The sequence below is a fragment of the Pantoea sp. Fr-CA_6 genome (assembly GCF_024520895.1).
In the GTDB taxonomy this organism is placed as follows: domain Bacteria; phylum Pseudomonadota; class Gammaproteobacteria; order Enterobacterales; family Enterobacteriaceae; genus Pantoea; species Pantoea agglomerans.
Map to the genome: position 1 here is coordinate 57672 of NZ_JALNPO010000010.1, position 57671 is coordinate 115342.

Here is a 57671-nt window from a genome sequence, read left to right on the forward strand (position 1 = left end):
GATCCGGCTGCGGCAGGGCTGAGCCGAACAGAATACAGGGAACTGAAAAATGAAACGGACTAAAACCGGCCGTTGCCAGCACCGCGACTCTCAGAGCAGCCATCCTCTCCCCCTTATTGTGTGACAGCGTAGTGTTGAGAACTCACGGCACAATTGTGCCGGTTTAGTGCCACGACGCTCAGAACGTCATTGTGTCACCATCTTCCGGGATCAGCACCTGGTCAGCAATACCCTGTTCGGTAGTCCAGGCACGCAGCTCCGCGCGCGTCAGCAAACAGTGGTTGATCGCCTCCATGTGTGAGGCAACCAGCGTTGCGTCAGGCAGGATATTCAGCGTGCGCTGGGTATCCTCTTTTCCCATGATAATCGGGCCATAGAGATCGTTGGTTGCATTGCCGATATTCATTACCACCACCTGCGGCTGAAAACGTTGCAGCGCTCTGACATAGGGTTTGACCCATACGGTATCGCCAGCTATATAGAGGGTTTTTTCTGCCGGATGGGTAAAGACCAGGCCACAGGCGTCACCCAGAATATCGCCCATCACTTTGTCGGCATATAACGCATTGCTGCCGTGCTGACCGTCGGTTTTATAAATCGTCAGGCCATCAACAAACGGATTCTCATCCTGCAGCACGCGAACATTTTCAAACCCCTGCGAACGAATCAGCGCTGCATCCGTTTCATCCTGGCTGTAGATCATCATCGTCTTCGGCACTAGCTGCTGCGCAGCCTCATCCCAGTGATCCATATGCGTGTGGGTGATAATAACCGCATCGACTGCCAGCAGTGCAGCGACCGGGACAGGCAGCTCAACCATCGGATTTCTCAGATGGGGACGGGCATTTCCGGCAAATCCGGGCCAGGCCTCTTTTTCGGCCAGCATCGGGTCGATCAGGAATTTTTTGCCTGCATAGTCCAGTAGCAGGGTGGCATTACGAATCTGGGTCAGCTTCATTTTGGCTCCGTAAACAGTTTCAGTGAAATCAGCCAGGCTTACTGGCTACCATAAGATCACTTTACGGCACTGTTTACCTGCGCGTGACAGGCTCAGAGGACAGTGTTCGATGGAAACGGGCCAAACTGCACTATTTTCTTGTGGCAGGGTATCTATCGGTGCTGGCGTCGCGACGAGACAGCCCTGAATGTTCAGGAATGGCAGGCGTTCCGGAAGTTGCTTTTAACTCTTTACCGACAACGATAACGCTTTCTTCCGGTGTCTGTTTAAAGCATTGCCGGTTAAGGTATTAGTAGCTCTGGCGGGTCCCGGACCTGTGTTCTGATTATCAACCTTTGACAGGAGAGTTTGTGAACGACTTATGGAAATTGCACTGGCTGGAGGCATCGGGTGATGTTGGGCCTTATAAATCGTCAATAGTCAGGGCCGCTGAGCTCGCCTGCGAGCACCTCTCCTCCGTGACACGTGTCCCTCGTCTGGATATTCTGGTTCAGTGCATGCCGGAGGCAGTAATACCTGAAACCGGTTTTGCAGGCCGGGCTTACGGGCCCACCCTGTTCGGCCTGGCCATTGACCCGGCAAATCCGAATCTGCCCGGGATGCTGGAAAATGGCACGCTGGTGCGGCATATCGTGCATGAAGTCCATCACTGTTTGCGAATGCGCGGGCCGGGATATGGCTGGACGCTGGGTGAAGCGCTGGTCAGCGAAGGTCTGGCGGGTCAGTTCGTCTGCTGGCTGCTTAAAACGGCAGCAGAGCCCTGGGAGCAAGCCATAGAGCTAAGCGAGTTGCAGGCTAATCCAGTGCCGCTGACCACGCTGCAAAGTCCTCATTATGATCATTCTGCCTGGTTCTTCGGCACGGGTGACTTTCGCCGATGGTATGGCTATACGCTGGGCTACCAGATGGTTGCCGCATGGCGCCGTGATAACGCGGAATGTGCTACAGAGAAATGGTTCAGCGTGACAGCCGATGAGGTGATTGCCGCGGGGCTGGCTAAGGGACTGCTGACAAATTGAGGATAAAAAAATGCCGCAGCAGGCTGCGGCATGTCATTTCAGATTCGCATCAGAAATCGGCTTTCAGAACCACACGGTAATTGGCTTTACCGGCGCGAACGTGATCCAGCGCTTTATTGATGTCAGACATCGGGAAGAACTCAACCTGTGGCGCAATATCCGCACGCGAGGCGAGTCGCAGCAGCGAACGCAGCTGGCCTGGTGAGCCGGTTGATGAACCGGTCACCGCTTTGTCGCCCAGGATCAGATCGAAAGCACTCACTTCAATCGGCTTCATTACGGCACCCACGGTGTGGAATTTACCCTGAGGTGCCAGCGCAGCGAAATAAGGTTTCCAGTCCAGGTCGACCGCCACAGTACTCAGGATCAGGTCAAAACGGCCTGCCTGCTTTTTCAGAGCTTCTGGATCACGGCTGTTAACCACTTCATCCGCGCCCATATCCAGGATCGACTGCTTCTTATCTGGCGTTGAGCTGAATGCCACCACTTCGGCACCCATCGCGTGCAGGATCTTGATTGCGATATGGCCCAGTCCGCCGATACCAATCACACCCACACGGCTGGTTGCCGTGATGTTGCTCATCAGCAGCGGTTTAAACACGGTGATACCGCCACACAGCAGCGGACCGGCGCTCGCCACATCCAGTTTTTCTGGCAGCGGAATAACCCATTGCCAGTCAGCACGCAGCTTCTCGGCAAAACCACCTTTGTTCATGATGGTCGGGATGCTGCCCTGCTGACAGTTAACCTGCTCGCCGTTAATACAGGCATCGCAGTGCTGACAGCTTTTTGCTGTCCAGCCGATTCCTACACGCTGGCCGACTGAAAGACCTTTGTTCTTAGCCGCTTCGCCCAGGGCTGAAACCCGGCCAATAACTTCATGTCCTGCAATCACCGGGAACTGAGAGATGCCCCACTCGTTGTCGATCATCGACAGATCTGAGTGGCAGACGCCACAATATTCGACCTGGACTTCGACTTCTTCGGCTGCCAGTTCGGCGGCATCGTACTCATAGAGTTCAAGGGCCTGGCCAGCCTGCATGGCTGCATAACTTTTAATTTTCATTCATACCTCTGCGTGGTTAATCACCGACAAGTGTAACAACTGAAAGCCCGCCCTGCCTGGTCGTTACGCTTACACCGCACTTTTTTGTCTTTTATGCTGATAAATCAGGCCTTAACCTGCGCACCGGAAAGAGTTTGTAACACCTTGAGCTGCGCGACGGCCTCCTGCATTGCATCCATCCCCTGCGTCAGTTCACGCAGGCTGCCAAGATGCTTCGCAATATCAGCGCGCTCATGTCGCGTCTGTTGATTCATGGCCGCCAGCGTATCGGCTGCACTGATACTGCGCTCTGCCATCTGGGCGGCGGTCTGCGCCGAATCACTGGCCACCAGCCGGATACGTGAGATGGTGCTGACTGCCTCACCGATGTTACTGGCCGTAGCTTCAGCCTGCTCTTTTGAGGAGTGCGCCAGACGACGAACTTCGCCCGCGACCACAGCAAATCCCCGCCCAGCCTCGCCTGCACGAGCCGCTTCTACTGCGGCATTCAGCGCCAGGATGTTGGTCTGGAAAGCAATATTGCTGATGCCATGCGTAATCTCATTGATGCCGTTGGAAATTTTCTCCAGATCGTCCAGACCATCATCCAGCCGGCCCTGCGCCTGCTGACTCTCGGTGGCGATGTTACTGATGTTACGGATACTGCTCTCTGCCAGGCTCAGGGTTTCTCCCTGGCTCTGAGTGGCTGTTTCCAGCACCGGCAGCGCCTCCATCAGCGGCGTCAGCGCCTGCTGATAAGTGATAACCCGATCCAGCACCCGCGTCTGGATGCTGTTCAGCGCTTCCCAGCGGCGCAACGCTCGCTGCGCGTAGTGTGCCGCGTAGCCGGCGTACTCTACCGGGAACTGGCTCATCGCTTTGACGTCATGATTAAAGAACACCAGCGCGGAGAGCGTCTGATTGATGGGCACACCCAGGATTTCGCCGAAGCTGGAAAAACCGGCGGCGGCAATGCCTTTGAAGAAATGGGCATTATGCAGCTTATCGGCATTACCGACACGGCGCAGGATACAGTCGTTCATCAGGATCGCCGCGGGTTTGCCATGCTGAGCGGTAAAAGCCTGCCACTCCTGCTGCGTCGTCTGTTTAAAGTCTTTCTCTTCCATCAGGAACAGTCGATCGCCAAACTCAAGATCGCAGAAAAAGTGTACGCCGCCCGATTCAATTTTGGCGATCGAGCGAATAAAGTACTCGCCGCCAACTTTAACGCCGAAAGTGAGTCCCTTTAGCCGTTCGCTGAGTTGCGCTTCGCTGCAGTTAAGATGTTCACATAGCGCCGCAACAAACGATTGCTGCTGCCCCTGGCGGTTAAATACTGACGTTACAGTACGCGCAACCGGATCGGCTTCAGCAATCAGCCAGCTCTGATCGCGTGGCGTAAAGTTCTGGCTTTTAAAAGGAGCAAATGATTTTCCTGGCGCCATCTGGCAGAACACAATCACCGCCTTGCCCTGCAACACCTTGCCACCTGTACCAATCCAGGTGCCATCAAAGGTGATTTTGCCTCCCGCCGAACCGCCAATCGCCAGGCAGGGAAAGCGCCCGCTGTTATACCAGGCCTGCATCAGAAAGCCTTCGGATGCCGATAATCCGTCGCAGTAAATCATGGCGAAAGTACGATCGGCCGAGAGCGGCATCCGCACCTGCAAGCGCGCCAGCTCCTGCTGGATGGCGGTGATGCGCTGGCTGGCAGTCTGCGTGTCGGCGACATGCAGATCAACAATATGCGTCTCATGGCGTGCGATCAGTGTGTCCGGCAGCCAGAGGTAGCTTCCCTCCGGGCCATTGCCATCACAGTAGGTGCTTTGCGATCTGCTGCTGCTCAGCGCGCCGTTGGAAGAGAGCGTCAACACCGTCAGGTCGGCGGAATTGAATCGCTGCCAGGCCTTACTGACCCGCTGAAAATCGGCTTCAGGCGGAACGAAGGTCATCAGGATGCCGCCCGCCCGCGAGCTTAAACCCACGGAGGCCAGTGAATCTGGCAACGCACGACAATCGTAGGTGCCATTGGCAGGCTGACTGCTACGCCTAAGACGGGCAACAGGCAGGTGTCTTTTGATCGTCTTAATGATCGACATATTATTATTTTCGCTTTTATTTGAGTAATTTGCGCTTAAATTAGCGCTTTCTGGTGTGTATAAAAGGAGGGCTAAAAGCAGGTCCGTTCGCGTTCAGAACTCGTCGCGGAGTGCCGGGTTCATCAATGATCGGCGCGCTCAACGCCTGTTGGTTATCGCCAGTAGCGGGAAAACCTTTAACGATTGCTGCAGTTGGTTTAATGGATGAAGATGTTATATTTTCGTAGCATAAAATAAGCTTTAGCGTGATTTTACCGGGAAGATATAAGGCTGTGCGGGTGACTGATGTTTACTGTTTGCGATACAGACTCATCAGTGCGACAATTGTAATGTCAAGTGTAAATACAAAGGAACTCGCTATGGGCACAATTAACATTCGAATCGATGATGACCTGAAGACACGATCCTATGCTGCGCTCGAAAAAATGGGTGTGACTCCTTCTGATGCGCTGCGCCTGATGCTTGAATATATTGCAGATAATGAACGTCTTCCCTTTAAGCAAACGTTACTCAGTGACGAAGATGCGGCGTTAGTAGACATAGTTAAAGAACGCCTGCGAAACCCTGAGCCTATCCGGGTCACACTGGATGACCTTTAATGACCTGGCAACTGGAGTTCGATCAGAGGGCACTGAAAGAGTGGCGCAAGCTGGGCCCGACAGTACGTGAACAGCTTAAAAAGAAGCTGGCTGAGTGTCTTGAGTCACCCAGAATTGAGGCGAACAAACTCAGCGGGATGCCTGACTGCTATAAGATCAAGCTAAAGTCATCCGGTTATCGACTTGTATACCAGGTTATTGATGACCGGGTGGTGGTTTTTGTGGTGGCTGTCGGGAAAAGAGAGCGCTCAGAGGTTTATTCTGCCGCTTCCAGGCGTCTCTCTTAAACAGGAGACTTCACCGCTAACAAACAAAGCGGCGCTATTTCTGTTTATCTGTCACTCTGATGGTTCCAGTGCTGTTCGCAGCGCTCCCGAGCTTCGGCAGGCAGGTCGCGTAAATCTGGCAGCGTGTCGCCGGAACCGTAGCCCATTGATCCCCTCGCTTCCTGCTGTTCATCCTGCGCGGCGAACGTAATTTTCTCATCCAGCTGCTGCCAGCTATCGCCCTGCTGCCGGTAGATGACAGCAAAAGTGGGCGTCTGTGCATCATCGCCGTAAATCTCATATTTCTGCTTCTGCTCGTCAGAGCCCAGCTCAAGCGTATCGATTAAGGTCGCATTACTCATAGCACTCTCCTTTTTCGTCAGGTCTGTAAGCGTAGTTCATCACCTACGGCCCTGCCGACACTATCCCCCTTCGAAAAATTAACATCACTATTATCAATCAATTAAGTATGTGCATTTGCATAAACGAAGCGGACGACTATGCTTGCAGATGTGACTAGCTAGTCCTTTTTATCTAATGGAACATTGATATGAGGTCTTCCTATGACACAACAGAAATACAGAGGTGGTGCCGGCAATTTTGCCAACGATCCAGAACGGGCGAGTGAAGCTGGCAGTGCAGGAGGCAAGGCCAGTGGGGGCAATTTCAAAAACGATCCTGAAAAAGCCAGGGAAGCCGGTCGGAAAGGAGGCAAAATTAGTCGCCGTCCTTCTAAGTAATTCTGAATAAAGCGCTTTAGGACGTATTACGCCATGGAATGGCATCTATTCCAATAAGTTTCATCATGCCCCCTCTTTTAGCCTTAATGCCTCTCTGACCAGGGTAAAAGCGGGGGAATGTTGCTTGCGGCTGGGATAGTAGAGGTAATAGCCGGGAAACGGCTCGCACCAGCGCTCCAGCACGCGGATCAAGGTGCCCTGCTCCAGCCCTTCTGCGACTTCCTGCTCAGGCAGGAAAGCGATCCCCAGCCCGGCGAGAGCCGCTTCTGCAATGTGTGCCGAAGTGTTGAACGTCAGTTGTCCATCTACCCGCACATTTAACGGCCCCTCTTCACCGTCAAACTCCCAGACGTACAACCCACCCGCTGTCGCCTGCCGCATGTTAATGCAGTTGTGATGCAGCAAATCTTGCGGAACCTGCGGCGCAGCATGACGCCGAAAGTAGTCGGGCGTGGCCACCGCAGCCATCCGTAATGGCGGGCTTATCGGCATCGCTACCATGTCTTTATCAATGGTGTCCCCCATCCTGACCCCTGCATCAAATCGGTCGGCCACGATATTGCGTAAGCCATGATTAGCATCGAACTCAAGCCGGATATCAGGATAAGCCGCCAGCAATGGCGCCAGCTTTGGCATCAGGAGCGAGCTAAGAATATGCGGCCCGCAGGTGATCCGTACCGTGCCGGCTGGCTTGTCCCGCATCGCGGTCAGCATATCCAGTTCCGCCTCAATTTCATCGAACCGATTGCCAATCGCCTGGATTAACCGTTCACCCGCCGCGGTCGGTGAAACGTTACGGGTCGTGCGGGTAAGCAGCCGAATCTCCATCCGGTTTTCCAGCGCGGTAATGGTCTGACTTAACGCGGGCTGCGTCACGCCCAGCAGCGCTGCCGCGCGGGTAAAGCTGCCCTCACGCGCCACGGTAATAAAAGCCTGCAGGTCATTCATGTTGCGATTCATACTGCACTCCCGCCGATAGATTTATAAGGTCTGGTTATAACCCCATTAAGAATTCATTAGCTAGTCAATATAAAGCGAAACAGTAAAATTTCCTGAGTTCATCAGCACCGCAAACAATGAAACAGGACACAACATGACTTCCACGGAAACAACTGACTGTTCCCCCCGGCATAAAGAAGCGCACTGGGGTGGTGTCTGGGCAATGACGCTGTGTGTATTCGCGCTCATCGCCTCTGAATTCATGCCGGTCAGCCTGTTATCGCCGTTATCACAAGATCTGGCGGTCAGCGAGGGTCTGGTCGGACAGGGCATCGCTATCTCCGGCGCACTGGCAGTGATCACCAGCCTCTCAATAACCCGCATCGCAGGGAACCTCGACCGCAAAATTCTGTTGCTGGCGCTCACGCTGGTAATGGCACTATCCGGATTGATGGTGGCGATGGCACCCAACTATCTGACTTACATGACTGGCCGGGCATTGATTGGCGTGGTGATTGGCGGTTTCTGGTCGATGTCAGCGGCGGTCGCTATCCGGCTGGTCCCCTCCGGGCAGGTGCCGCGCGCGCTGGCCATTTTCAACGGCGGCAATGCGCTGGCGACGGTTATCGCTGCACCGCTGGGCAGCTATCTCGGTTCTGTCATTGGCTGGCGCGGGGCTTTTTTCAGCCTGGTGCCGGTAGCCTTGATCGCCCTGATCTGGCAAACGTTCACGCTGCCATCGATGCCGGTCAACTCGGCCCGGCAGCGCAGCGGAAAAATTCTGCAGCTGCTGCGTTCGCCGCTGGTTACGGTGGGTATGACCGCCTGCGGCCTGCTCTTTATGGGCCAGTTCACCCTGTTTACCTATCTCCGTCCGTTTCTGGAAACCGTGACGCAGGTTGACGTTTCTGCGCTGTCGCTGGTGCTGCTGACCATTGGTGTCGCCGGCTTTATCGGCACGCTGATTATCAGTGCTGTTTTGCAGCGCGGATTCTATCTGACCCTGATGATCATCCCGTTGATTATGGCGCTGGTTGCGGTGCTGCTCATGGTGTTTGGTCATCACCTGTGGCTGGTGGCGCCACTGCTTGGCATCTGGGGACTGGTGGCAACAGCGGCACCAACCGGATGGTGGGCCTGGATCGCCAGAACCTTTCCGGAAAATGCCGAGACCGGTGGCGGATTAATGGTGGCCATCGTACAGCTGTCGATTGCTTTGGGGTCGACGCTGGGTGGCCTGGCCTTTGACCATGCAGGCTGGCAGACCACCTTTGCCATCAGCGCCACATTACTGGTCACTGCCGCCGGACTGGCGATGATCACCGCCCGTAAGGAAAGCGCTGCCTGATAGCAGATGTGTTGTTTAACCGGGCAACCCGTTGCCCTCATGTCGTCAACCCCGATAAGGATCTTCTTATGAGAGCATTAACCCTGATGTTTGGACTGTTGATCAGTTCATTTGCGGCCAGCGCTGCCGATATGTCACGCGGCGCCGATAACTTTTATCAAAGCGATAAAGTCACCCGCGAGAAAGTCACCTTTAAAAACCAGTATCAGATGGGTGTGACCGGCACGCTGTACAGACCAAAAGAGGCCGGTAAAACGGCGCGCCTTCCGGCGATTGTGGTAGGTCATCCGATGGGCGCAGTCAAAGAGCAGAGCGCCAGCCTCTATGCGCAGAAAATGGCTGAGCAGGGATTTGTTACCCTGGCAATTGATCTTTCATTCTGGGGCGAAAGTGAAGGTCAGCCACGCAACGCGGTCTCTCCGGATATCTATGCCGAAGACTTCAGCGCCGCCGTGGATTACCTGGGTACCCGCGAATTTGTCGATCGCGACAGGATTGGTGTGCTGGGTATCTGTGGCAGTGGCAGTTTTGTCATCAGCGCAGCGAAGATTGATCCCCGCATGAAAGCCATTGCTACCGTCAGCATGTATGACATGGGGTCAGCCAACCGTAATGCGCTGAATAAAAGCCAGACACTGGCGCAGCGCAAGCAAATCATTGAAGCGGCGGCACAGCAACGCTATGTAGAGTTCACCGGGGGTAAAACTGAGTACACCAGTGGTACACCACATAAAATTGATGCTGATTCGCCTCCGATAGCCAAAGAGTTCTATGATTTTTACCGGACGCCTCGCGCTGAGTTCACACCGAAAAACAGTTCAGCTGCGCTGACCACGCACCCGACGCTCACCAGCAACGTGAAATTCATGAACTTTTATCCGTTTAATGACATTGAGACCATCTCACCGCGCCCGATGCTCTTCATCACGGGTGATAAAGCGCATTCACGCGAGTTCAGCGAAGATGCGTTCCAGCGTGCGGCACAGCCCAAAGAGCTCTATATCGTGCCTGATGCAGGCCATGTGGACCTTTATGACCGCACTGACCTGATCCCGTTTGCGAAGCTGACCGCCTTCTTTAAACAGCATTTGTAATCTTCCGCTGATCATTGATCCCAGCCCGTCTGCAGCCGCCTGCAGACGGGCTTTCTGCGTTATTGGCCTTTGCGATGGCGGGTCAGGTAGTGCTTCACCAGGACAAAGAAGAGCGGAACAAAGAACAGCGCCAGTACCGTGCCTGCCAGCGTACCGCCGATGATACCGGTACCGATGGCGATGCGGCTGTTAGCACCGGCGCCCGTCGCCACCGCCAGCGGGATCACCCCGGCGATAAAGGCCAGCGACGTCATCATAATCGGCCGCAGACGGGTTCGCGCTGCCTGCAACGCAGCCGCGCTCAGCGAACTTCCCCGACGAACCGCATCCTCCGCAAATTCGATGATCAGTATCGCGTTTTTGGAGGTGAGTCCGACCGTGGTCAGCAACGCCACCTGGAAGTAGATATCGTTGCTTAATCCGCGCAGTGCCACCGCCAGCACGGTACCCAGCACGCCGAGCGGCACCGCTAACAGCACGGAGAAAGGCACCGACCAGCTCTCATACAGCGCAGCAAGACAGAGGAACACCACCAGAATCGAGATGGCATACAGCGTGGTTGACTGCCCGCCCGCCTGCTTCTCCTGCAGCGAAAGACCGCTCCATGCCCCTGTGGTCCCTGCCGGGAGTTCATTGGCCAATCGCTCAATGGTGTTCATGGCATCGCCGGAGCTGAACCCTTCGGCGTTCTGCCCCTGTATTTCGTAGGAGGCAGAACCGTTGTAGCGGTTAAGGCTTTCGGGTCCCATGGTCCATCGGGTCGAGGCAAACGCCGAGAATGGCGTCATGGTGCCCTCACTGTTACGGATGTACCATTTATCCAGATCCGAAGGTGATGAACGATACTGACCGTCGCCCTGCACATAGACCCGCTTTACCCGACCCCGGTCGATGAAGTCATTGATATAGGCACCGCCCCAGGCGCTGGTCAGCGTATCGGTCACGTCATCCAGCTGCAGTCCCAGTGCCACCGCTTTGCTGGTATCAATATCGACCTGCAACTGCGGCGTTTGCGGCAGGATATTGGCCCGTACGCCGAGCAGTTCCGGACTTTGCGCTGCGCTTTGTAGCAGCTGATCGCGCAGGTTGCCCAGTTGCTCACGCGTGGTGCCACCACTGGCCAGCAGCTCATAAGTAAAGCCGTTGTTCTGTCCCAGACCCGGCACCGACGGCGGCGTCAGCGCAAAGATCTGCGCATCCCGAATCGACGCCAGCGCGTAGGTGGCGCGCCCGGCAATCGCTTCGGCAGAGTTTTCACTACCCGGTCGCTGATCCCAGTTCTTAAGCTTAATAAACGCCATACCGGCATTCTGCGCAGCACCGCTGAAGTTAAAACCGTTGATGGTGAAGACCACATCAATATTCTGTTTCTCTTCAGTCAGGAACCAGTCAACAATCTGCTGATTGACTGCCTCAGTGCGACTGGCCGTGGCACCCGCTGGCAATGTCGCCTGAAGCATGATGCTGCCCTGATCTTCAGTCGGCAGGAAGCTACCCGGCAAGCGGGTAAACATAACAAACAGCACAACGCCCATTGCCGCATAAAGCGATACCATGATCAGCGGACGGCGCAGAGTGCTCACCACTTTGTGACGATACTGGCGCTCGGTGGCGGCATAAAAGCGGTTAAAACCGCCAAAGAAGCCTTTACGATGGGGTGAGGTCGGCCGCAGCAACATGCCACACAGTGCAGGCGTCAGGGTCAGTGCCACCACCACGGAGAAGGTCATGGCGGCGATGATGGTGATGGAGAACTGCCGGTAAATCACACCGGTCGACCCGGCGAAAAAGGCCATGGGCAGAAATACCGCGGATAGCACCAGCGCGATAGCCACCAGCGCGCCGGAGATCTCTTTCATCGACTTTTCCGTTGCCTCACGCGCCGGCAGACCTTCGTCATGCATAATGCGTTCGACGTTTTCGACGACCACGATGGCATCATCCACCAGCAGCCCGATGGCCAGCACCATAGCAAACAGCGTCAGGGTATTGATGGTGTAGCCGCACAGCGCCAGTACGCCAAAGGTGCCGAGCAGTACCACCGGCACCGCCAGCGCCGGGATCAGCGTCGCACGGATATTCTGCAGGAACAGGTACATCACCACTACCACCAGCGCAATCGCTTCGATCAGGGTGATCACCACATCCTCAACGGAGATTTTGATGAAGTCAGTGCTGTCGAGTGCATAAGCCACCTCATAACCTTCCGGCATTGAGTGGCGATACTCTTCAACTTTGTTTTTCACCAGCGTCGCGGTGGCCAGCGCATTCGCGCCCGGCGCCAGCATCACACCGACACCCGCCGCAGGATGCCCGTTGAGTCGGGTGGTCATGTCATAGGATTCGCCGCCCAGCTCCACCCGCGCCACATCACCCACACGCACGATGGCACCGCTTTTGTCGCTTTTGACGATGATGTTTCGGAACTGCTCTGGCGTTTGCAGTCGCGACTGCGCTCTGACCGTGGCGGTGAGCTGCTGATTATCAGGCGATGGCAGGCCGCCGATTTTACCGGCTGAAACCTGAATGTTCTGCGAGCGTATCGCCGCCGACACATCGGAGGGCTGCAACGCAAAGGAGTTTAGTTTGAAGGGATCGAGCCAGATGCGCATCGCGTATTGACCGCCGAACACCTGGATGTCACCGACGCCTTCGGTCCTGGCCAGCGGCTCCTGCATATTACTGACCAGCCAGTCACCGATATCCGTGCTGTTGCTTTTGCCCGTGGTGTCATACAACCCCATCACCAGCAGGAAGTTTGACTGCGATTTGGTCACGGTAACACCAAGCTGCTGCACTTCGCTGGGCAGACGGGAGAGCGCCTGCTGCACCTTGTTCTGCACCTGCACCTGAGCCGTGTCCGGATCGGTGCCCTGACTGAATGTGACGGTAACCGACACATTCCCCTGTGAACTGCTGCTGGAGGTAAAATAGAGCAGATTATCCAGCCCGGTAAGCTGCTGCTCGATCACCTGCGTGACGCTGTTCTCCAGCGTTTCCGCAGAAGCACCAGTGTACGTTGCGCTGATATTCACCGAAGGCGGCGCAACATCGGGATATTGTTCAACCGGCAACAGGGTAATGGAGAGCGCGCCAAGCAGCATGATTAAAATGGCAACAACCCATGCGAAAACGGGACGATAAATAAAAAAACGAGAAAACATCAGCGGGATCTCTTCCTTTTGGGCGGGTGCAAAACCTGCATTCCTGCAGGCTAACAAACAGCGTTGATTATAGGGTGTAACCTCAGGCTGAACATCCTGACGTGATCTTTTCTTAAGGCTGGCTGAGTGCGGCGCTCTTCTGTTGATTAATCTATTTGGTGCTGGCGCAAGTTTGAGTCTCTGGACTGCTCCAGTAAGCACTGTAAAATCGCCGTTCTTGTCGCAGACTTCAGGAGATGCTCGATGGCGCATAAAACCCTGGCTGAGATGAAAGCCAGACTGATGCAAAGAGATGATTTTCAGGCAGCCTATGAAGCTGAAGCGCGCAAGGAGCGACTACAGGCCTTGTTAGCTGAATGGCGCAGTCATGCAGGATTAAATAGTGCTGATGTCGCTGCCAAGATGGGTATCGCCCCCTCCACGCTCTCACGTATGGAAAAAAACATTACGTCAGCCAGCGTGGAGAATCTTTCTAAATACGCGAGAGCATGTGGCGTAAAGGCGGCTACGCTGATTTTCAGCTAACCTTCGGGATTTTAAAGCCTCCCGTCCCGAGGAACACGATGATTTCTTCTTCTGTTCCGTTATGGGATATATTGGCATCACTATCGTGAAATTTTCTCTGCATAACAGGTTATCCCGGCAATGGCTTTGATCCCTAAAAACTATACGCGGCTGGAAAGCGGCTACCGTGAGAAAGCACTTAAAATCTATCCGTGGGTGTGTGGACGCTGCTCACGCGAGTTTGTTTATTCAAACCTGCGCGAACTGACGGTTCACCATATCGATCACGATCATACCAACAACCCGGAAGATGGCAGTAACTGGGAGTTGTTGTGTCTCTATTGTCATGACCACGAGCACTCAAAGTACACCGAGGCTGACCAGTATGGCACCCGTGTAGTGGCTGGCGAGGACGCACAAAAAGATGCTGGTGAGGCCACCTACAATCCCTTTGCTGACCTGAAGTCGATGCTGAATAAGAAGAAGTAATGGCTGAACTGTCAGGCTGGCCGACCGGCCTGACAGTGTCGCTTCCCGAAGAGAATCACAATGTCTGGCCACGGCCAGAACATAACGTAGTCCGTCATGCCAGAGGTCACCCTGGCCAGACTCAGCGCGATATGAATCCTTTACCAGCCGGTTATTTCAGATTTTGATATCAGTTATGGCCGGGAGAACCGTACGTCAATCCCCCCCTCACCGACACGCTTTTTGAGGCTATCTGTCGACAGCACCTTTCCTATTGGCGTGTAGCTATAGGAGGTCTGGAATGTCTCGTAAAAAAGAACCAGCGTCTTATTGCCATACAGCATCACATCGCCCTGCTGGATCGTGCCGGGTTTATGCGGATCGCTATTAAGAGCAGCAGGCAGGTCTGCAAACTTCTCATTGCCGTTCAGCTCCTCCATCGTCATGGTCAGCGGGAGTTGCTGTACAAATGCTTTCGCGGTGGCGTTATCAGCCAGCGCAATCTCATACGACTGATGGTTGATCGTCATAATAATCTTCATGGGACGCAGCTCTCCTGCCCGAACCGGGCCACTGGCTTTAACGGGCATCAGACTATAGGTGGAAAGTAAAACCAGCAAAAGTAAGGCTCTTTTCATAAGGTTGCTCTCCGGATTATGGCGCATCTGTTCAGACATGGAGTGCGTTACTGCGATCGCCGTCCAGCCCTGAATAAACTGGCTCACTTACCCGCCGTTATCTGATGGTAAAGATTTATCCTTCACCCTTTCCCTGCACCATCACCCTGTCGGCGGAACTCGCGCGCCGCTTATTCTGCAACAGCCCGGATGCGCTGCGCTTCATCTGATGTGCTGAACTGATTTGCGGCTTACGTTTCGGACTGTCGAAACATTTTGAGAAATAATTTCCCTGAATAACAGCCGGTTTCCACGTTGTTGCAACTATTTCTGTACCAGGCTTAACAAATAACAACAGAGACAATGTGGAGCATTATGAAAGAGCAAAATCGCACAAATGGCATCGCTCCTTATGGGGGCGCTGCCGGAGGCTGGGGCGCACTGAAGGCGGTTGCCGATGCTATCCGCGGCCAGATGTCTGTGAAACAGGATGTGATCGCCCTGTTCAAAGTCAACCAGCCGCAGGGCTTTGACTGTCCGGGCTGCGCCTGGCCCGACCCGCAACATGCCTCATCATTTGAGTTCTGCGAAAACGGCGCAAAAGCCGTCTCCTGGGAAGCGACCAGCAAACGCACCACACCGGAATTTTTTGCCGCTCATACCGTGACTGAGCTGTGGGAGCGCAGCGCACTGCATCTGGAGGGCGAAGGCCGCCTGACCCATCCGTTGAAGTACGATGCCGCTACAGATACCTATCAGCCCATCGAATGGGAGACGGCATTCCGGGAGATTGGAGAGCATCTGCGCAGCTACGACGATCCGGACAGCGTAGAGTTTTATACCTCAGGACGCGCCTCCAATGAAGCGGCGTTTCTGTGGCAACTCTTCGCCCGCGAATATGGCACCAATAACTTCCCCGACTGCTCAAACATGTGCCACGAACCGACCAGTGTCGGGCTGCCGGAGTCAATTGGCGTCGGCAAAGGGACGGTAGAGCTTGAAGATTTTGATCACTGCGACCTGGTGCTTTGTATCGGTCACAATCCAGGTACCAACCATCCGCGCATGCTGGGCACGCTACGGGAAGTGTCGAAACGCGGTGCCACTATTGTGGCGATCAACCCGCTGCGTGAACGTGGCCTGGAGCGCTTTACTTCGCCGCAGAGCCCGATTGAAATGCTGTCAATGAGCTCCACTGAGCTGGCATCGACCTACTACAAGGTCAGGGTTGGCGGTGACGCAGCGATGTTGAAAGGGGTGATGAAGATCCTGCTCACTATGCACGAGGAGGCGCTGAGCAAAGGCGAACCCGGCGTCATTGATGAAGCGTTTATTACTGAGCACACTGAAGGCTTTGACGCCCTGAAAGCCGACCTGGAAAGCACAGACTGGGAGCATATCCTGAAAGTCTCGGGCATGGCGCGTGAGGAGATCCAGCATATCGCCCGGCTCTACGCCAGCGCTGAACGTACCATCATCTGTTATGGCATGGGAATTACTCAGCACCAGTACGGCACTCAGAACGTGCAGCAAATCGCTAACCTGCTGCTGATGCGCGGCAATATCGGCAAGCCGGGTGCAGGTATTTGTCCGTTACGCGGTCACTCAAATGTGCAGGGCGATCGCACAGTGGGCATCACAGAGATCCCGCCGCAGTCGCTGCTGGATGGCATAGAGAGGGTGTTTGGTTTCCGCCCGCCGCAGAAGCATGGTCACGGCGCCATTGAGGCAATAAAGGCGATGCGCGATGGCAAAGCCAAAGCGTTGCTGTGTCTGGGCGGCAACCTGGCGGAAGCGATTTCCGATCCACAGGTCACGTTCCCGGCGATGCGCAATCTTGATCTGGTGGTGCATATGGCGACCAAACTGAACCGCTCGCACCTGTTACTGGGTAAACATAATTATCTGCTGCCGGTGCTGGGCCGAACAGAGACCGATGTTCAGGCAACCGGCGCGCAGAGCGTCACCGTGGAAGATTCGATGTCGATGGTGCATGCCTCACGCGGTTCGCTGGATCCCGCCTCACCCCATCTTAAGTCTGAACCGGCGCTGGTCGCCTCACTGGCGAAGGCAACGCTGCCGGACAGCGTGGTTGACTGGTCAGCCATGGCAGCCGATTACAGCCGCATCCGCGATGCCATTGAAGCGGTGTTCCCGGCGTTTGAAAACTTCAATGAGAGGATTAAGCATCCGGGCGGTTTCCGGCTCTATAACGCCGCATCAGAACGGGTCTGGCTGACGCCATCTGGCCGTGCGCAGTTTAAAGTGATGCAGGGCATCAATGAAGATCCCCGCTCGCTGAAGTGCCATGATCTGGTGCTCACTACCCTGCGCAGTCACGATCAATACAACACCACGCTTTACGGGCTGAATGACCGCTATCGTGGCGTGACAGGCCGCCGCGATGTGCTGTTTATCAATGCAGAAGAGGCGGAGAAGCGACAGTTACGGGTCGGTGACCGTGTCGATCTGATGGCGCTGGACCCGGATGGCAATCCCACTTCGCGCCAGATGAAAAACCTGACCATCGTGATTATTGATATGGCCCCAGGTTCGGTCGGCGCTTACTATCCGGAGGCCAATGTGATGGTTCCGCTTGACAGCCACGATACCAAAAGCGGCATTCCCGCCTATAAAAGCATTCCGATATCCATGACTCGTGTAACTGACGAGACCCGGACGACCTCAGGCGTTTTACGCTAGTCAGGCGGCTCAATACGTGAATGTTGCCAGCGTGGCCGGTGCTCCGGTCACGCTGTTTTCATTATTGCGCCCTGAAGTTTTATCGATCCTCTCCTGCTTTACCGCCTGTAAAGCACCCGACGTGAAGCAAGCCTGACGGTAACATCATATACACTACAGTCCTGAAAACGGCTCTATAAACGATCGACTCTTTTTTGCCTGCGCAGATGTTCAGCGCCCTACCGGAAAAATGCCATGTTTCACCTGATTTTCAGCTTACCCAGCTGGTATGTAATTGCGCGCGTCATTATTCCTTTGTCCCTGCCACTTGTTGTAAAGATCCTGCTCTCCGCTCTGGTGCTGCTGGCGTCACAATATCTTCTGGTGAGCCGTTTTACCTCGGGCGGGATCTTCTCCGCTGAAATGCCCCGCATCATCATCATTCTGTTTAACTGGGCGTACAGCACCGTGCTGCTGCTGGCGCTGCTTCAGATGCTGATGGATGCGGTCATGCTGATTGCCCTGCTGTTGCGTCATCCGCTGGAGCTGGTTCCCGGTGTTCGCTATCTGGCCGTAGTGCTGGCGATGGGGCTGGCTGCCTTTGGCGTTCAGCAGGCGATACGCGTGCCGCCGGTCAAAGAGGTGACTCTTGCGCTGCCCAACCTGCCCGCTGAATTCGATGGCTATCAGCTGCTGCAGCTGACCGACCTGCATATCACCCGGTTGTTTAATGCGGCCTGGACCGCCGCAATGGTTGAACGGGCAATGTCTCTCAAAGCCGATCTAATTGTGGTCACGGGCGATGTGATCGATGGCAACCTGGCGCATCGGCGGCAGGACGTTGCGCCGCTGCGCGGGCTCGCAGCGCCTGACGGCGTATGGGCTATCACCGGCAACCATGAATATTTCTTCCATCAGGCAATCTGGACGGCGCATCTGGCCTCACTGGGTCTGCAACCTCTGCTCAACAGCCATACCGTGATCCAGCGCGGAACCGCAAAGCTGGTGATTGCCGGCCTGCCGGACGCCTCCGCACCCGGCAGAAACGCGGTCGGCCCGGATCTGGCCCGCGCGCTGGAACAGGCACCTGAAAACGCGCCGGTAATCCTGCTGGATCACCAGCCACGCAATGCACGCCAGAACGCAGCGCAGGGCGTGGATGTGCAGCTCTCAGGACATACGCATGGCGGCCTGATTATCGGGCTGGACAGGCTGTTTGCTAAACCCAACGCCGGGTTTGTTTCCGGGCTTTATCAGGTCGGCGGAATGCAGCTCTATGTGAATAACGGCACGGCACTCTGGCCAGGCATGGCGGTGAGGCTGGGTCGTCCCTCAGAACTCACCCGGATTACCCTTCGCCGCCAGCCGTAATCGCGTAACAAAATGGCGTCAGGAAAGTGCGGTTTTCGCAGGTGTGCATAAGATTGAGTGAGACAAAGGAGATCACCATGACGATGTTATGTACCGCCTGCGGAACAGCTTATCCCGCTCATTCCACTCATCAGCACTGTAAAATCTGTGATGATGAACGCCAGTACGTTCCAGCCGCCGGTCAGCGCTGGATCGCGTTTGATGAACTGCGCGCCAGCCACGCCAATAAGTGGACGGCTCACAGCGATGCGCTGTTAAGTCTTAAAACCGTGCCTGAGTTTGCTATCAACCAGCGCGCTTTTCTGCTGCGCACGCCGCATGGCAACGTACTGTGGGACTGCATTGCCAACCTTGATGATGCCACCTACACGCTGATCGCGGCGCTGGGCGGCATTGATGCTATCGCGATTTCACATCCGCACTACTACACCACCATGCAGGAGTGGGCTGAAGCGTTTAGTGCGCCCATTCATCTGCACGCCCGCGATCGCCAATGGATTGTGCGGAAGAGTCCGCATATCCAGTTATGGCAGGGCGAGTCGCTGACGCTGATGCCCTCTGTGACGCTGTTACGGCTGGGCGGCCATTTTCCCGGCGGCAGCGTGCTGCACTGGGACGAAGGAGAAGGGGTGATTCTGGCGGGTGATATTATCCAGGTCACGCCGGGTGCGCATGGCGTGTCGTTTATGTGGAGCTACCCGAATATGCTGCCGCTGTCAGCCGCTACGGTAGGCGACATACTGCATCGGCTCTCCGGCGTGACATTCGGGCAACTGTATGGCGCGTTTGAAGGGCAGGATATCCATCAGCAGGCAAAAGAGAAGGTGATGCGGTCGGGAGAGAAGTATCTGGCCTGTCTGCAGGATCATCAGGCATAGCGCGGAATAAATGCTGAGAAGAGAACAGCCGCCCACAGGCGGCTGTTTAACACCATTATGCGGTCTGGAACACCGCAACCATCGTACGTAACTGCCCTGCGCGCGCGGCGAGTTCATCAGCTGAGGAGGCCGACTCTTCAACCAGCACGGCGTTCTGCTGCGTCACCTGATCCATCTGGTTCACCGCAATATTGACCTGCGAGATGCCACTGCTCTGCTCTTCGGATGAAGAAGTGATGTCGCGCATCAGCTGAGAGGTCTGTTCAATGGCGCTGACGCTCTGTTTCACCTTATCGCCTGCGTTCTGCGCCATGGCGATCCCTTCCTGGGCGTGGCCGACCGACTGCTCAATCAGACCCTTGATCTCTTTAGCTGCACTGGCTGAACGTTGTGCCAGTGCCCGCACTTCCGACGCGACGACCGCAAAACCTTTACCCTGCTCACCAGCGCGTGCCGCTTCAACGGCCGCATTCAGTGCCAGAATGTTGGTCTGGAAGGCGATACTGTCGATCACCGATGTAATCTCTTCAATTTTACCTGAGCTGCCACGAATTTTGTGCATGGTCTCCATCACCGAATCCATTGCTGCACCACTGGAGAGTGCAGCCTGCGTGGCAGATTCTGCACGGGCAGAGGCAAAGCGCGTGTTATCCGCGTTCTGCTGAATGATTGCCGCCAGCTGCTCCATGCTGGCAGCCGTTTCAGCCAGTGAAGCCGCCTGTTGCTCGGTGCGCGACGACAGATCGCCATTGCCACGGGCAATCTCTTCTGAGGAGTTGGCGATGGTAGCCGCGTTACCTTTGATATCCGACACCAGCTGAGCAAGACGCTGCTGCATCCGCATCAGTGCATTCAGAAGCTCAGCCATCTCATTGCTGCCGGAAACGTTCAGCTGTGCCGTCAGATCGCCCGCCGCGACGCGGCTGGCAACTTCAACTGCTTCTTTAACCGGACGGGTCACTGAACGGGTAATCATGACGGCCAGCAGAATGGCCAGCAGCGCGACAGCAAACAGACCTGCCAGTAACAGATACTGCGCATAGCGGCGTTCCTGGATCTGCGTCTGCATCATTCCTTCCAGACGATGGCTGGTTTGTTCACCCAGCTCGCCGTAACGGTTAATCGCCTGGGTAAAGACCCGCACATAGTCAACCGGCGTCACGCTGGCGTGACCGCTGACAAAGACACTATCAGCCAGATTCAGTGCACTCAGCGCCTGCTGGTTCGCATCCTGTGCCAGATTGCCAAAGGTGGTTTTAAGATCTGGCTCAATGGAAAATACTTTATCCATGTTGCCGCTAAACTGTCTCAGCGCCGTTTTGCCATAATCAAGCTGAAATGCCATGCGGCTGCGATCGGCATCCGACACATTCCCACCCGCAATCAGCGACGTGCCGCTAGCACGAATCTGTCCCAGCGTTTCAGTCAGTTGCGGCAGGCGACTAAAGATACTGACAATCAGCTGGTAGGTATTCAGATCGGCATCCAGCGATAGCTGATAGAAATCAAGTACATCCTGGTTCGTATCGAGTAGCACCTGAATCAGCTGAGCATGTCGCGTCAGGCTGGTTGCCAGGGTCAGTTTGCCCGCGTTAATATCGTTCTGCAGCTGGCTCCACTCCTGATTAACCCGCTCCAGCCGTTTCAGCGGCTGCGCCTGCTCATTATTCTGACGTAATTCGTCAGCAATCGTCTGAGATAAGCGATTAACCTCACTGACCAACGCCATACGTGGCGCGTTATCTGGTTTGTTCAGCGAGATAGCGATCGCACTTTCCGCACGGTGCCGCTGCAGCAGGTTCAGCAACTTGAGCACCTTTCTTTCGACCGGTATACCGGTCAGTTCCACATTCTTTGTATCAATAAGCTGGTTGCCCGTCTGAATAAACAGAAAGGTGGGTAAAATAAACAGCACCAGCGCAAAGGATCCGAGTAACAGGAATTTCGCTGGCAAATTAATCCGGTCGAGTATTTTTTTCATTCTTTTCCGCTCTGATGTGTGAGACGTGCAGGTGTGTAGCGCACGAAATAGCTTTCGTAATATTATTTTTACCGTTTCTTTGACATAGCCAGAGATGCCTCATGCAGCACAATGTCGCTATGAAGAAAGGAGTTTCGTATAAAAATCAGAAGTACATATAACACGGAAGGGAGTATAGATTGCGCTGCGTTATTTTACAGTGAATAAAATGACAATATTTACTTCAATATTCACCTAAGCCAAACTTGAAAAATACCCTTAAAAATCATAAAATTGAAATAAAAACACCTGGCAAAAATCATTAAGCCACAAGCCTGACTTCAGCGTTATTGTTTTGAAGATAAAGAAATTCAAGTTGCGTCATGAATAGCCGATAACTGACATCCTGCCTGTATCTGACTCATTATCACCAGACTATCAAAACAAATATCTACGCCCGGCAAATTCTAATTTAAACCTTATAACCCTAAAGAGTTACCTGCACTTTTATAATGAAATCGATTTCATTTTATATTTATTTCAGAAAAAGTCGTTTATTTATTCTGATTAATGATAAAAAAAAGCCCCCACATTGTGGAGGCCCTTAAGTTACTGCTCAACCATTAAAAACTTTCCCAGTTCGCCTTAGTCAGGTCGATGGTCTGCTGCTCAGGCTGCTTTGTGTGTAATACCGGACGCCGTACTGCAGCGGTCTGCTGCGACTGCACTGCACGGTGATTGCTTTCCAGCTTAAAGGTCGCCACCAGTCCCGACAGCGTTTCTGCCTGCTCCTGCAGCGACTTAGAGGCGGATGAGGCCTCTTCCACCAGTGAGGCGTTCTGTTGCGTCACTTCATCCATCTGACCAATGGCCTGATGAACCTGTTCAATGCCTTTACTCTGCTCAGAGGTAGCCGCCGCAATCTCATTGACCAGATCGGCCACCTGCTGAATCGCCTGACGGACATTTTCACTGTTAGATCCAACGCCGCTGGCCTGCTCTAAACCGTGCTCGACCTGTGAAACCGATGTTGAGATAAGATCCTTAATTTCACGGGCGGCAGAAGAGGAGCGCTGCGCCAGATTGCGTACTTCAGAGGCAACAACGGCGAAGCCGCGACCATGCTCGCCTGCACGCGCTGCCTCGACTGCCGCATTCAGCGCCAGAATATTGGTCTGAAACGCGATGCCTTCAATCAGTCCGGTAATTTCAGAGATTTTGGCAGAGCTGGCGCGGATTTCATCCATGGTACTGAGCATCTGCTTCACCGCCGTCCCATTCTGGATTGACATGTGATTCGCGTTATTTGCCAGGCTGCTGGCCTGTTGCGCACCCTCTGAGTTCTGTCGCACCGTTTCGCTCAGTGTCGCCATGCTGGCTGAGGTTTGCTCCAGTGAAGCCGCCTGTTCTTCCGTGCGTGCAGAGAGATCTTCGTTGCCCGCCGCTATCTGCGTTGATCCGGTACTCACCGATTGCGCGGCGTGGCTGACGGAGAGCAGCGTGCCGGAGACGCGCGCCAGTAGCTGATTAAATGCCATCGCCGTTTTGCCGATCTCATCCTTACTGCGGACCTCCGCGGTATGAGTCAGGTCGAGGGTATGACTCACCTGCGTCATGGTATTGACCATGCCTGAGAGGCTCTTTTTGATGCCGAGAATCACCTTAGTGGAGAAACCGGCCAGTATCAGAATAAGCAGCAGCGATCCGCCAGACATCGCCCACAGGGTCTGGCTATAAACGCGCTTGTTCTCCGCCCTGAGCTGTTCGCCAATATCGATATTCAGCTGAATCTGACGAGTGAAATCCGCTTCCATCTTACGGGATGCGGCACCAATACCGCCCTCACTCTGCAATAACGGCAGCGTGACCGCATCATTATGGGCGCGTGACGCGGCAAGAAATGCCGGCAATGCGCTGCGGACCGCATCCAGATTTTTATAGGCCTGTTCCGTCATCGCTTTGTCTTCATCGTTCGAGATGTCGTTAGCCATGTAGTAATCATTAAGCGACTTAATCTGCGAAAGCAGATTCTCAATGCGCTCTTCCGCAGCAGGGAATTTTGCCGCATCGCTGGTGCTGTGGTGGCGATAAAGCGCAATACCCAACTGATTGGTCACGCTGATCGATTTATTGAGATCGCGAATGCTGGGTATTGCGTTCATCTGTACATATTCAAAGCGGGATTGAAAGCCCGAAATCACTGATAAAGAGATAATCACCAGCGCAATCAGTGACATTGCAAGCAGTGAGAAAATCAATACCAGACGTTGTGTAATAGTCATACTTGCCCCCGGCAAAAAAGAATAATCTGGACATAATTTAAAGTTGGATCGTTCTTATCGGCTTTTGTCTGCAGGGCTTTAATTAAGCATGGCGAATATATTTTTTTATTTTTCCTTGCGAATGGTACAGAGTGAACTAAAGAGAAAACTATTCTGGCATTAGTTCATTTTTATTTTGACACACCTTTTTACATCTCATCATCTGAGATAAATTTGCCACATCTCCTGTCAGAAGATTTCCACTGCCGGATGGTCACAATGAAGCGGAAGCAGGCATTCATTTGGATCTGATAATTAGCCCGCTAATTCAACAGCGATGCTGACGATAATTGTTAAGGAGAAGGCGATTTAAATTCGTGGGATACCGTCGCAGACGCAGCAAAGGCAGGGCTTGTAAAGCTGAAGAGCTGAAGGGGTGAAAAACCAGCATGACAGTCTGTCATCAGATTTTCTGATAAGAGGATGACTGGCTACCTGTCAGATAACAGGCGACGGTGGGAGATTTTAGCCTTTTGTGTCAGGGCCAGATTAAATCAGTGAAATCGCTGGCGGAATGCTGAATCTGGTCTATGCTCACTGGCCCGACCAGGCTTTAGTCTGTTAGGTAGCAATAACGCTTAAAATAAAAAAAAGGTAGTCGTCATGGATTTAGCCACATTTGAAACCAGAACCGGTCTTTGGCCACACATGCAGTTTACGGATGTTGAATATGAAGTGTGCAGCGCAGGTGTAGAGATCTATGCCATTGATGTCAGTCGTCAGACCAAGAGCAAGCTATTTATCTGTCGTGTCACCAACGAGCAGCAGGCAGCGTCGCTAACGGCACAGTTCAAAGAGTGGTTGCCGAAGTTAAAGCTTAAAAAACGCAAAGTCGCATTGAATCTGGCGCGCATGGCGTGCGAGAAGAGCTTCCCCGCGAATCCTAAATTCCAGGATCGGTCTGACATGCGTCGGAACACATCCAGGCTCTGATGCCTGCTTCAGCCTGTATCTGTTACAGCAGTCAGGCTGAAACCCTTTCTTATCCTGTCTGCGCTGCGGCACGTTTTAATCACGCGCCGCAGGCACACGGAACAGTCGACATTCCCCGGGCTCAATTGAGATATCACTGAAAGTCGTGATATGCATCTCTATCCAGGTATTCGCGGCCCGAAGCGTGTGAGGTGATTTGCGTTGTTCCAGTTCAGCCACAAAATCCCGGGTACTCACTGTGCACTGACCGGTATTATCCCGCCTCATCGCTTCTCTGAATGCTGACCAGACCTCATCATCCTGTGACATCTTTACCCCACACCGGCTCTCAATCGATAATATGCTGTATATATAAACAGTACAATTATTCGCTTTAAGGGTCAAGTCTGCTCTGTTTACCAGTCTCAGATCGCTAAGCAATGGCTTAATTGTGGCCATTTATAGCAGAAGCAGCAGCCGAAACAGGACTTTAATCCTAATCTTAGAAATCGTTTTCATATCTGATTAAGGTATTGATTTAAATAGCCTTTGAATATTGTTAGCTTTTTAATTGTTTGATATCTAATTAAAAAAAGAGTTAACCGTAGCGGCATAAACATCGTTTTTGCCCTATCTTTGAATGGCTCTGTAATGAAATCCACTTCTTTTACAGAGCGATCTGACTCCTACCCTTGCCCCCTTTTACAGGGGGCACTTTTTTCAGATAAGGCAGATATCAACATCTGATTGTCTCTGCAGACCGACAACGTTCATGCGTTGCTGACTACTGTGCTGATGACGTTAAGGGAGTGTCTGGAAAAGTGGTTGATTTGTAACCTGATAATTCATTGGTTGTGCTGACATCGCCTGAAGCCTGAAACAGTGGATTGAATCTCAAAACAATTTTCCGAAATAGCAAATAAACGGATTTTTACCCGCTTAAAAGCCTCGCCAGAATGACGTGGTAAGGAGAATAAAAAGTGCGTAATAATCTGGCAATATCAGATTTACCAGCGCCTCACCAGGGAAGCTGTAACGTTATAATAATGCGCTATATCTGCTGTTCGCCCCCGATTTTATGGGGGTTTTTCTTTTCCCTTCATTTCTATGCCCGGTTATTGCCGCACTGCGATCTGATGTCCTGATTGTCGAATCCTTTAGTACTACCTGAATCTACGATTAAATTAATGCTGCAAATATAACGGCATAATGGTCGTAGTTGTGCCCTTAACCAGCAATATTTCTGTGATATGTTTAATCAGTAACTTTCTGCCACGTGAGTCTGATTATGCTCTCCACCCTTATTTACCGTAGCCAGCTTGCGGGTTCTGTCTCGCCAGAGAGATTGAAAGCGCTGGTGGAGCGCGCCAGTATCAAAAATGCTGAGGCTGAGGTCACCGGGATACTGCTCTATGACGGACAGCACTTTTTTCAGGTGCTGGAGGGTAGCGTCGACAACGTTCACACGGTTTTCCAGCGTATCAGTCAGGATGAGCGGCATTTTAACCTGATTGAGCTGATGCGGGATTACGCCCCTGCGCGTCGCTTCGGTCATGCCGGTATGGCCTTATTTGATTTACGTGATTATCAGAAACACACCGTAGTGGATGCCCTGCTTAAGCGGGTTACCCTGAGTGATGAACGGATCAGAGATGACCGGGTGGTGAAGTTCCTGCGTTCTTTCGTCGAGGGGCGGGATAAAGAGACGTTTATCAAAATTGATCCTGCCAGTCAGTGGACGCTGACAACACCCGTCACCTCCGAATCTCAGCCAGCCTGGCAACCGGCACCGGGTCAGCGTTGTGAATTTGCGCTACAGCCTATCGTGGATACAGCGAATCGCCGGATTGTCTCTTGTGAAGCCTTGATACGAGGTCAGCACGGCGCATCACCCGCTGATTACTTTTCACAGTTGCCAGAAAGCGAGCGTTATCAGGGCGATCTGCACTCTAAAACCTACGCTTTCCAGCTGGCCAGACATCTGGGGTTGCGCGAGCAAACGCTCTCCGTCAACCTGCTGCCCATGTCGCTGGTGGTCATTGACGACGCTGTTGAACATCTTATCCAGCAGATCAGGCAGCAGGGATTGCGACCAGAGCAGGTGGTGGTTGAAGTGACCGAAGATGAGATCATCTCGCGCTTCGACGCATTCCAGTTTGCTGTCCAGCAGCTGAAAGCGGCCGGGATCAGCCTGGCGCTCGACGATTTTGGCGCCGGTTTCGCTGGCCTGTCGCTGTTAGCCGATTTCCAGCCCGACAAAGTTAAAATCGATCGCAAGCTGATCACCGATATCCACCGCAGTGGCCCGCGTCAGGCGATTGTGATGGCCATCATTAAATGCTGTCAGGCACTGGAAATTACGGTTATTGCGGAAGGGGTTGAAAAAATTGAAGAGTGGCTCTGGCTGGAAGGTGCCGGGGTACGCTATTACCAGGGCTTTCTGTTTGCCCGTCCAGCCCTCAATGCCCTGCCTGCAGTAAGCTGGCCAGCACGACGCCCGGAATAGACCCCGCCGTGATAATCCCCTTTCCTTCCCTTTTGCCCATAATTTGATGCGGCTCACACCGCTTCGCTGCAAAAGGCAAAAGCTGTGCCATGCTTGATTCATCTGACAGCCTTCAGGCAACACAGATATTCATCAGGTCACTGGATAACAACCGGAAATGGGAGAGTCACCATGAACGAAGATCGCATTGGCGGTAACTGGAAGCAGTTCAAAGGTAAAGTTAAGGAAAAATGGGGTGATCTTACGGATGATGATATGACCGTTGTAGAAGGGAAGCGCGATCAGCTGGTCGGTAAAATTCAGGAACGCTACGGCTACGAGAAAGATCGTGCCGAAAAAGAAGTGAAAGAGTGGGAAGATTCCAACAAGTACCACTGGTAACGTGTGCTTAATCGCCGGGCGTCTCTGCGTCCGGCATCTGCCCTATACCCCTGTTTAATCCCCCTCACCCACTGCCATCTCAGCACACGATAAACCGGCAGATTTTGGAAATGATTGTTTCTTTATTTATTCCTGACGCGCATACTGCGTCATCTTCCCTGTTCATGGGATCTCAATGCCTTTCGGATATCAATTATGCCCCAGCACTCTACCGACACCGTATGTGGTCTCGTCGGTGTTCTTCCTGAAACTCTGCGCCGCTGGCGCCGTGCCGGGCTGATAACGCCGCCTGGCCCTGCTGGTTACTCAGATAATCAGCTTACGCGTGCGCTCTGTGTGCGTGAAATGACCTCAGGGGGTCATACGCTCTTTGATATCCATACTGCATTTAACTGGCCCAGCGTTGCGCTGCCTGGCGGCTGGGCCTGCCGGGAAGAGGATATGTTGCATCTGCTGGCGCATAATACGGACGCAGATGTTGATCGCGAACTACAGATGATGAATACCGACTATTGTGGTGATGATTATGTTAATCGCTACCTGCGGCCGCTCAACCTCTGGCTGCGCACTGACCTCAGCGAAGGTGCGGCGCGGCGCCAGCAGCGCTTTCATTCAGCGGTAGTCAGTCAGTGGGAGCGCCTGGCGCTGGCCTCACAACGACGCAGCACCGTACCGTTGTTTCTTGAAGCAGTCAGCGTCACAGATGAAACCGAGATCTGGATGGAAGCGATACGGCTTAACGGACAGGGCTTTCGGGTTGAAGTTGCAGCAGATGCGTCAGGTATCCCCGCCGTGGCGCAACGCCGCTTTGAGCATCATCTGATGTGGTGTGGTGATGGTATCAGTGCATCGATGAAGGCTGCATTTCACTCCAGTCTTGAGGCGGGTGAACCGATCATGCTGACCGGAACGAATACCGGCTTACCGTCGCAAATCAGCCTTATGGCAGCCAGCGCCTGAACTCTTTTGACTTTCTTACCTGCCAGTGAATAAAAAGGCGGAAACAGCCTGTGCCGTTTCCGCCCTGTTCATATTACTGATGTTCAAGAGTTCGCTGACCGCCGATCGCAATCGGGATACGGCGCGGTTTCTCGCTCTCCGGTATTTCCTGGATCAGATCAATGCTAAGCAGACCTTCCGCCAGGCTGGCTCCGGTGACCTTCATGTGCTCTGGAATGGAAAAGCTCAGCTGGAAATCGTGTCGGGAAATGCCGCGGTGGATCCAGCTGGTGTTCTCTTCCCGGGCCTCGCCAGACGCTTCCTGTGACGGTTTCTCTCTGTGACCGGCCACTGAAAGCCGTCCGCCTCGTAACTCGATCTCCAGTTCATGCTCTTTCCAGCCAGGTACACTGACGGTCAACGCATAGCGATTATCCTCAACCCGCTGCAGATCGTAAGCGGGAACCGACGTTACCGGGCTGTCGCCAGTAAGCTGACTGAACAATTTATCGATGCGGTTAAAGCGGTCTGAAAAGACTGAATCAGACAGCGAAGGGAACACTGAAAATTGTTGTACTGACATGGTGATAATCTCCTGAACAGGTTCATCCAAAAGTTCATCTGATCGGGCTCATATTTCCGATCATCTCCATAAATAGGGATCAGTAGTCAGTTTTCAAGTTGGTAAATATAATTTTTTTACCGTTATCAGACAGCCGGTTACCACAGAAATAAATTTCAGGGTATTAACGCAGCCGTTACTTTTTGCTCTGAGGTGCAAGAGCAAAATGGGGATGACAGCCAGCCAGTAATAACAGCAACTCATATTCTCCCTGACTTAATAGTGTCGGGTTACCTGCGGCTTCTTTGGTTTGCCAGACGCGCAGGCTAAGGTCAAAACGCTCAGCAGCGCTCTGCTGTGAGAGCCCGGCGGCAAGACGAAGTTCACGCACATTACTCTGGACGACCACAGGCGGCCTGGGGGGACGATTCACCAAACAAAGACTCCTTCAACATGATTAAACCGCAAAGGCACAGTGCTTCGCCATCAATAAAAGCGAAGCGACCTGAGAGCGGCCATAACGAAAAGACCACAGAATAATTGACTATTTTAAATAAATGTCAAATTTCAGGTTTAAAAATCATGCATGCTTTTTTATAAGCGAAGCGGCATATTTCGCCCTGACGGAGACTTTTCTATTTCCATAGAGTGCTTTATTCCTCCTGCCAGGAATTATCCTGTTATTTGCCTTAAGGGCCATTCAGGGATTAATCCGCTACCTCAAGCGCCCTTTCTTCATCAGGATAGAGGTATAGCCTGAGGGTCATGTTCAGGCAGCATCATTGAAAAAGAGGAGGATAATGAATGAAAAATCCTATCCAGCGTCGCTCGCCCGACGATCTGTCGCAGGTGGAAATTCGTGAACAGTGGCAAATCACCTATTGGACCCAGGAACTGAGGACAACACAGGAAAGGCTGACACGCGCGATCCGCGAGCGAGGGCCGCGGACCGAACAGGTTCGTGACTGGCTGGAGCAAAACCCGCCGCCACGTCGTCCGACACAATTCACACACGGCATGAAAGGTTAAACTGATTACTGTCTGAAGCGACACGTTACTGGCAGTCTTGCGGTGGATTGACCTATAGCAGTCAGGAGTACACTGACAGGTCATATCTGCCGGTCTTCATTTTTTCAGGCTTTTACCTGTATTTTTAATAGGTTATCTTCCTGAGCAACCAGCGGATAGCGATCCGTCTCTGGCTGCAGACCTGTTTAATTGTAAAACTGACTTAGAAATAACATTAACCACCCTGAATGCTTATTCATCTCCTGACGGAAAATAAACATTAACAACCGTAAAAACCCTCTCCTGGCTATATAAAATGTACAAATGTAAATAATCAGGCGCATCTTCGATTAAATTTTCGAATCGTAACAACCCCTTTAATGCGTTAAAGAAAATATTAAGAGACACCCGCTGCATAGTCCCTTATTATCCAGTTGAAAATAAAAAATCACGCCATAATTCCTGCCGCCCGAATCACATTTCGCTCCGGACAGTTTTCTTTTTTCGCTCCGTAATCAGCCGGTGCGGGGGTTCTACACACATGTTAAACAATTTAAACGGCGACAATGAGCGCCGCAGCCGCGCCTTACAGGCGTTGCGCGACCCTGATGAAAGCCGCGATGAAGTTCTCCGGAAGTTTGTCCGGTTAGCCAGTCAGGCCCTGGGTATCCCGGGCAGCTTTATATCGGTGCTGGATGATGAGTTCCAGACCGTTCGGGCATCACACAATTTTGATCTGCAACGCTCAACGCGTGCGGATTCACTTTGTCGCCACGTGGTTGATAGCGACAGTGCGGTGATCGTCCCTGATACTTATTACGATGCGCGTTTTGTCACGCATCCCCTGATCACTGGCTCACCCTTTATCCGCTTTTATGTCGGTGTGCCACTGAAAACACGCGATGGCATTATTCTGGGCACACTATGTGTGACCGACACCGAGCCGCATGCGTTTCCCAGTGACCAGGTGACGACCTTAACGCTGCTCTCTACGCTGGTAATGTCCTTTCTTGAAGCCTGGCACTCGGCGGGTTTTACCGATCCGGTGACCGGGCTGCCTAACCGTCAGCGCCTGATACGTGATTTGCAATATCTTGCCGTTGCCGGCGATACCACGCCACGCCGTCTGGTTCTGATTGATTGCATCGATATGTCGCGCGCTTATGAACTGGCCCGCACCATGGGAATGAGCCCGGTTGAGAGCCTGCTGAAAGATATGGCCACTCTGCTGCCGCTGCGCCTGCGTCCGGCGGTTGGGGAGATGATCTATACGGTGGCCACCGGCCGCTTTGCTATCCTGACCCGAGCGGATAGCCGACTCAGTGCCGCGTGGGTAGCCGGTCGTCTGGAAGGTATCAGTGCGGACATGGATGAAGGTCTGTCGGTCGCGCTGACTCCCCATACCGGTGAGGCTGACTTTGTCGCTGGCAGCATGCCAGCATCTGAAATATTAGGCCGTGCGGTCAGTGCGTTGCATGAAGCGGTCGGCCGCGGACTGCCCTCTCAGCGCTTTGACGCTGAGGCTGAAACGCAGCGTTCAGAAGATTTCCTGCTGATGACCGATCTTAAAACGGCATTACGCGAGAACACCGGGCTATATATGGTCTATCAGCCGAAAATTTGCCTGCAAAGTGGTAAACCCGTGGGTCTGGAAGCGCTTATCCGCTGGCAACATCCCAGCCGGGGCGAGCTTTCACCTGCCGCCTTTATCCCGCTGGCTGAGCAGACCGATCTGCTCTCTGTGCTGACAGCCTGGATTATCGATCGGGCGGTTGAGCGCCTTAGCCGGCTGAGGAACAACTGCATCCAGCTGCCGCTAACGATAAACGTCAGCGTACGTGACTTTGCGCGCGAGGGGTTCGCTTCAGCGCTGGAAAGTAAGATGGTCAAATCTAAGCTCCCGACCTCTCTGCTGGGAATCGAATGTCTGGAAACCGAACGTATCCTTGAAAGCCCGACCGCCCTGCGCGGGCTGGAGATGCTCAGAGCACGAGGATTCACTATTTCACTCGATGATTTCGGTTCCGGCTACAGCAATATCAGTTATCTGCGTCGCATGCCGCTTGATGTGATTAAGCTGGATCGTTCCCTGATCAGTGAGCTTTCCTCTGACACGGCTTCACGCATTATTGCACGCAGCATCATCGCCATGCTTAAAGAGCTGGATTATACCGTGGTGGCAGAAGGGGTTGAGTGTCCGGATGCAGTAACATCCCTGACCGAGTATGGCTGCGATCAGGCACAAGGCTATTTCTATTCGAAGCCGTTGAACGAAGAAGCATTGGATCACTGGCTGCACTGGAAGCTGCGTGGCGAGTGTCATTAATCTGGAGCTGGCGCAATCTGATATCAGATTGCGTTTTCAGCGATCTGAACGATCTCTGATATCCCCCCATGGTAATAATTCAAAATATTTGATCAATATCAGCAAAAGTTAGCTATATCAGTCTGGCGAGATCGCGCCTATCATTCATTCCATCGAGGCAAAACGCCTCTCCCTGACTGAAATACGCTAAGGAATTGACCATGAAATCCATCAAAAACTTCGTTGCTGTTACCGCACTCTCTCTGATTTCATTCGGTAGTTTTGCCCAGACTATTACCGCTACCGCGTCTACCCTGGATGCTGCTGAAGCGAAAGTCGCGGCACAGGCCAAAGATGCAGGCGCATCCTATAAAATTACCGGCGCACGCGTTGATAATCGTGCTTATGTCTCTGCTGAACTGATCAAATAACATTTACCCCTTCAATACGATGAGGCTGCCACTACGGCGGCCTTTTTTATTATGCAGGAAGCATAGTTCGTCTGCTCAGGTTCAGCGTCTCTGATCCCATTACGATTGTTGGAACCGTGCCCCACAATTTGCCGTTTCGCTTATTGTCACCTGCCGTGGTGCAGTCTGTGCGACAGTGAATAAGGAGAGATGAAACATTTTTTGAACAATGCTAGCGTGTGCGCAACAATCTTATAAAACGGAGCTGCACATGCTGACTACCATAATATACCGCAGCCATATTTCAGATGACTTTCCCATCAGAACCCTGCCCGCAATGGTCGACAACGCCAGCAAAATAAATGCGGCTCACGACGTGACCGGCATATTATTATTTAACGGTACCCATTTTTTTCAATTGCTTGAGGGTCCGGAAGCGGGCATTCAGGCAGTCTATCAGAGAATTTGTGCAGATCGACGGCACCACAATGTGGTGGAGCTGATGCGCGACTATGCGCCTTACCGCCGCTTTGGTAATGCGGGCATGGCACTCTTTGACCTGCGTGAACACGATCGCTCATCGCTCCTGCAGGCCGTGCTGGATAAAGGGACGTCAAAATATCGTCTGACCTATGATGATCGGGCACTGCAATTCCTGCGCACGTTTGTAGAGTCTCGTGAGAAAGAGAACTACTACGAGGTCCTCCCGCCGGGTTACTGGGAGTTTATTTCTGAGCACAATGATGTGCCGGACTCCCGTCCGGAGACAGAAGGCGTCAGCTTCCGCCCGGTGGTGGATCCCCTCGCTCGTCAGGTCACAGCGATTGAAGCGACCACTCTGCGACCTGCTCCCGCCGACGACACCTCAGGCGATCAGCTTTATGTTAACGATCTGGAAACCGTGAAAAAGACGTTTTCCCATGCTGGCCTGGTCTGCCCGGACGGTATGACACTGTACGTCAGCCTGCTGCCTATGACGCTGGTGGTGATACCCAATGCCGTCGATCATATTGTGACCGCTATTCAGCAGGCGGGACTGGTTCCTGAGCAGATTGTAGTTGGCGTAAGTGAAACCGCAGTGATCTCGCAGCTGGAAGCGTTCTCTGAAGCCGTACGCGCGCTAAAAGCGGTCGGAATCAGTCTGTCGATCGACAATTTTGGTGACGGCTCCGCGGGATTGTCCTTGCTGACTCACATTCAGCCCGACCGCATTCGTATTGATGCCGGTATCACCCGCGATGTTCATCGCAGTGGGCCAAAGCAGGCGGTGGTTCAGGCGATTATTAAATGCTGTTCCGCGCTGGAAATTACCGTCATCGCAGCAGGGATCGTACAGGCAGAAGAGTGGATGTGGCTGGAGGCTGCAGGTGTGATCAACTTCCAGGGCACGCTGTTCGCAGCCGCAGGGCGCTATGAAGCACAATCCGTTGCCTGGCCGGAATACCGGGAGGCGATGTAACACTCTCTGTCCCAATGGTGATAAAGCGGTACGTCAGCGCGAGGCCGCTTTCTTCACCGATGTCCTGCAGAGCAGTATCAAAGCCGCAGCGGCCCCGCTAAACACCTCCCCTCCCCCGCGCCCCCATCGGACCCGTTCTTGTGACAGGGATAACGGCAGCGCCTTCCTGATGGTTCCGGCCATACCTTAATCTCTGTACTCATTCTGGCTTAGCTCTATTTGATAACCACTGTAGCGAGTAAAGTTACCTGTTTAACTCTTCCAGTAAGCAAATCAGTGGCGGATCCTTCTTTAGGATCAAACTTCATCGCCTATCCACTGTAGCGAGTAAAGTAACGATATTCAGGGTTCGGAAACCACTGTAGCGAGTAAGCAGAGCAAGTAAATCGTCATCCGTCCTTCTAAATTGCAGCGCGAAGGCGCATTAGCCTTTGTTTCAGGTACTCCAGGTACGGTTTCATTCAGTCATAACCACTATAGCGAGTAAAAAACCGATCTCCCTCTCAACAATGAATTTTGACCCTTGATTGCAGAATCCGCCCTGTGTGGGGCCTCGCAAAGGTGCTTTTATGAATGCAGCTAAGCTCTAAAACTGCAAAAATCTGAAGCACGGCACACCGTTTAACGGCTGTGGCGAGTAACCATTTTTAAGTGTGGGCATTTGGCAATTTAACAGGAAGTCTTTTACTGACAGTGCAATAAATGATAGTGAGTGCTTACTATATTTAAGGTAACCACTATATCGAGCATAGGCCAGTGACAATAACAACCACTATAGCGAGTATGCTCCCCATTTCTGCTCCCAATTAACAACCACTGTAGCGAGAATATCGCATTCATCAGCGCCAGTATCTGATCATTAACTGAACGCTTTAGCGATAAAACAACCTCATAACCACTGTAGCGAGTAGTTTACTCACCCTGGATGGACAAAACGGAGATGATAAAGCGCGGTAACGGAGGAGATAACCACTATAGCGAGTAGAGTAATGACACCAATTCCCCTGCACAGCCTGCTTGAATACTTCATGACGGGCGTACTTTCTGTGCTGTGATCAGGTAAGTAACCACTATAGCGAGTGAACATTGGGTCTCATTCTGGCTATTACGCTTTTGAGGCCGCTCTTCCGGGAGAGACTAACCACTATAGAGAGTAAACACAGCACCGGGCTCAATTCAGGTCCTGCCGATGGAGAGTGATGAATAGCGCGATTAGCCCTGTTCAGACAGGCGTTACGTATGTTGCTGTCGTGCTGGTAACCACTATAGTGAGTAACGTTACTCGCTACAGTGGTTATTGCGTTTCAGCCCGGCGTTCCCGATAAGAGATTGAAAGCGGAGTAGCATGCTAGCAGAAAGCGTGTCATTGCTTCTTCTGCTTCCTGATTTTGTTCAGTAGCTCTTTTTCTTCACGCGAGACCATCACCAGCTCACTGCTATCCTCTTCAATCACCGGTTCAGGCAGGCTGACGTCAATTACGTCGGAATCGATATCAAGATCGTCAAACTCATCCATCTCATCATCGATCAGGCCTGACTTACTGAGCGGCAGTTCGGCCGGGCGCAGCTTAGGATGACGATAATGAACCCAGAAGTAGACTGATGAGCCACGTCGGGTTTCGGTGTAGTCGAGATAGCCGATCTCTTTTAACTGCTCCATGGCCTTTCTGACGGTGGCATTCTGGGTAATCACACGCGATGTCAGGTTAAGTCTTGCGCGCAGACGCGCCATAGATATCGGCGCAGGCTTCGGCGGAAGGCTTTCAATGAAGGTGTAGAGCGCCTGAGCAGACTCTTTGCGTGCCAGCTCATTGATGGCTTTAAGCTGCAGCAGAACCTTTCTGTCGAACTGATACAGCTCAAAGATCTTGGGATCGGCCTGCAGCGTTACCGTGTCCTTCTTGATGCTGTATTTCGCAGACTGCACCAGGTGCGTCGTGTAGTTCTCTCCGCCCTTGCTGGTAAAAGTCAGGGTGTTAGAGGCAATACGCGTCAGCGAAGCGTCCAAGCGGCTTCTGAGCTTCGAGGAGAGCCGCACTGAGGGTATGCCGCATAGTTTGGCAAATTCAACGAAAGAGAGCGTTACCGTGTCTCCCAGACACTCATGCGTAGCGAATGCACGAATGATCCCGACCCAGGTTTTGAAATCATTATCCATATCCAGGCGGGCACCCAGAATCTTAATGTTGTCATAGCCTTCTGACCTGACCAGGGATAACTGTTTAAGATCCTGGGTCACATCCATGGCGTTCATCTGGTTTTTCTGACTGCGCGCTGTGGATTTTAACGTCGGAACAAATAAACCGAGTCGCATCAATGCTACCGGCTGGACGGTGTTGTTACTGTTGGGGGTAAGAGTAACAACTTCACCTGTACGTTTATCTGTTTCGCTAAACGCATCAGCTATGTTCAGGATATCTGGTTCTTTTCTTGGCATTAGGAAGATCCGTGATGTGAACAGGCGAGAGCCGCTGTTACTCGATACAGTGGATACTATCACTCACTACAGCGGTTAATCTACTTACCATAGTGGTTATTTCTCTCGATATAGTGGTTGTTTTACTCGTTATAGTGGTTAGCGACCCGGCTTTAACGTAGTCATACCGTGGCCTGAGGCGGTGCTGGGATCTTTAAGGAACTTAATAAGGATCTTAAATGGATCTGTTATTGGATCTATTCAGTGGATAACCTGAGAAAACTAACTGAAAAAGAGTCGAGCCACCGCCCTCCTCCTTTACTGGATCTCCCTCATTCATCGCAAGCACTCTGGAAAAAGCCGTCATCTACACATAATCAGGGTTATGCACACCGATTCAGACCACTTACTCGCTATAGTAGTTGTTGAGTACTCGCCAGCGCGGTTGCTTTTCTCGCTATAGTGGTTGTTATACTCGTTATAGTGGTTATTCTTCTCGCTACAGTGGTTACTGCCCCCCTTCCAGGCCTTGTGTCACAAGGCTTCAGACGCTGCAGGGATCTGTTAAGGATCTCAATTTGATCTATTGAGGATCGACCAATTGGATCTGGCCTGTGGATAACGGGGATAAAACACACAAAACAAAGAATTAGTTGAGAGTCCCAGTCAGAAGTGATGTTCACCTTCAGTTCTGAATGTGCGGTTTATCAGAAGCACGACTGAGAAGGTCTTTTACTGCTAAAACGATCTAACGCTGAGCATAGGTAAGACTGGAATGTTGCATACACCTATAACCATTAAATATTTAAGGTTATAAGTTTAAATCAGGCCTCAGAAAATCGGTCAGTGAAAATACAGAAAACTCACCATGACATTAATCGCCTATCTATTTGATAAATAATGAATTATTTTTCATTTTCATGATGAAAACACCATGCGATTTTTACTTAACGTAATATCTTTGTTTTGTCAGTACTCAGAATTTGTCAGACATACTAAAAAAGCACTTAAAATAACGTTCCCGGAAGAAATTAATAAGGCGCCAGTGAAGGAACAACAGGAACAGCAGGAAGAACAGGAAGAACAGGAAGAACAGGAAGAACGACAGTAAGAAAAATGCGTTCGGCATAATAACTTAAACTAATAAATAGGCTTAGCGTGAATGAAGTAATTTCAGGAATGTAAGAATGATATGAAGATGAAAAGATTGTATCGGGAGCAGAATCAAGCACAGTAGAGCGTTAATTCTGACTGTCCGGCATAGCTACATTATGGTGACTTGCCCCAATTAATATTGCTCTAAGCCTTGCCGCATTAAGCCTGTTCTCTACTCCTACTCCTACTCATGCTCTTAAATCGGCAGTCTTAACTCTTCGATGATTTTGATTCGTGACATCACATAATGATGAAGGGAATTAAATCCCTCTCTTTTCTGGATTAAGCCTTGCAATAAAAACCCTATGCGGAAAACGCCTGACATTATGTTGACAGGCAGCAACACAGATTATGAACGCTACATAATGACAAGGCATAAAGGTATAGATTTGGAAGCAGTGATCTTAATTTAGCAATGATAGCGGTAAAGATTACTTGCGCACTTTACCGTTATGCCTACTCCTTCAGGTTCAAAAGCACTGTAATAGCTTCTGAGTAAAACTCTACGTCAGCAGTAAATGTTGAGTGAAAGTGCATTAATCCTGGAAATTTTTCACCAAGACATTTCACAGGTAATTAAATGATTTATAATAACTTTTATTGAATTTTCATGCTGAAAACACCATTGAAAAAACACGAAAACAATTTAACGAGCAACCTGCAGACTGGCAGATGATTTATCAGAATCGGAATGCACCGATCCGAATCATTAGTCCTTAAAATATTCGTTTCATGTCGCCATTTTAAGTTCTCTGTCTCAACCAGCCTGTAAGACAAAAAAGCAGAGCGATTCACTTTCCAGTGATTCACAAAAGTAATACTGCTTGCATCTCACCATCGCGGAGAAAAAATCCAGGTTTTTGGCATTTTTCTAAAAAATTGGCAGGTATGTGCTTTTTGTGTAGTATGCAAAAAACATTAACGCAGAGGGGCTTATGAAGCGTGATTATGGTGGAGTGCTGGAAATGGCCACACGTGCCAATTCCATGTTACATGGACTGAGTAACCATATTGAGCAGCAGCGTCAGGAATTTAACCAGACCGGTTTTTACCAGACCTTCTCCCGGAATGCTGTCGCCAACATGCCATTGCTGAGTAAGCATGCTGTTGTCGCCGCAATTGGTGATATGGAAGCAGCAGGTTATCAGTTTGGGAAAAAACAGACCGGCAGCACCTCACAATATGCCCTGACTATCCAGAATGTGGTCGACATCTATCAGCATCGTAAAGTACCGAAATATCGCGATCGGCACGATGGCCCCTTTGTCGTATTCGTTGTCAGCCTTAAAGGTGGTGTCTCAAAAACAGTGAGCACAGTCACGCTGGCCCACGGTATGCGTGCACATCCTTCTATGTTACATAATGACCTGCGTATTCTGGTTATCGACCTGGATCCACAGGCATCAAGCACGATGTTCCTGAGCCATACCAACAGTGTCGGTTCAGTTCTGGAGACGGCAGCGCAGGCGATGCTGAACGATCTGGATGCAGACCAGCTTCGTAAGCAATTCATTAAACCTACTGTCATGCCCGGCGTTGATGTGATCCCAGCCTCTATCGACGATGGTTTTGTTGCAAGCGACTGGGAAGAGCTGGTTGCTGAGCATCTGCCAGGCGTTGCGCCTTCGGAAGTATTACGGCGCAACGTGATTGATCGTCTGGCGGGTGACTACGATTTTATCTTCCTTGATACCGGACCTCACCTTGATTCATTCATGCTGAATGCAATTGCGGCCAGTGATGTATTGCTGACGCCGACACCTCCGGCACAGGTCGATTTCCACTCCACCATGAAGTATCTGACGCGTCTGCCGGAAATGCTGGAGCGTATTGAGTCCGAAGGCATTGAGCCACGGCTTAAAGCCAATATCGGCTTTATGTCCAAAATGACCTCTAAACACGATCATCTGACTTCGCAAAGCTATGCCCGGGAAGTGTTTACCAAATCGATGCTGGACTGCAGCCTGCCGCGGCTGGATGGATTTGAGCGCTGCGGTGAATCCTTTGATACGGTGATCAGTGCCAATCCCTCCTCTTATCCGGGAAGTGCGGACGCTCTGCGCAAAGCTAAATATGAAGCCGAGCAGTTCTCAAGGGCTGTGTTTGACCGCATTGAATATATCAGGAGTACCCTGTGAGCAAACCTATACAGCGCATCGGGCGCAAGTTTGGTGATTCTGCTATCGCAAACATGATCGACAGCAGCAGCCAGTCGCGCACATTTACGCTGAAGTCGGGCGCGAAGGCCACCTTTGTGCGCCAGCTAATCCTGCATGATGATATTGAAACCAGAACCAGCGTTGACCCAAAAATCAACGGACGTGACCAGAGCACGCTGACGCCGGAATCGCTTCAGGAGATCACCCGTACTATTACGCTGCAGCAATTTTTTCCGGCTATTGGTCGTGTCAACGGTGACCGGATTGAAATCATGGATGGTTCGCGCCGCCGCGCCGCATGCATTCTTTCCGGTGCCAGTCTGGAAGTACTGGTCACCGCTGATGAACTGAGCCTTAGTGATGCGCGTCAGCTGGCTGCGGACATTCAGACAGCAAAAGAGCATAACCTGCGTGAATTAGGCCTGCGCTTTATGCTGATGAACGAAAATGGCATGAGCAAAACAGAGATTGCTAAAGCAGAAGGCATCTCAAACGCAAAGGTCTCACGTGCGTTCCAGGCCGCAGCCGTACCCGCTGAATTTATTGAACTCTTTCCGGTCGTATCAGAGCTGACACTTCAGGATTACCAGCTACTGCTCGATGTCTGGGAAGAGGCGAAAGCGGAAGCGGTTGATGTCACCGCGCTGGTCAGCGATATTAAGCAAACGCTTAAAGCTGATGATTCCCTGCTAAGCGCCAATGCGGATGAGAAGAAGAGCGCGATTCTTAACGGCTTTAAAAGCGCCCGTCGTCAGTTAAAAAAACCTGCACCCGTCAGCAAGACGGTGACGGAAAAGCTGGCTACTTTTACCACAGCTAATACCTATGCGCGTCGTAAAACTAATGATGAGAAGCGCACTGTGCAGTATGAATTCAGCCGTCTGCCAAAAGAGATTGCTGAACAGATCGACGCGTCAATCAGACAGATACTCTCCACATTAAAATAATCCTCTTTACGTTTTTGATACCAGAACCGGCCCCTGTGCCGGTTTTTTAATTCTTTCCTCCACCGGCCTCCCGATTGTGCAATGCGTACCTTATCGCTTCGCCTGATCACGACTTCTGTTAATTACGCATCATTTCCGCAGGGTAATGCTTGAACTCAGCACGGTTTATCGCTATAGCTAAAACGGTTTAGCTATCAGGTTTAATCAGAGGAGTTTTTATGTCTGTACTCGTATGGTGCCTCGGGGATGCCGTGGTGGATTTGCTTCCCGAAATGCCGGGTCGCCTGATGCAGTGTCCGGGTGGGGCGCCCGCCAATGTCGCCGTTGGAATTGCCCGTCTGCAGGGAAACAGCGCTTTTATCGGACGGGTAGGAGATGATCCCTTTGGTGAGTTTATGCGGCAGACGCTCATTGAAGAGAAGGTTGAAACCCGCTACATGATCGCTGATACGCAGCACCGCACTTCAACCGTGGTGGTCGGATTGGATGACCATGGCGAACGTTCCTTTACCTTTATGGTGAGGCCGAGTGCTGACCTGTTTCTTGAGGTGCAAGACCTGCCCGTATTCCGGCATGGGGAGTGGCTGCACTGCTGTTCGATCGCCTTATCAGCTGAACCTTCACGCACGGCGACCCTGACTGCCATGGAGCAGATCCGGGCAGCAGGCGGGCATGTCAGTTTCGATTTAAATCTGCGTCATGACCTCTGGCCCGATCCGGAACTGCTGCATGCGGTGGTGAACGAGGCGCTGAGCCATGCGGACGTGGTTAAACTGTCCGACGAGGAACTCGATTTTCTCTGTCCGGATCAGGAACCGGCTATCACCATGCCGCAGCTGGCAGTGCGATTCAGCATAAAACTATTGCTGGTCACGCGGGGCAGGGAAGGTGTGATCGCCTGCTATCAGGGCCAGCTATACCACTATGCTACTTCGCCCGTGGCCAGCATCGACACCACGGGCGCAGGTGATGCCTTCGTGGCCGGATTACTCTGGGGGCTGGCTAAGTCGGGTCTTCCTGCCGATGAATCGCAGCTGGCCATCTGCCTTACCAGTGCACAACGCTGCGGTGCACTGGCAACCACGGCTAAAGGGGCCATGACAGCACTTCCGCGGCTCCACCAGCTGGACGACCTGCCAGGCTGATTATCTTATTGCCCCTGTTTTGGGAGCTATCTCACAATCACTAAACCGGTTTAGCAATTTTCATTGCGCAGGGAAATTACCCGTGGCTATGATTTGCGCCTAAACCGGTTTAGCAAAAAATCCGGTGATGATAGCCTCTCTTCAGGGACATAAAAAAATGAAAAAAAGCACGTTAGCAGTGAGTCTCTCAACGATATTACTTTCCACATCAGTCTGGGCCGACTCCAGTATGAGCAGCATTGAAGCACGCCTTGCGGCCATGGAGCAGCGACTGCAGGCAGCCGAGCAGCGAGCGAATGCAGCGGAAACCCGCGCACAGGTCGCGGAGAAACAGGCACAGATGGCTGAGAAGCAGGCACAGCAGCTGGCTGCCGTGCAACAACAGACCCAAAACTCCACCGCTGAGGTCGCGCAGCGCACCGCGAAACTGGAACAAAAATCAGCCGATGAAGGTGGCTTCGAGTTCCACGGTTATGCCCGTTCAGGATTGCTGATGAACAGCTCGGCCGCCAAAACTCAGGGTGGCCCGACCGTTACCCCTGCCGGGGAAACCGGCGGTCACGTTGGTCGCCTTGGTAATGAACCGGATACCTACGTTGAGCTCAACCTTGAACATAAACAGACGCTGGACAATGGCGCGACCACCCGTTTCAAAGCGATGCTGGCCGATGGACAGCGCACCTACAACGACTGGACAGCCGCCAGCAGCGATCTCAACCTGCGTCAGGCGTTTGTCGAGCTCGGGCAGCTTCCCACCTTCAGCGGCGCATTCGATAACGCCACGGTCTGGGCCGGTAAGCGTTTTGATCGCGATAACTTTGATATTCACTGGATCGACTCCGATGTGGTGTTCCTTGCCGGTACCGGTGCCGGTATTTACGACATGAAATGGAGCGATCAGGCGCGCAGTAACATTTCCCTTTATGGTCGTACCTTTGGCGACATTGAAAACAATGAAAACACTGCGCAGAACTACATCCTGTCGCTGAATAACTTTGTCGGGCCGCTGCAGCTGATGGTCAGCGGTATGCGGGCAAAGGATAACGACGATCGCCGTGACATCGACGGCCTCAGAGTCAAAAGCGATGCGGCAGAAACCGGCGTACATGCGCTGCTTGGCCTGCATAACGACAGCTTTTATGGGCTGAGAGAAGGCACGTCGAAAACTGCACTGCTCTATGGTCATGGACTGGGCGCAGAGGTGAAGTCGATTGGTTCTGATGGCGCACTGTTGCCGGAAGCGGACACCTGGCGTCTGGCGAGTTACGGTATTACCCCGCTGGGCGGTGGCTGGCACATTGCACCTGCTTTACTGGCTCAGCGTAGTGACGATCGTTACGTCAAAGGTGACAGCTATGACTGGGCGACAGTCAACCTGCGGCTGATTCAGGAAATCACCCAGAACTTTGAGATGCAGTATGAAGGCTCTTATCAGTACATGGATCTGCGTCCCCAAGGCTACAACAACCGTAATGCGGTCAGCGGCAGCTTTACCAAATTCACCGTTGCGCCAACCCTGAAAGCCGGTGATGTCGGTGACTTCCTCAAACGTCCGGAAATTCGTCTCTTTGCAACCTGGATGAACTGGGATCACCGGCTGGATAACTATGCCAGTGACGACGCTTTCGGCAGTAAAGGATTCGATGCCGGTGGCGAATGGAACTTCGGCGTACAGATGGAAACCTGGTTCTGACCGGGCGGCCCCGGATGCCGGGGCCAGAGATCAGGATGGATAAAAACATAACAAGATTGAGGTGTGTATGGACTATGTAAAAATATCGCGGGCATTGCTGCCCCTGCTGGGTGGTAAAGAGAACATCGCCAGCGCTGCTCACTGTGCCACCCGGCTGCGGCTGGTGCTGGCGGATGATGAAAAAGCGGATACCACCGCGATTGGCCGGATAGAGGGCGTTAAAGGCTGCTTCCGCAATGCGGGCCAGCTTCAGGTTATCTTCGGCACCGGCGTGGTGAATAAGGTCTACGCTGCCTTTATCGCCGAGGCGGGCATCAGTGAATCGAGCAAATCTGAGGCCGCTGATATAGCCGCACGTAAGCTCAACCCTTTCCAGCGCATCGCTCGCCTGTTGTCGAACATCTTTGTGCCGATCATTCCGGCGATTGTGGCATCAGGTCTGCTGATGGGCCTGCTGGGGATGGTCAAAACTTACGGCTGGGTCAATCCGGAAAATGCGCTCTATATCATGCTGGATATGTGCAGCTCGGCGGCCTTTATTATCCTGCCGATCCTGATTGGCTTTACGGCTGCCCGCGAGTTTGGTGGTAACCCGTTTCTTGGTGCGACGCTGGGCGGCATTCTCACTCATCCGGCGCTGACCAACGCCTGGGGCGTCGCCGCCGGTTTCCACACCATGAACTTCTTCGGCATTGAAGTGGCGATGATTGGCTATCAGGGCACGGTGTTCCCGGTGCTGCTGGCGGTGTGGTTTATGAGCATGCTGGAAAAGCAGCTGCGTCGGGTTATCCCGGATGCGCTGGATCTGATCCTGACCCCGTTCCTGACGGTGATTATCTCCGGCTTTATTGCGTTGCTGATTATCGGACCGGCGGGTCGTATGCTGGGTGATGGCATCTCCTTTATTCTCAGTACGCTGATTGCGCACGCCGGCTGGCTGGCGGGACTGGTGTTTGGTGGACTCTATTCGGTGATTGTGATTACCGGCGTCCATCACAGTTTTCACGCTATCGAAGCCGGACTGCTGGGCAATCCTTCCATCGGCGTGAACTTCCTGCTGCCTATCTGGGCGATGGCGAACGTGGCTCAGGGCGGTGCCTGTCTGGCCGTATGGTTTAAAACCCGCGATGCGAAGATCAAAGCGATTTCGCTGCCTTCAGCGTTTTCCGCGCTGCTGGGGATTACCGAGGCGGCTATCTTTGGTATTAACCTGCGCTTTATGAAACCCTTTATAGCGGGTCTGGTGGGTGGCGCGCTGGGTGGTGCCTGGGTGGTGTCGGTCCATGTTTATATGACTGCGGTCGGGCTGACCGGTCTGCCGGGCATGGCGATTGTCCAGGCGGGCTCTCTGCTCAACTATGTCATCGGCATCGCAATCGCGTTTACCACTGCGTTTGTGATCTCTTACCTGCTTAAATACAAAACGGATTCTGAATAATGGCCTCATCAACACGTCTTGCCGCCATTCTGCAGGCGGTGATGCAGGGTATGCCAAAGGCGCTCAGCGACAGCCACTACCCTGGCTGGCATCTGGCACCGGTAACCGGGCTGCTTAACGATCCCAACGGCTTTATCCATTTCGACGGTGAATATCATCTCTTCTATCAGTGGAACGCCCTGGAGTGCGCGCATCAGCAAAAATGCTGGGGACACTGGCGCTCAGCCGATCTGCTGCACTGGCAGCATCAGCCCATCGCCCTGATGCCGGACGAGGAGTATGACCGCAGCGGTTGTTACTCGGGCAGTGCGGTAGAGGATAACGGTGTACTGACGCTGATCTACACCGGTAATGTGAAGTTTGATGATGGTTCGCGCACCGCGTGGCAGTGTCTGGCGCAGCAGAACAGCGCGGGCGGTTTCGACAAACTCGGTCCGGTTATCGCCGTACCGGAGGGTTACACCGGCCACGTTCGCGATCCCAAAGTGTGGCGTCATGAAGATCACTGGTACATGGTGCTGGCCGCCCAGAATACCCAGCTGCAGGGCAGGGTACTGCTTTTGCGTTCTGATAATCTGCGCGAGTGGCAGAACCTCGGCGAGATTGCGGGCAGCAAACTGGGCGGGCTGGACGCCGCTGGCTACATGTGGGAATGCCCGGATATGTTCACGCTCGGCGACAGCACCTATCTGATCTGCTGTCCGCAGGGTGTTATGCCTGAAGAGAAACGCTACCTGAACAGTCACGCCTGCGCCTGGCTCAGTGGCTCGCTGGATTATCAGCAGGCTGCCTACCTGCATGGCCCGCTGAACGAAATGGATGCCGGGTTTGAATTCTATGCACCACAAACCACGCTGACCGCTGACGGCCGGCGTCTGCTGGTGGGCTGGATGGGAACGCCAGACGGTGAAGAGATGGCCCAGCCAACCGTGGCGCATCACTGGATCCATCAGATGACCTGTCTGCGCGAGCTGAGCTCCCGCAATGGCCGGCTCTGTCAGCAGCCGATTGCAGAACTGCAGGCGCTGCGGGAGAGGGAACTGCATTATCAGGGCCGCGCCGATGACGCGCCGCCGATCGCCGCGCAGCGGCTGGAGGTTGAGCTGGAGAGCCTGGGCGATATAGAACTCAATTTCGCCGATACGCTAATCCTGACGTGGCAGCAGAATGAATTGCGGCTTGCCCGTCGCAGCCTGGTATCGGGTCAATGGACCTATCGTTACTGGACAGGGGCTGCGCGCCGGTTGCAGATCCTGTGTGATCACTCCAGCGTTGAGATCTTTATCAACGACGGGGAAGGGGTGATGAGCAGCCGTTATTTTCCGGACCACCCGGCGATGCTAACCCTGCGCGGTCGCGCAGAACTGCAGGCCCGCTACTGGTCGTTACGTCGCTGCATGGTAGAATAAGTCCTTGTTTCACTAACCGATGCCTTGCCGTGAGAAAAACAAAACGCGTTACCATCAGTGACATCGCCGGACTGGCTGGGGTTTCTAAAGCCACTGCCAGCCTGGTGCTCAACGGCCGTGGCGAAGAGTTACGGGTGGCGAAGGAGACGCGTGAGCGGGTTCTGACACTGGCCCGGGAACACCATTATCAGCCCAGCATACACGCCCGTATGCTGCATGACGCCCGCAGTCATACGCTGGGGCTGGTGGTGCCGGAAATCACCAACCACGGCTTTGCGGCCTTTTCCCATGCGCTGGAAAATCTCTGTCGCGCGGCCGGTCTGCAACTGTTGATCTCCTGCACCGATGAAAATGCTGGTCAGGAGATGGCCGTGGTCAATAACCTGGTGGCGCGTCAGGTCGACGGGCTGATTGTCGCCTCCAGTATGCTGAGCGACAGCGACTATGTCAGCCTCAGCGAACAGCTGCCGGTGCTGCTGTTTGACCGCCACATGAACAATACCAGGCTGCCCTGGGTCATCACCGACTCTGTGACGCCCACCGCTGAGCTGGTCGAAAAGCTGGCGCGCACCTGTCCGGAGGAGATCTACTTTCTTGGCGGACAGTCTGACCTCTCCCCGACCCAGGATCGTCTGACGGGATTCAAAGAGGGACTGATGCGGGCGGGTGTGACGCTGCGGCCGGAGTGGATAATTCAGGGTAACTATCATCCCGGCAGTGGCTATGAGATGTTTGCCGCGCTCTGTCGCCGGCTGGGACGCCCACCTAAAGCGATGTTCACCGCCGCCTGCGGTCTGCTGGAGGGAGTACTGCGCTACATGAGCGAGCATAACCTGCTGACCAGCGACATCCGCATTGCCAGTTTCGACGATCACTATCTCTATGATTCACTCTCCATTCCGATCGACACGGTTGAGCAGAATGTCCCGGCACTGGCGCAGGCCTGCTTTTCTATGCTGACCACGATGATCGCTGGTGAGGATCCCGCTGACAGTCAGCTTATCCTGCCCGCCACGCTGCGGCTGCGCGGTTAACTGCCGGGCGCTTCAGGGCAGTGCTTTACCATTCGACCGGCAGGGCGCTGACGCCGCGCAGATTAGCTCTGTGGTTGCGGCGAACGCCAGCGGCCACGGGCCGCATCTCTGGCAATCGCGTCAGTAATACTTCCAGCGCCACCTCCATTTCTGCCAGTGCCAGCCGGTAGCCCATACAGTGATGTATACCGCCACCGAATGCCAGACAGCGCCCCTCATGCCGCCGGATATTCAGCCGTTCCGGAGAGGTAAATACCAGCGGATCGTGATTGGCTGCACCAAGGCTAAGGAAGAAGCGGGTTCCGGGCGGGATGAGCTCTCCTGCCAGCTCAATCTCTTCCAGAGTCGTGCGGTAAAGCATCTGGACCGAACTGTCGTAGCGCAGACATTCCTCTATGGCATCGGGTATCAGCGCATGATTCTGTTTCAGGCTCGCAAGTTCCTGCGGATGAGCATGCAGGGCCAGAATGGTGTTGCACAGCATGTTTGACGTAGTTTCATGACCGGCAAGAAACAGCAGTATCACATTGGCGATGATCTCATCGTGATCCAGCCGGTCGCCGTCACTGCCGCTGCGCAGAAAAAGCGACACCAGATCGCTGGCGGTGCTATCACGTCGGGATACGATCACGGCACTGAAGTAACTTTCCAGTACGGCAAAAGCTTCAGCGGCTTTCAGCAAATCTGGCGGACTGATTTGAGGATCGAAAACCCTGACCAGTGCAGAGGTAAGGCGACCCAGTTCTGGTGCATCAGATTCTGAAACATCCAGCATCCGGCAGATAATGCGCACCGGTAGCGGAAAAGCGAATGCCTGAGCCAGATCGCAGGCACGACGCCCTTCCAGTTCATCAACCAGTTCATTGGCTATCGTCAGCGCCATCTCCCGAAGAGATTTAATCTCCCGGCCGCTGAACGCCTTCATAACCAGTCCTCTTAACCGGTTATGATCGGGTGGGTTCAGCACCAGAAACATTCTGCTGATACCCTGAAACAGCGGCAGTCCGGCTGCATCATCACCAAATCTTACTCTGACACTTTCCATATAATTTTTACCGACCCGCCGGTCGTTCAGCAGGGCGTCCACCACCGCGTGACTGCCGCTGATGATGATCTTATCTCCGGCAGGGATAAGCGGTCCCTGCTGATGCAGTTTTCGATAAAGGGGAAAGGGATTATCAGAGTAGTCGGGGTTCATGAGTTCATGAAGCTGCATAGCGTTCTCCGCTGATAGAGGATTAGTGCTGGCGCTGAATGCGGGAGAGGGAAGCGAACAGGCTGTTTTTATCACTCTCACTGAGGTGAGGTGCCGTGAGGTGTGACATCAGAAATTCTTTGTCCTCCTGCGAGAAGGCGCCAGCCATCAGGCGCTGGCTGATCGCCGTCAGGAGCTGGGTATCCAGCTGTTGTATCTGCTGTCTGGTCTCGGTCAGATCCCTGACAGGAACAGCGCTGTCTGGTGCTGAGAGCCAGTCAGCCCGATAGCGATACTGGATCGCCTTGCTGGCGTTCATCAAAGCGTGAACAAACGGCTCCACGGAGTGGGGTTCAAGCCCGGCCTGTTGTGCGTTTTGCAGCATGTTGTCCAGCACCACCTGCTCCCGTGGCAGATCCTCAATAGGTAAATGATGCAGTGCTTTATAACCCGCCACCGCTTTCATCACCTGCATCCGTTCATTGAGTGAGGTAGAAAGCGCCCCAAGAGAGACGGATGAGACTGAACCTGCGAAAACGTTACTGCACATAAACAGTGAAGAGAAAAAAATTGCCATAAAGTGAGTCATTTGCCTGCCCCATAAATGAAAACTGGCACTAATTTAGGCATGAAAAAATAACTAAGTGTGATTATTTTGTTTTCAAAATGTGAATCACAAGGCGGGTCAGTAAAATGAGAACAGGTCATTAATTTTAAAGTTATTTTTTATCTTTATGGTCATTAAAACTTCACATTAATTTGCAATGCTGGCGGGTTGATTGGATATGACGTCTGAATGGATTCCCCCCTGATGCAGGTGGCGTTGCGCCATTTACGTCATCTCTGTGATGCCAGAATGAGTTTACGAGGCATGCCGGGTAGTGCGCACAGGAAAGCGCCATGCCGATCAGGGTTCAGGTATAATATGTTCTGCGAGTGTGGCCGTTTTTTAGCAGCAAAACGAGGTAGGTATGTCTGTATCCGAAGCTACTACCGGTGGTAAAAGTGTCGCGGCGTTAGTTGAGAGCCTGGAAAAACAGGCGGCAAAACGTTCAGACGCGAACTGGCACGAAGGTCTGAAAAGCAGCACCAAAATCGCACTGGAAAAAATTAATGGTGCGTTTGCTGCAAAATGGATCAGCGCAGACGAGAGCCTGAGCCTTAAGCAGCGCGTTTACAGTGTGCAGGATAAGTTGATTGAGCTGGCTTTATGGTGATTTAAATTGCCCGTCGGCTCGCACGTAAATCGGCAGGGGTAAAAAACTGATATTTCAGCACGCAGCGTCGCCCGGCATTTTGCGCGCTGCGCAGTGAAGGGGTGTTACCGGGCAGAATGGTACCGGTCAGCAGTGCCTTCTCACCATAATGATGATGAAGCTGCTGCAGCAAACGCTGCTGAGCGCGCGCGGCGAGTCCACGGCCCTGATAAGCGGGCATAATCACTTCATCCATAATCTGAAACCCCTCAATAAAGGTCAGTCGCCGGGGCACACAAATCATCAGCCCTGCCACTATGCCCTGCCAGACAATCAGAAACACATGTCCCGCGGCGATATCCTCCCGTAATTCCTGCCTGCTGGTTGCCAGTAGCTGATCGCGCAGATGCGGCAGCGTGTGCCAGCTGGCACGATAGGCGCGGTTAATCGCCGTGATACAGGCGGGATAATCCTTCCGGCAGGCTGTCACCAGTGAAATATCTTCGTCGACAGGAACAGAGAGTGAAGCCAGGTCGCTGAGGAAAAGCAGTTGATCGGTTATACCGATGTCAGGATAAGTCGCAGGCAACAGGATGCGCAGCTTCAGGGGTTTCAGCGGCTGCCATGCCTGCATAATGGCGCTAGCGACCCTGTAATCGATGATGCCGTCACGCGCAACAACCTCAATAAAGGGCTGTGCAGGATCGCCACCCAGATAGCGCGGCCCGGTGAGATAACGCTGGCCGTTTATCGTCAGTTCTCGCTGCAAAAAGGCGTGCTGGGGCAGACCGGTTTCACGCCATGGAAAGGCGGCAGAAAAATGGTGATCGTGGCATCGTGTCTGCTGCTGCGCCAGCCAGCTGGCAAGCCAGTCGCTGAGACGTTCAGATGAGACAGGAACAGTACGGTAGAGCGACACCATATAATCCAGCATAAGATTCCTTATTGCCCGCCGTCAGTGATCTCCTGCCTCGCTCCGCGATACATCTGTACCGTTACCGGATTGCAGATGAGGCTGATGAGAGTGTAAACGATGTGCTCTGTTTATGACCATCTCAACCTCTCAGCCAGCACCATTACATCCCCTCTGCATGACGGCTCTGGACCTGCCAGACGGTGCAATGCTGACAATGTGAGCAGGTATACGTCATCTTCTGCGATCGCTTATCGTCGCCACCCTCTGAGCTGCATTAAACATGGGTTACGATCTATTCGGGTCTGGCTGGATTTCGTATACATGGTCAAATTAATTGATGAAATAAGGCAGGGTTGCCCAAAAATTTAAATGGGAAATAGATGCGAAATTTTTACGTAAATAATACGGAATCAGATAATCGGCAGCCGATAAATGGATTATGATAAAGAGGCTTTTCAATAATTATAAAATGTCCGATCTTTTTAACACCCGGGGGTTACATGGTTCATATTGATTTATGCACCCAGGAGGGCGTGATGAAAGCTTATGCTTTTCAGACGCCGATGCAGGCAATGACCCTGCTGGAAAAAATTAAAAATGATGAATTTCAGTGGTTTAATCTGGAGTGGGAAGGGCGCCGCTATACCTGTCCGCATCATTTTATTAAAAGGCTCAGCAGCCGCTCTTATATTAAATCGTTCTGGCGTTAAATTCGCTTAAAAGATAAGGCTGATGCACAATTACTTATTATTGATGCAGGTTTTATTTAACTGTTCTACGCATATTTTTAACGTAATGATAAACGGGGCAGAGCCTGCCCCGTTATTTTCAGCGACCATATGGCGTTGTTATCACGGTCAACAGTAATAATAATGCGTCATCTGCACAGATACCGGCCTGCTCAGTATCATTATTACCGCTTAATCATTTTCTGCTGTTGCTTATCAGGGCTATCGAAACGCTAAACAATCCTTTATGCAGGGCTGGACGGTTGTGTGCTGCGCCGGCAATGCGCCGTGATCCTGTGTAAATCATCTTCTGTTCGGCCCTTGACGTGAAACGTCTACTGTTACACTCAGATGACACTTAATCCGGATCCCGACTGCAATGCCCCATGAAAAAATGCGCCTTCGCTCGCTGCTGACTTTGCTTTCCATCGGGGGCGTCATTCTGACCTCCGGTCTGCTGCTGAGTGCGCTGCTGCTCTTTCAGAAGGCCAACATCGAAGACAGTCTGCTTGAGGGGAACATTGCCTATGCCCGCAAGCTGGCTGATACCACCGATCGTTACCTGGCGACAGCACAACGTGAACTGGCCTGGAGTGCGTCGCAGATCAAGGGGCTTAGTGATATTAAACGACTGGAAGGAGAGAGCGATCGCCTGCGAATGCAGTCGGGTTTTTTCAACTCGGTGGTGGTGGTAAATCATGATGCCATTATTGCAGCAACCTCACCCGATAGTCTGAATCTTATTGGCGTGAAGCTGCACTCACTTGCCAGCCTGCAGGCCATAGCGACTCAAAAGCCTTTTATCTCTGCTCCTTTTACCTCCGCGGCCGGTAACTATGTGGTGTTTTTATCACAGCCTCTGTTCAGCGAAGATGGCCGCTATCTGGGCTACATTGGCGGGACTATTTATCTCAAGAAACAGAGCATGCTGAGCGAAATCCTGAGCCAGCATTTCTATTCCAATGGTTCAACGGTCAGCGTGGTCAGCAATGAAGGGCTGATTATTTTCAGTCATGACGCGGCGCGCGTCGGAACAAAGATGCTGCTGAGTCTGGCACTGCAGAAACAGCTCGCCACGACAGAAAGCGGGCATTTCACGCTGGAGAGTGAGGGGCAGCACTATCTGACCGGCTATGGCACACTGCATAAAACCGGCTGGAACGTTTTTATTACCGGCACCTCTGAAACGGTCAGGCATATTCTGATGCGCACGGCAGAAAGCGCCGTCTGGTTCGTTCTGGGCATTATTGCCGTAACAGCGGCCATTATTGCCTTTATGGCCGGTCGAATCGCCTCTCCACTGGAAAAGCTGGCGGACAGAGTGCGCGATGGCGGCAGCGAAGCCCAGGCGGAATCTCTCGCCACGGTTAAAACCTGGTATTACGAGGCTGATCGGCTCAAAGAAGCCGTGCAGGCGCATCGGCACGCCGTTGCGGGTCATCTTGCCGCGCTAAACGATGAAGCGATGACCGATCCGCTGACCGGGCTCTGCAACCGACGCGGATTTTCGGCGCTGGCGGCGCAGTCAGACAGTGAGCATGAACAGTGTGCCATCGCCATTGATATTGACCATTTTAAGAAGATAAACGACTGGTACGGGCATGACGCGGGCGACGCGGTTCTGGTGAGCCTGGCAGCGTTGCTGCGTCAGGCTTGTCGTACCGGCGATATTGTCAGCCGGTTTGGTGGCGAGGAGTTTATTCTGCTGCTGCCGCATACCACGCTGGCTGATGCCGTCCGCACCGCGGAGCGCATCCGTGAGACCGTCAGCGCCACCACCTTTCCGTTTGCCGGAACGATGACCATCTCAGCCGGGGTAGCTTCGCGCAGCGATCAGGATAGCGATCGCGACTCTCTGCTGCGGCGTGCCGATGAAGCGCTTTACGAAGCTAAAGCCGCCGGGCGTAATACCGTCATCATTGCCGGAGCTGAGGAGTTCAGCGCGTCTGATTCGGCCGGGTAAGATTCCGGGGTGGGTGGGACAGGCTCAGCACTTACTGCGTAATCGCCAGCCGAGCCACTCATCCAGTGCCGCTTCCGGCAGCGGCCTGGAGTAGAAAAAGCCCTGCGCCTGGTCGCAGCCGAACTCGGTCAGCGCCGTAACGGTTTCCGCATTCTCCACGCCCTCAGCCAGCACCATATAATCGAGATCTTTAAGCATCGCAATAATACTGCGGGCGATGACGCGCGATGCGGTGTCAGATGAAATTTCGCTGATCAGTGAACGGTCCAGCTTGATCACATCCAGCGGAATGCGCCGCAGATAACTGATGTTGCTGTAGCCGGTACCAAAGTCATCCAGTGAAATACCGAATCCACGAAGTTTCAGCATCTCAAGCCCCCGCATTGCGGTCGCGCTCTCCAGAATCCGTTCCGTCTCCAGACACTCAATGCCCAGCAGCGAAACCGGGAGCTTCGCTCTGATCATCTGCTCTTCCAGCTCGTCGGCAAAACCGTCACGTGAAAAATCGCTGCTGCTGACGTTAATGGTGATGGGCAACTGAATATAGCTGTTGCGCAGCCGGGAGAGCCGGGCGATTGCGTGCTCTGTCACCCAGGTGGTCAGTTCGCTGAGCAGCTCGGTTTGCACGGCAAAGGGTAAAAACTGTGCAGGAGACAGTTCGCCGCGCTGCGGATGCTGCCAGCGGATCAGGGCCTCCAGGCCAATTGGCTTGCCGCTGTGCAGACAGATTTTAGGCTGATACGCCAGCCATAATCCCTTATCCTGGCGTATCGCGATGGCCAGGTCATGCATCAGGGTGAAGTCCTGCGTATGGCGCGTATCAGTGGCCTCACTGAAAGGCATCGAGGCCACGTCGCGTGTGATGGCCTCGTGCAGCGCGCTGACCGCACGCCGCAGGATCTCCTGGGCAGGCATCTCCCCGGTATTGAAACTCGCCTCACCGGTGTGGGTCATCAGTGCAACCGACAGCCCATCGCCGAGATCCGCGCTGATCCCGGCCAGCTTGTTTGCCACCCAGTTGGCAGTGAGTCTGCTCTCCTGACGTGTCAGCAGGGCAAAGCGCCCGGTGGCTACGGTGTAGAGCATCTCTCCTGGCGCAGGCCTCAGGCGCAGCGGCAGCAGTGTCGCCACATCTTTCAACAGGCTTTCAACCGGTCCCATGCCCATTGAGCGCGCAAGCTCGTAGGCGCGCGGCATATCGATACAGTCAATCAGCACCAGCCGCCGTGGCGTGGTGTCACCGGAGGCGGCAAGAAACTGCAGGTCGCGAATCAGACGCTGGCGGTTGGGCAGACCGGTTACCGGGTCGGCAAAGCCAGCCGAGTACCAGGCCTCAAGAAATGACATCACCAGTGCCGCCAGCATCTTCAGCATGGCGACCTGATCCGCATTAAAGGGATGAGGCGCGGTGTCAGTCACGCACAGCGTACCCAGTATCAGACCTGTGCTGCTTTTAAGCGGTACGCCGGCATAAAAGCGAATAAAAGGCGCGCCAACAATCAGCGGATGCTCAGCAAAGCGGGTATCCAGCAACGTATCGGGTACTACCACGGTGCTGTCACTGTCCACTGCATGCCGGCAGAGCGAGTCCTGCCGGGAGGATTGAGTGAGTGTGAAATTTTGCGCAGCCTTAACATGCTGCATCTCATCATCCAGTACGGAGATAAAGCTGCCGGGTATACCGAGTGCCTGGCTGGCCAGCCGGACGAACTGTCGCAACACATCGTCACGACTTTCGTCGTTACTGCGCAGCGCGTGCAGGGTTCGCGTGCGGCAATCGTCGCCGCCGCTGAGACTCATAAGCATGGATTCCTCCGCACCGGCTGGTTACGGCGCGAAATTAAACAGAAAAATTGAAGGGTATGATGTCATGACTACAGGCAAATTCTGCAAAAAGAAAGAGTCATGACCATTTATTTTTTATCCCACTGCACGGCATTGCTGGTCAGAATAGCAAATCACTTTTCTTTAACGAAATATTTTAGTAATCAAGATTCTATTATTTTGTCGTTAAAAACTTTTAATTTCTTAAATATCCTGCCAGTATACAGAGTATAAACATAGTGCACTATATAATAACGCACTAAAGTAGATGACATAACTTATTTTTGTTTAATTTTAACTACACCAATGACAACATCGGGGAAACCTCATGAATTCACTCAGGCATTTCACTATCCGCCGCGTTGTGCTGTGGATGATGATCGTCTCACTGGGCATCGTCGTGCTGGCCGGTGGCTACAGCAGCCAGGTCGTGCGCGATATCTTTCGTCAAACCGATCGTTCAGCCGTTCTGACGCAGCAGCTGAGCTTTCTGGCGCACAGCGCTATCGTCATGCAGAGCGGTACGTCAGCCGATAAAAACGCGCTCGTCGCCTCAACCCCGGCCGATGCTGACTGGGATAACGTCCGCGCGGCACTTACGACAACCCCCTCAGAATACGCAACGGTTGCACGTGCGCAGCTGGACAAGGTGACGCAGCAGCTGGCCGGGAATCAGGCCCCGCTGAAGGCTGACCGGCATCGGCTTGAGGGCGTCTTGCTGGCAGCACTGCTGGCGGCAGTGGCGTTGCTGCTGTTTTGCGACCGCTATCTGGTCGTTCATCTGGTGCGTCCGGTGGGTAAAATTCGCGGTCATTTAAAAATTATCGCCGATGGCGATCTGACGCGCGAGCCGGAAGATCTGGGGCGCAACTGTGTCGGGCAACTGGTGCCGCTGGTCAAAGAGATGCAGCACAGTCTGTTGCAGACGGTCAGCGCTATCCGAGACAACGCAGCCAATCTTCATCGTGAAGCGGGGGACATTGCTGCGGGTAACGCCGATCTCTCCGACCGGACATCCACTCAGGCTGCTGCGCTGGAGCAGACCGCAGCCAGCATGGAGGAGATTACCGTCACCGTGCGTCACAATGCACAGAATGCCCGCGAGGCACGTGAACTGGCTGCCAGCACCACGGATACGACTCAGCAGGGCGTGGAACTGGTTCAGTTGGTATCGGCAGCCATCACCAGCATCGCTCAGGGATCAGAAAAAATCCGGCAGTTCACCACCACTATCAATGGTATTGCGTTTCAGACCAACATTCTTGCGTTAAACGCCGCTGTAGAAGCCGCCCGTGCGGGTGAACAGGGCCGCGGCTTCGCGGTGGTCGCCAGTGAGGTACGTTCACTGGCACAGCGAAGTGCTGCTGCCTCTAAAGAGATCGAAGAGCTGATTGCCGATACCGTGGCACGCGTTGACGATGGACGGCGGGCGGCTGAGAGCGCAGGAACCACCATGGAGGCCGTGCTGCGCGGCGTCGGCGGCGTGAATGAACTGATCGGACAGATTGCGCTGGCTTCGGATGAACAGAGTAAAGGGATTGCCCAGGTCACGGTCGCCGTTGCAGAACTTGACCGCGTAACGCAGCAGAATGCGACGCTGGTTCAGCAGGTTTCGGCGACAGCAGACAGTCTCAGTGGACAGACTGAAACGCTGGGCAGCGTGATTACGCGCTTTACCCTGCCGCATCACCCTCTTGCCGTAGAGCCTAAACGCGTCACGCCTGATGAAAAAGGCGGCTGGGCAACGTTTGCGCGGGCATAGCCTGAACGTATTTTTTCTGAACTGTAGATAATGTCTGTCCGGCACGGAATAACGATTAATATTCACTCTTTTTTAAAAGAGGGATGAAACGGTCATTTTTTGTGACTGTGATTGACGTTGATCATCATTCGATCAAC

The 57671-nt window shown here is 53.0% G+C and carries 49 protein-coding genes (1 of these 49 only partly in view); 31 read left to right on the forward strand and 18 right to left on the reverse strand.

Annotated elements, in window-relative coordinates:
• On the reverse strand, positions 1-103 hold the beginning of the coding sequence (locus tag NR201_RS16985; RefSeq protein ID WP_256850001.1) for a GlxA family transcriptional regulator. 890 nt of this gene lie to the left of the window's left edge; only the first 103 of its 993 coding nucleotides appear in the window; its start codon is at positions 101-103; its stop codon lies off the left edge, out of view.
• Between the two features lie 75 nt (positions 104-178).
• Complete coding sequence (locus tag NR201_RS16990) at positions 179-958, reverse strand: MBL fold metallo-hydrolase (RefSeq protein WP_010257042.1); 780 nt, start codon at positions 956-958, stop codon at positions 179-181.
• A gap of 350 nt (positions 959-1308) precedes the next feature.
• On the opposite strand from NR201_RS16990, the gene NR201_RS16995 reads away from it, so the two are divergent.
• On the forward strand, positions 1309-1977 hold the full coding sequence (locus tag NR201_RS16995; protein WP_031292291.1) for a DUF2268 domain-containing putative Zn-dependent protease: 669 nt from the start codon (positions 1309-1311) through the stop codon (positions 1975-1977).
• A gap of 49 nt (positions 1978-2026) precedes the next feature.
• Here the strand turns inward: NR201_RS16995 and NR201_RS17000 are convergent, their stop codons facing one another.
• Together NR201_RS17000 and NR201_RS17005 are read right to left on the reverse strand one after the other, a co-directional pair.
• Positions 2027-3043: an NAD(P)-dependent alcohol dehydrogenase gene (locus tag NR201_RS17000; RefSeq protein WP_010257039.1), complete on the reverse strand. Its 1017-nt coding sequence runs from the start codon at positions 3041-3043 to the stop codon at positions 2027-2029.
• A gap of 104 nt (positions 3044-3147) precedes the next feature.
• Positions 3148-5121 (reverse strand): methyl-accepting chemotaxis protein, encoded by a 1974-nt coding sequence (locus tag NR201_RS17005; protein WP_256850002.1) that lies wholly within the window; start codon positions 5119-5121, stop codon positions 3148-3150.
• A 359-nt stretch (positions 5122-5480) separates the two neighbouring features.
• Here NR201_RS17005 and NR201_RS17010 point away from each other — a divergent pair, with 359 nt between their 5' ends.
• Both NR201_RS17010 and NR201_RS17015 read left to right on the forward strand, forming a co-directional pair.
• A complete protein-coding gene (locus NR201_RS17010; protein WP_256850003.1) occupies positions 5481-5720 on the forward strand; it encodes a type II toxin-antitoxin system RelB/DinJ family antitoxin in 240 nt (79 codons plus the stop codon).
• The gene (locus NR201_RS17015) at positions 5720-6007 is read left to right on the forward strand and encodes a type II toxin-antitoxin system RelE/ParE family toxin (protein WP_033759930.1); all 288 of its coding nucleotides are present in this window, start codon (positions 5720-5722) and stop codon (positions 6005-6007) included. The genes NR201_RS17010 and NR201_RS17015 overlap by 1 nt, the downstream gene beginning before the upstream one ends.
• Before the next feature lie 44 nt (positions 6008-6051).
• Here the strand turns inward: NR201_RS17015 and NR201_RS17020 are convergent, their stop codons facing one another.
• On the reverse strand, positions 6052-6348 hold the full coding sequence (locus NR201_RS17020) for a hypothetical protein (protein WP_256850004.1): 297 nt from the start codon (positions 6346-6348) through the stop codon (positions 6052-6054).
• A gap of 201 nt (positions 6349-6549) precedes the next feature.
• Between NR201_RS17020 and NR201_RS17025 the strand changes: the two genes are divergently transcribed.
• Entirely contained in the window at positions 6550-6726 is a 177-nt protein-coding gene (locus tag NR201_RS17025; protein ID WP_010257023.1) for a general stress protein, read from the forward strand.
• A 63-nt stretch (positions 6727-6789) separates the two neighbouring features.
• Here the strand turns inward: NR201_RS17025 and NR201_RS17030 are convergent, their stop codons facing one another.
• Positions 6790-7686 (reverse strand): LysR family transcriptional regulator, encoded by an 897-nt coding sequence (locus NR201_RS17030; RefSeq protein ID WP_256850005.1) that lies wholly within the window; start codon positions 7684-7686, stop codon positions 6790-6792.
• A gap of 202 nt (positions 7687-7888) precedes the next feature.
• Here NR201_RS17030 and NR201_RS17035 point away from each other — a divergent pair, with 202 nt between their 5' ends.
• Both NR201_RS17035 and NR201_RS17040 read left to right on the forward strand, forming a co-directional pair.
• Positions 7889-9013: an MFS transporter gene (locus NR201_RS17035; RefSeq protein WP_158132487.1), complete on the forward strand. Its 1125-nt coding sequence runs from the start codon at positions 7889-7891 to the stop codon at positions 9011-9013.
• 68 nt (positions 9014-9081) lie between these two features.
• Positions 9082-10107 carry an alpha/beta hydrolase gene (locus tag NR201_RS17040; RefSeq protein WP_256850006.1) on the forward strand — a complete coding sequence of 342 codons (1026 nt, stop codon included), beginning with the start codon at positions 9082-9084 and terminating at the stop codon, positions 10105-10107.
• Between the two features lie 59 nt (positions 10108-10166).
• Here the strand turns inward: NR201_RS17040 and NR201_RS17045 are convergent, their stop codons facing one another.
• Complete coding sequence (locus NR201_RS17045; protein WP_045139847.1) at positions 10167-13271, reverse strand: efflux RND transporter permease subunit; 3105 nt, start codon at positions 13269-13271, stop codon at positions 10167-10169.
• Positions 13272-13514: 243 nt separating this feature from the next.
• Between NR201_RS17045 and NR201_RS17050 the strand changes: the two genes are divergently transcribed.
• Both NR201_RS17050 and yajD read left to right on the forward strand, forming a co-directional pair.
• Positions 13515-13796, forward strand: a complete 282-nt coding sequence (locus tag NR201_RS17050) for a helix-turn-helix transcriptional regulator (protein ID WP_256850007.1) — start codon at positions 13515-13517, stop codon at positions 13794-13796.
• A 120-nt stretch (positions 13797-13916) separates the two neighbouring features.
• Positions 13917-14264: an HNH nuclease YajD gene (yajD, locus tag NR201_RS17055; RefSeq protein ID WP_256850008.1), complete on the forward strand. Its 348-nt coding sequence runs from the start codon at positions 13917-13919 to the stop codon at positions 14262-14264.
• Between the two features lie 173 nt (positions 14265-14437).
• Here the strand turns inward: yajD and NR201_RS17060 are convergent, their stop codons facing one another.
• On the reverse strand, positions 14438-14968 hold the full coding sequence (locus tag NR201_RS17060; protein ID WP_256850009.1) for a cyclophilin-like fold protein: 531 nt from the start codon (positions 14966-14968) through the stop codon (positions 14438-14440).
• Positions 14969-15235: 267 nt separating this feature from the next.
• On the opposite strand from NR201_RS17060, the gene NR201_RS17065 reads away from it, so the two are divergent.
• From NR201_RS17065 to NR201_RS17075, 3 genes are all read left to right on the forward strand, one after another.
• Positions 15236-17563 carry an FdhF/YdeP family oxidoreductase gene (locus NR201_RS17065; RefSeq protein WP_158132454.1) on the forward strand — a complete coding sequence of 776 codons (2328 nt, stop codon included), beginning with the start codon at positions 15236-15238 and terminating at the stop codon, positions 17561-17563.
• A gap of 234 nt (positions 17564-17797) precedes the next feature.
• Positions 17798-18913 carry a metallophosphoesterase gene (locus tag NR201_RS17070; protein ID WP_033759918.1) on the forward strand — a complete coding sequence of 372 codons (1116 nt, stop codon included), beginning with the start codon at positions 17798-17800 and terminating at the stop codon, positions 18911-18913.
• 77 nt (positions 18914-18990) lie between these two features.
• Complete coding sequence (locus NR201_RS17075) at positions 18991-19791, forward strand: MBL fold metallo-hydrolase (RefSeq protein WP_256850010.1); 801 nt, start codon at positions 18991-18993, stop codon at positions 19789-19791.
• A gap of 55 nt (positions 19792-19846) precedes the next feature.
• Here the strand turns inward: NR201_RS17075 and NR201_RS17080 are convergent, their stop codons facing one another.
• On the reverse strand, positions 19847-21772 hold the full coding sequence (locus NR201_RS17080) for a methyl-accepting chemotaxis protein (RefSeq protein WP_050680262.1): 1926 nt from the start codon (positions 21770-21772) through the stop codon (positions 19847-19849).
• 602 nt (positions 21773-22374) lie between these two features.
• Complete coding sequence (locus tag NR201_RS17085; protein ID WP_256850011.1) at positions 22375-24033, reverse strand: methyl-accepting chemotaxis protein; 1659 nt, start codon at positions 24031-24033, stop codon at positions 22375-22377.
• A gap of 642 nt (positions 24034-24675) precedes the next feature.
• Between NR201_RS17085 and NR201_RS17090 the strand changes: the two genes are divergently transcribed.
• Positions 24676-25005, forward strand: a complete 330-nt coding sequence (locus tag NR201_RS17090; RefSeq protein WP_010256979.1) for a hypothetical protein — start codon at positions 24676-24678, stop codon at positions 25003-25005.
• 75 nt (positions 25006-25080) lie between these two features.
• On the opposite strand, the gene NR201_RS17095 is transcribed toward NR201_RS17090, so the two are convergent.
• Entirely contained in the window at positions 25081-25314 is a 234-nt protein-coding gene (locus tag NR201_RS17095; RefSeq protein ID WP_122459946.1) for a DNA polymerase V subunit, read from the reverse strand.
• A 958-nt stretch (positions 25315-26272) separates the two neighbouring features.
• Between NR201_RS17095 and NR201_RS17100 the strand changes: the two genes are divergently transcribed.
• From NR201_RS17100 to NR201_RS17110, 3 genes are all read left to right on the forward strand, one after another.
• Complete coding sequence (locus tag NR201_RS17100) at positions 26273-27490, forward strand: diguanylate phosphodiesterase (protein ID WP_010256973.1); 1218 nt, start codon at positions 26273-26275, stop codon at positions 27488-27490.
• A gap of 171 nt (positions 27491-27661) precedes the next feature.
• Positions 27662-27871 carry a CsbD family protein gene (locus tag NR201_RS17105; protein WP_010256969.1) on the forward strand — a complete coding sequence of 70 codons (210 nt, stop codon included), beginning with the start codon at positions 27662-27664 and terminating at the stop codon, positions 27869-27871.
• A gap of 195 nt (positions 27872-28066) precedes the next feature.
• On the forward strand, positions 28067-28831 hold the full coding sequence (locus NR201_RS17110) for a MerR family transcriptional regulator (protein WP_010256962.1): 765 nt from the start codon (positions 28067-28069) through the stop codon (positions 28829-28831).
• A 73-nt stretch (positions 28832-28904) separates the two neighbouring features.
• Here the strand turns inward: NR201_RS17110 and NR201_RS17115 are convergent, their stop codons facing one another.
• Complete coding sequence (locus NR201_RS17115) at positions 28905-29393, reverse strand: Hsp20 family protein (protein WP_010256958.1); 489 nt, start codon at positions 29391-29393, stop codon at positions 28905-28907.
• A 175-nt stretch (positions 29394-29568) separates the two neighbouring features.
• Complete coding sequence (locus tag NR201_RS17120; RefSeq protein ID WP_022624236.1) at positions 29569-29808, reverse strand: hypothetical protein; 240 nt, start codon at positions 29806-29808, stop codon at positions 29569-29571.
• Positions 29809-30176: 368 nt separating this feature from the next.
• Here NR201_RS17120 and NR201_RS17125 point away from each other — a divergent pair, with 368 nt between their 5' ends.
• The 4 genes from NR201_RS17125 to NR201_RS17140 all read left to right on the forward strand — a co-directional run bounded on the left by NR201_RS17125 (position 30177) and on the right by NR201_RS17140 (position 34554).
• On the forward strand, positions 30177-30401 hold the full coding sequence (locus tag NR201_RS17125; protein WP_010256955.1) for a DUF3606 domain-containing protein: 225 nt from the start codon (positions 30177-30179) through the stop codon (positions 30399-30401).
• A 520-nt stretch (positions 30402-30921) separates the two neighbouring features.
• Positions 30922-32706 (forward strand): GGDEF and EAL domain-containing protein, encoded by a 1785-nt coding sequence (locus NR201_RS17130; protein WP_256850012.1) that lies wholly within the window; start codon positions 30922-30924, stop codon positions 32704-32706.
• Between the two features lie 200 nt (positions 32707-32906).
• Complete coding sequence (locus NR201_RS17135; protein WP_010671954.1) at positions 32907-33116, forward strand: YdgH/BhsA/McbA-like domain containing protein; 210 nt, start codon at positions 32907-32909, stop codon at positions 33114-33116.
• 250 nt (positions 33117-33366) lie between these two features.
• Positions 33367-34554, forward strand: a complete 1188-nt coding sequence (locus NR201_RS17140) for a diguanylate phosphodiesterase (protein WP_256850013.1) — start codon at positions 33367-33369, stop codon at positions 34552-34554.
• A gap of 1363 nt (positions 34555-35917) precedes the next feature.
• Here NR201_RS17140 and NR201_RS17145 read toward each other — a convergent pair.
• Entirely contained in the window at positions 35918-36991 is a 1074-nt protein-coding gene (locus NR201_RS17145) for a RepB family plasmid replication initiator protein (protein ID WP_010256943.1), read from the reverse strand.
• A gap of 913 nt (positions 36992-37904) precedes the next feature.
• On the opposite strand from NR201_RS17145, the gene NR201_RS17150 reads away from it, so the two are divergent.
• The 8 genes from NR201_RS17150 to NR201_RS17185 all read left to right on the forward strand — a co-directional run bounded on the left by NR201_RS17150 (position 37905) and on the right by NR201_RS17185 (position 47950).
• Positions 37905-38081, forward strand: coding sequence for a hypothetical protein (locus NR201_RS17150; RefSeq protein ID WP_256850014.1), 177 nt, complete (start codon positions 37905-37907; stop codon positions 38079-38081).
• A gap of 979 nt (positions 38082-39060) precedes the next feature.
• Positions 39061-40263, forward strand: a complete 1203-nt coding sequence (locus NR201_RS17155; protein ID WP_010256940.1) for an AAA family ATPase — start codon at positions 39061-39063, stop codon at positions 40261-40263.
• Positions 40260-41231, forward strand: coding sequence for a ParB family protein (locus tag NR201_RS17160; RefSeq protein WP_010671957.1), 972 nt, complete (start codon positions 40260-40262; stop codon positions 41229-41231). The genes NR201_RS17155 and NR201_RS17160 overlap by 4 nt, the downstream gene beginning before the upstream one ends.
• 218 nt (positions 41232-41449) lie before the next feature.
• Positions 41450-42376, forward strand: coding sequence for an aminoimidazole riboside kinase (locus tag NR201_RS17165; protein ID WP_179257289.1), 927 nt, complete (start codon positions 41450-41452; stop codon positions 42374-42376).
• Between the two features lie 157 nt (positions 42377-42533).
• Positions 42534-44069, forward strand: coding sequence for a carbohydrate porin (locus NR201_RS17170; protein WP_256850015.1), 1536 nt, complete (start codon positions 42534-42536; stop codon positions 44067-44069).
• Between the two features lie 67 nt (positions 44070-44136).
• Entirely contained in the window at positions 44137-45507 is a 1371-nt protein-coding gene (locus NR201_RS17175; RefSeq protein ID WP_010256928.1) for a sucrose-specific PTS transporter subunit IIBC, read from the forward strand.
• Positions 45507-46916: a sucrose-6-phosphate hydrolase gene (locus NR201_RS17180; protein WP_256850016.1), complete on the forward strand. Its 1410-nt coding sequence runs from the start codon at positions 45507-45509 to the stop codon at positions 46914-46916. Before NR201_RS17175 ends, NR201_RS17180 begins: the two co-directional genes overlap by 1 nt.
• A 29-nt stretch (positions 46917-46945) precedes the next feature.
• On the forward strand, positions 46946-47950 hold the full coding sequence (locus NR201_RS17185) for a substrate-binding domain-containing protein (RefSeq protein ID WP_039387344.1): 1005 nt from the start codon (positions 46946-46948) through the stop codon (positions 47948-47950).
• 25 nt (positions 47951-47975) lie between these two features.
• On the opposite strand, the gene NR201_RS17190 is transcribed toward NR201_RS17185, so the two are convergent.
• On the reverse strand, positions 47976-49166 hold the full coding sequence (locus NR201_RS17190) for a cytochrome P450 (RefSeq protein ID WP_256850017.1): 1191 nt from the start codon (positions 49164-49166) through the stop codon (positions 47976-47978).
• 22 nt (positions 49167-49188) lie between these two features.
• Positions 49189-49734, reverse strand: a complete 546-nt coding sequence (locus NR201_RS17195) for a chorismate mutase (RefSeq protein ID WP_256850018.1) — start codon at positions 49732-49734, stop codon at positions 49189-49191.
• 382 nt (positions 49735-50116) lie between these two features.
• On the opposite strand from NR201_RS17195, the gene NR201_RS17200 reads away from it, so the two are divergent.
• Positions 50117-50362: a hypothetical protein gene (locus tag NR201_RS17200; protein ID WP_010256916.1), complete on the forward strand. Its 246-nt coding sequence runs from the start codon at positions 50117-50119 to the stop codon at positions 50360-50362.
• A gap of 1 nt (position 50363) precedes the next feature.
• Here the strand turns inward: NR201_RS17200 and NR201_RS17205 are convergent, their stop codons facing one another.
• A complete protein-coding gene (locus NR201_RS17205; RefSeq protein ID WP_249655136.1) occupies positions 50364-51275 on the reverse strand; it encodes a GNAT family N-acetyltransferase in 912 nt (303 codons plus the stop codon).
• A 518-nt stretch (positions 51276-51793) separates the two neighbouring features.
• Between NR201_RS17205 and NR201_RS17210 the strand changes: the two genes are divergently transcribed.
• A complete protein-coding gene (locus NR201_RS17210) occupies positions 51794-51967 on the forward strand; it encodes a hypothetical protein (RefSeq protein WP_010256913.1) in 174 nt (57 codons plus the stop codon).
• Positions 51968-52364: 397 nt separating this feature from the next.
• Entirely contained in the window at positions 52365-53948 is a 1584-nt protein-coding gene (locus NR201_RS17215) for a diguanylate cyclase (protein ID WP_154210803.1), read from the forward strand.
• A gap of 24 nt (positions 53949-53972) precedes the next feature.
• Here the strand turns inward: NR201_RS17215 and NR201_RS17220 are convergent, their stop codons facing one another.
• Positions 53973-55754: a GGDEF and EAL domain-containing protein gene (locus tag NR201_RS17220; RefSeq protein WP_029519494.1), complete on the reverse strand. Its 1782-nt coding sequence runs from the start codon at positions 55752-55754 to the stop codon at positions 53973-53975.
• A 346-nt stretch (positions 55755-56100) separates the two neighbouring features.
• On the opposite strand from NR201_RS17220, the gene NR201_RS17225 reads away from it, so the two are divergent.
• Positions 56101-57534 carry a methyl-accepting chemotaxis protein gene (locus NR201_RS17225; RefSeq protein WP_256850019.1) on the forward strand — a complete coding sequence of 478 codons (1434 nt, stop codon included), beginning with the start codon at positions 56101-56103 and terminating at the stop codon, positions 57532-57534.
• Positions 57535-57671: the final 137 nt, after the last annotated feature.

Excerpts from the sequence above, each read along its gene's own strand:
- NR201_RS17215 (WP_154210803.1), top strand. The coding sequence starts at position 52,365 with ATGCCCCATGAAAAAATGCGCCTTCGCTCGCTGCTGACTTTGCTTTCC.
- NR201_RS17090 (WP_010256979.1), top strand. The coding sequence starts at position 24,676 with ATGGATTTAGCCACATTTGAAACCAGAACCGGTCTTTGGCCACACATG.
- yajD (WP_256850008.1), top strand. The coding sequence starts at position 13,917 with ATGGCTTTGATCCCTAAAAACTATACGCGGCTGGAAAGCGGCTACCGT.
- NR201_RS17180 (WP_256850016.1), top strand. The coding sequence starts at position 45,507 with ATGGCCTCATCAACACGTCTTGCCGCCATTCTGCAGGCGGTGATGCAG.
- NR201_RS17040 (WP_256850006.1), top strand. The coding sequence starts at position 9,082 with ATGAGAGCATTAACCCTGATGTTTGGACTGTTGATCAGTTCATTTGCG.
- NR201_RS17075 (WP_256850010.1), top strand. The coding sequence starts at position 18,991 with ATGACGATGTTATGTACCGCCTGCGGAACAGCTTATCCCGCTCATTCC.
- NR201_RS17085 (WP_256850011.1), bottom strand. The coding sequence starts at position 24,033 with ATGACTATTACACAACGTCTGGTATTGATTTTCTCACTGCTTGCAATG.
- NR201_RS17025 (WP_010257023.1), top strand. The coding sequence starts at position 6,550 with ATGACACAACAGAAATACAGAGGTGGTGCCGGCAATTTTGCCAACGAT.
- NR201_RS17130 (WP_256850012.1), top strand. The coding sequence starts at position 30,922 with ATGTTAAACAATTTAAACGGCGACAATGAGCGCCGCAGCCGCGCCTTA.
- NR201_RS17170 (WP_256850015.1), top strand. The coding sequence starts at position 42,534 with ATGAAAAAAAGCACGTTAGCAGTGAGTCTCTCAACGATATTACTTTCC.
- NR201_RS17095 (WP_122459946.1), bottom strand. The coding sequence starts at position 25,314 with ATGTCACAGGATGATGAGGTCTGGTCAGCATTCAGAGAAGCGATGAGG.
- NR201_RS17105 (WP_010256969.1), top strand. The coding sequence starts at position 27,662 with ATGAACGAAGATCGCATTGGCGGTAACTGGAAGCAGTTCAAAGGTAAA.
- NR201_RS17150 (WP_256850014.1), top strand. The coding sequence starts at position 37,905 with ATGCGATTTTTACTTAACGTAATATCTTTGTTTTGTCAGTACTCAGAA.
- NR201_RS17145 (WP_010256943.1), bottom strand. The coding sequence starts at position 36,991 with ATGCCAAGAAAAGAACCAGATATCCTGAACATAGCTGATGCGTTTAGC.
- NR201_RS17010 (WP_256850003.1), top strand. The coding sequence starts at position 5,481 with ATGGGCACAATTAACATTCGAATCGATGATGACCTGAAGACACGATCC.
- NR201_RS17015 (WP_033759930.1), top strand. The coding sequence starts at position 5,720 with ATGACCTGGCAACTGGAGTTCGATCAGAGGGCACTGAAAGAGTGGCGC.
- NR201_RS17080 (WP_050680262.1), bottom strand. The coding sequence starts at position 21,772 with ATGAAAAAAATACTCGACCGGATTAATTTGCCAGCGAAATTCCTGTTA.
- NR201_RS17115 (WP_010256958.1), bottom strand. The coding sequence starts at position 29,393 with ATGTCAGTACAACAATTTTCAGTGTTCCCTTCGCTGTCTGATTCAGTC.
- NR201_RS17195 (WP_256850018.1), bottom strand. The coding sequence starts at position 49,734 with ATGACTCACTTTATGGCAATTTTTTTCTCTTCACTGTTTATGTGCAGT.
- NR201_RS17020 (WP_256850004.1), bottom strand. The coding sequence starts at position 6,348 with ATGAGTAATGCGACCTTAATCGATACGCTTGAGCTGGGCTCTGACGAG.
- NR201_RS17030 (WP_256850005.1), bottom strand. The coding sequence starts at position 7,686 with ATGAATCGCAACATGAATGACCTGCAGGCTTTTATTACCGTGGCGCGT.
- NR201_RS17035 (WP_158132487.1), top strand. The coding sequence starts at position 7,889 with ATGACGCTGTGTGTATTCGCGCTCATCGCCTCTGAATTCATGCCGGTC.
- NR201_RS16990 (WP_010257042.1), bottom strand. The coding sequence starts at position 958 with ATGAAGCTGACCCAGATTCGTAATGCCACCCTGCTACTGGACTATGCA.
- NR201_RS17005 (WP_256850002.1), bottom strand. The coding sequence starts at position 5,121 with ATGTCGATCATTAAGACGATCAAAAGACACCTGCCTGTTGCCCGTCTT.
- NR201_RS17190 (WP_256850017.1), bottom strand. The coding sequence starts at position 49,166 with ATGCAGCTTCATGAACTCATGAACCCCGACTACTCTGATAATCCCTTT.
- NR201_RS17065 (WP_158132454.1), top strand. The coding sequence starts at position 15,236 with ATGAAAGAGCAAAATCGCACAAATGGCATCGCTCCTTATGGGGGCGCT.
- NR201_RS17135 (WP_010671954.1), top strand. The coding sequence starts at position 32,907 with ATGAAATCCATCAAAAACTTCGTTGCTGTTACCGCACTCTCTCTGATT.
- NR201_RS17225 (WP_256850019.1), top strand. The coding sequence starts at position 56,101 with ATGAATTCACTCAGGCATTTCACTATCCGCCGCGTTGTGCTGTGGATG.
- NR201_RS17070 (WP_033759918.1), top strand. The coding sequence starts at position 17,798 with ATGTTTCACCTGATTTTCAGCTTACCCAGCTGGTATGTAATTGCGCGC.
- NR201_RS17100 (WP_010256973.1), top strand. The coding sequence starts at position 26,273 with ATGCTCTCCACCCTTATTTACCGTAGCCAGCTTGCGGGTTCTGTCTCG.
- NR201_RS17140 (WP_256850013.1), top strand. The coding sequence starts at position 33,367 with ATGCTGACTACCATAATATACCGCAGCCATATTTCAGATGACTTTCCC.
- NR201_RS17220 (WP_029519494.1), bottom strand. The coding sequence starts at position 55,754 with ATGCTTATGAGTCTCAGCGGCGGCGACGATTGCCGCACGCGAACCCTG.
- NR201_RS17210 (WP_010256913.1), top strand. The coding sequence starts at position 51,794 with ATGAAAGCTTATGCTTTTCAGACGCCGATGCAGGCAATGACCCTGCTG.
- NR201_RS17050 (WP_256850007.1), top strand. The coding sequence starts at position 13,515 with ATGGCGCATAAAACCCTGGCTGAGATGAAAGCCAGACTGATGCAAAGA.
- NR201_RS17165 (WP_179257289.1), top strand. The coding sequence starts at position 41,450 with ATGTCTGTACTCGTATGGTGCCTCGGGGATGCCGTGGTGGATTTGCTT.
- NR201_RS17000 (WP_010257039.1), bottom strand. The coding sequence starts at position 3,043 with ATGAAAATTAAAAGTTATGCAGCCATGCAGGCTGGCCAGGCCCTTGAA.
- NR201_RS17175 (WP_010256928.1), top strand. The coding sequence starts at position 44,137 with ATGGACTATGTAAAAATATCGCGGGCATTGCTGCCCCTGCTGGGTGGT.
- NR201_RS17200 (WP_010256916.1), top strand. The coding sequence starts at position 50,117 with ATGTCTGTATCCGAAGCTACTACCGGTGGTAAAAGTGTCGCGGCGTTA.
- NR201_RS17155 (WP_010256940.1), top strand. The coding sequence starts at position 39,061 with ATGAAGCGTGATTATGGTGGAGTGCTGGAAATGGCCACACGTGCCAAT.
- NR201_RS17110 (WP_010256962.1), top strand. The coding sequence starts at position 28,067 with ATGCCCCAGCACTCTACCGACACCGTATGTGGTCTCGTCGGTGTTCTT.
- NR201_RS17125 (WP_010256955.1), top strand. The coding sequence starts at position 30,177 with ATGAAAAATCCTATCCAGCGTCGCTCGCCCGACGATCTGTCGCAGGTG.
- NR201_RS17045 (WP_045139847.1), bottom strand. The coding sequence starts at position 13,271 with ATGTTTTCTCGTTTTTTTATTTATCGTCCCGTTTTCGCATGGGTTGTT.
- NR201_RS17205 (WP_249655136.1), bottom strand. The coding sequence starts at position 51,275 with ATGCTGGATTATATGGTGTCGCTCTACCGTACTGTTCCTGTCTCATCT.